Origin of the sequence: Picosynechococcus sp. PCC 7003, from assembly GCF_001693255.1 — a bacterium.
Classification (GTDB): Bacteria; Cyanobacteriota; Cyanobacteriia; order Cyanobacteriales; family MRBY01; genus MRBY01.
The window spans coordinates 2,401,573-2,459,243 of sequence record NZ_CP016474.1 but is presented as its reverse complement, the minus strand read 5'-3'; the positions used below and the strand labels follow the sequence as shown (position 1 = coordinate 2,459,243).

The window sequence follows — 57,671 nt, the reverse complement described above, 5'->3', positions numbered from 1 at the left end:
GTTTCCTCCGCTTTATTGACGGGCCGTTCAACCCCGGTTGGCAAACCCAAGCCTACAATCTGCTTGTCACTCGCCGTTGGATGTTGCTGGTGCAACGGGCCCAGGATCAGTATGAAAAAATTCCGGTGAATTCCTTGGGTTTTGCAGGAGCTTTATTGGTGCGCAATCAGATGCAGTTGAGCTTGCTGAAAAAATTAACCCCCCTGCAATTGTTAGCCTCAGTGGCGGCACGGGGGGATTTATCACAAAGGGCGATCACCCCATTTGAATAAGCAAAAAACTAACTACGTGGGCTGTACCAAATCATCCAGGGAAGCCGTGGGCTGGTTGTACATGGCCTGGAGCACAAGGGCTGGATCGATATACTTGCCTGCATGTTTTAAACCCCAATGGAGATGGGGGCCAGTGGTGCGTCCAGTCATGCCAACACGACCAATGCGAGTGCCAGCGCTCACTTCCTGACCAAGCCAAAGCTGAATGCCACCGTTGCGATCCATGAGGAAAGTCCCTTGACCAGAGGAAGAAACATAGCCACTGAGGTGACAGTAGATATGTTCCCAATCACCGGATTTAATTTGGATCATTGTGCCGCAGGCGGTGTTATCCGAGAGGCCCACAACTTTACCACTCCACCAGTTACGGATGTAACTTCCGAGGGGGGCGGCAATGTCTAAGCCTTGGTGAAATTGGCGTTGGCCACTGGTGGGAGAAGTGCGGTAGCCAAACCCAGATGTGTAGCTTTGGAAATTTTCGACGGGAAAGGAAGCCTGACGCCAACTGTTGTTGATACTAATGCGGGTTTGGGCCTGGGCGATCGCCAGGGGCGTTGATTGGGGCTGAGGCAGGAGATTAAACCCCAACACAAGGGCCAAAGTCACAACTCCCAGCAGGATTGGTTTAATCCAGCGGCGAGCGCGACGAAGATAAAACTGTAGGTTAAGCATTTACATCAAAGCCTAAAATCCATGGTAAGGGGATGTCCCAGACAAAAAAGATCATGTTGACAAACCATTGTAAGTCTAGTCTTTAGTCTGCGCACTTTTGTTTCACAGATTTTTGACCCGCACCACTGCTGGCACGACATTTTTTAAGATTGTTTTTCTGGCTGGGAACTCACCAAATTTGGTTCTACCGTCGGGAAAAGGGCCGATTCTGTTCCCGAAATCGCCGCATGATGTTCATAAAGCTCCACAGGGGGCGTCGTGTGTTCTTCAAGATCAGCCTGGGGATCGCCTGCCGGGAGCCATTTTAAGAAGACCAGGGGTAGTAGGGTCGTCAGATTTGTGATGGTGACTAAAAGCCAAAGCCGGTCAAAATTGGTTTCTGTCACCCCGAGCCATTGGGTGAGGAGGGCACCCAACTCATGGGAGAGCAAACCCGCCAGGTTCCAACTCGACATCAACAGGGCAAACATAGTCGCCTCGACACCGGGCGGACAAAGACGCGCCGATAGCACCAGAATGGGCATCAGGGCAATTTCGCCAGTCACGGTCAAAATCAAGTTGTCCCCCAAGCTAAACCAGCGATCGTCAATGCCCAGGGCACGGTTGGCATGGGTTACGAGAATGAGGGTAGTAAAACCAAGCACAGCGGAAATGACAGTACTCCAACCCAACATTTTTCGGAACGAAACTTGCTTGAGATATTTTTGGTAGATGGCGATGCCTGCCAGGGCCGCAAAGCTAGTGACTAAGCGCACCCGCCCTAAAAATTCGGGGTTAAAGTCCAGCTCGTTGGTGACAAAAAAGAAAAAGGCAGAGTCTGCGCTGGGGGTTGCTTGCCAGAGGAAAACAAAGGCCGTGGGCAACAGAATTTTTTTCTGCCGTACTGCTCCCCAGAGGGTTTTCATCTGGTTGCCAATATTATCTGTGGTGGCTTTGATGGATATGGCTTCACGGGGTTGCTCAATAATTAACAAGGCGATCGCCGATACCAACAACGGAAAAATGGCCGTAATCCCAAACACAACCCGGGTACTAAACTGCTCTAGTAACCAGCCGCTCAGATAGGCCGTTGTCAAACTCCCTACCGCCGCCACAGCCCAGGTTAAGGATTGGAGCGAGCCCACCTTATCTAAAGATTCAGCCCGGGCGCGTTCGACCACCACCGAATCAACAATCACATCACTAATCGCCACAGAGATGGAACTCAAGACAATCATCGTCGCGGCCAACCAAGGCGCTTGGACAATGGTTGCCATTGCCGCCCAAGCACCACAACCGAGCAAGCCCGCCAAAATGAGGTAGGAGCGGCGTCGATACCCAAAGATCGGAAAGCCATCCGACAAAAAGCCGAAGAGGGGCTTCACGACCCAGGGAAATGCCGCCAGGCCTGTGAGGGCCGCCACTTCTGCCGGGGTCAGGCCGAGGTCATCTTTGAGGAAAAAGCTCACCGCAAGCCGCGAGAGATTGAGAATCCCCTGGACGAAATAGACCGTCAGCAGGGCAAACAACTCTGGGGTGACAGCATGGCCGAAGAGGGTTGGTTTTTTGAGATTGTCGAGAAAGGTCATCAAGGGAACGCTTATGATGAAGTTTTGTAAAGTCTTTTCTCAGTATAGACAACCTTTTCTGAAATCTGTTTAGCGTAAACCGCACCCTAAGCGATTAAATTCGGCTTTGGTTTCTTCTGATAGAGGGTGTGTGGTCAAGGTTTTCAGCAGGGCAAAGGGGACGGTAATGTGGTCTGCCCCGGAGACCATCGCGTAGGTAATTTCAGCGGCGGATTTGAGGCTTGCGGCCAGGATCGTGGTTTCACTCCCTTGTAACAGAGCTTTCATGGAGCGGAGGAGGGCACCACCATCACCCTGGAGGTTCGTGGCACGGTTCACATAGGCGATCGCATATTTGGCGCCACCTTCTGCCGCAATTAACGCCTGGGTCGGTTGATAGATGGCGGTGACAGAGCAGCTAATTTCTGGGGCGAGCCTGGGCAAAGCTTGAAAGCCGTTGAAGGTAGCGGGAATTTTGAGCACAAGTTTATCGCCAATGATTTCCCGCGCCCGGTGGGCCTCGCGGATCATACCCTCATAGTCTTCACTGACTAACTGGTAATACAGTTCTCCGGGAGTGATGGCTGCCAGGGTTTTTAGGGTCACTTCCGGGGGCGCGTCACTTTTGGCCAGGAGGGTGGGATTGGTCGTAATGCCTTTGACCCAACCCCAGGCCATGGCCTCGGTGGCTTCGGTGGCGATCGCCGAATCTAAATAAATCATGGGCGCTGTTGTAACTTCCCCTTGAGCCTAGCCAATACTGGCGAGGGTATCAATATTCTCTGTGGCCATGTCCTTGCAGGTGCGTTTAATCAGGCCCGTCAACACTTTGCCGGGGCCAATTTCTACTGCCTCTGCGACTTCTAGGGCGCTCAACTGCTGCATAATTTCGAGCCAGCGCACAGAACCCGTCATTTGCTTTTGGAGTCGAGCTTTGAGGGTGGCTGCCTGGGTTTCTGGTTGGGGATCGACATTAGACAGTACGGGGATTCTAGCATCAGAAAATTCAACGGCAGCCAGGACTGCTTCAAATTGGGCAGCGGCTTCGGCCATAAACGGAGAATGGAACGCCCCGGAAACATTTAGGGCGATCGCCCGTTTGGTTTTGACGCCATTCATAATCGCATCAACGGCTTCTGGGGTACCAGAGATGACCACCTGCTGTTCGCTGTTGTCGTTGGCGAGGGTGACGCCTTCGGTCGCCGCAATTTTTTCTAGCAATTCGGTGCGGTCAAACTTCATTAGGGCCGCCATTTTTCCCCCAGAAGCTTGATCCATCAGTTGGGCGCGCTTTTGGACTAATTGCAAACCAGCGGCGAAATCATAGACCCCAGCCGCATAGAGGGCGGAATATTCACCGAGGCTATGGCCCGCCACAAAGTCCACTTGAGAGGCTTTTTCCCGGTAAAGATCACAGAGAATTGCCTCCAGTACATAGAGACAGGGTTGGGTGTAAAGGGTGCGGGAGAGGATTGTTTCGTCTCCCTGGCATTTTTCCAAAATCGACCAGCCGAGGATCGCCTCTGCCTCGGCAAATCTTGCTTTGGCGACGGGATGTTCGGCGAGATCAACGCCCATGCCCACCGTTTGAGATCCTTGGCCCGGAAAGACCCACGCAATTTTACCCATTACACACGCTCGTTATTGTTGCTACAAAAATTTTCCAGACTTGATTATAGGGGATGGCGATCGCCCCTCATTTTTTCTGAGACTTACAAGGCCCCGGCTGCCGTTTGATCAATCACCCCAAAGCCGAGGTGCGACGTAATATTTAACGCCTGGAGCACAGGTTCACTGTCTGCCCCCTGGAGGTAGTCGATCACTGTCACTGCACAGTTACCCTGTTTTACCGCCCAAATATCCTTGGGTTCTAACCCCATCAAGCGGCAAAGAATCACCTTGTTGATGGCATCATGGGCGACGACTAAACCCACTTGGTTCGGGGTTTGGCTATACTGCGCCACAATCTCATCCCAGGCTTCGTTGGCCCGGTCCCACACCTGTTGGAGATTTTCTCCCTCTGGCATCTGGACGGTTTCTGGCTTCGTTTTCCACTGGGCCAGCATTCCGGGGAAACCAGCTTCAATGTCAGCTTCTAGTTTGCCTTCCCAGAGACCATGGCCAATTTCCTCTAATTTGGGATGGGTGCCCAACACTACCCCAGGATGGGCTTGCAGAATAATTTCAGCGGTTTCCTTGGGCCGACTCATGGGGCTAGTCATGGCAAAATGCAGGGTCACATCCTTGAGAAACTCTTGGGCTTTCATCGCCTGGGCTTGGCCATTCTCGTTTAAAGGAATATCCATCGTGCCTTGGAAACGCCCTTCTTTATTCCAGTTGGTTTCCCCGTGGCGCACCAGTAGTAAACGGAGGCCTTTGTGGCCAGGACGATAGGTGGGGAGGGGGAGGCCGAGGTGGGCCGTTTGGTTAATTGATTCGAATTGAACAATGTCTCCTAATTGGCCGACAAAGTTCAGCACATTGATGCAGCAGTTGGATTGCTGAATGCTCTGGTATTTACTGGGGGGGATACCCGCCGCACTCATCAATAAACAGCGGTTGATGCCATTGTGGGCGACGATTAAGATAGTCTCCCCTTGGTGTTTTGCGAGGATTTCTTGCCAAAATTGCCGGGCTTGGTCGTAGAGATCTTTGACGGGGGAATGCTCGCTCCCATCGGCGTGGGTCATCACAAACTCAGCAGGATTTTCGTGCCAGAGGCGATAGGCTTCTGGATATTGTTCTTTGACGTCACTTTTGAGGAGTTTTTCCCACTGGGGTAAATTGATCTCTAAAAGGCCCTCACTGGTGATAGGGGCGGGGGCGTTGTCGAGGTGCTGGTGAATGATTTCGGCGGTTTGCTTGGCCCGTTGGAGAGGGCTGCAGTAGATCGCAGCAAAGTTGATGCCCTGGAGAGTTTGGCCTACGGTGGCGGCGTCGGCACAACCTTTATCGGTGAGCACTGATTCATCACAACGGCCCTGGATCATTTTGAGGGCGTTATAGCTACTTTGTCCGTGACGCACGATTATGACGCGGGTTGCCACCTTGGTTTCCTCCATTATTTGGGTGTGGTGTTGCGGGGGGGATTTTTGCCTACACCATAGTATCTGGTTCGGGGTCAAGGGAAAAGGTAAAGTTCAGGCTATGATTTTGGGGCATTAATATAGGAAAATTTTTGGTAATGGGACGGGTAGTGGATGTGGCGATCGCCCTTGGGAGTAACCTGGGCAACTCCTTGGAAATCTTAGAAAATGCCATTAAACACTTAAGCGAACATCCGGCGATCGCCCTAACGGCTCGGTCAGCTTGGTATCGTACTGCCCCGGTCGGCCCCCCCCAACCGGACTATATCAATGGCTGTGTGACGGTTCAGGTTGAAAATCTTAGTCCTGAAGCCCTCCTCGAAATCTTGTTGAAAGTAGAGCAACTGTTTGGGCGGGAGCGGCGGGAACGTTGGGGAGCGCGCACGTTGGATTTGGATTTGCTTTTGTATGGCCAAGAAATTATTCATTTGCCCTATTTGCAGGTGCCCCACCCCCGGATGCAGGAACGGGCCTTTGTATTGGTGCCCCTAGCAGAAATTGCGCCCCATTGGCGTGATCCCCGCACCCAACAGACCATTCAAACCCTTAAGAAACAGCTTCTCCTCACTGGCATTCAAAAAATTTAGTCAGGCTAACCTCCCTGGGACGATTGTTGATTGTAAACATCTCTCCCCAGAAAAAGCAGCGGTAATAGTAATTCTGACTATCATGGAAAATATCAAGTGAACGGCAATATTTGGTGGAGTTTTCCCATGGTGCGTATTTTCTCTGGGCTGTTGGGTGGTGTGGGTCTAGCCTTGGCTTTGGGAGGAACGCTAACGCCGGCGATCGCCCAAGCTCGCCCCTGTGGTGCCACTCCCTGTCTTTTATTAGCCCAAAGCGCTGGTATCACAGCCGATTCAGTGGATGAACTGGTATTTCAAGGCAATGAATATTATGACCAAGGGCAATACGAACTGGCCCTCGCCGCCTACGATGCTGCTTTAATTTTGAATGCGAACGATGCAGAACTTTGGATCTGGCGGGGCATTGCCCTAGGGGCTTTAGAGCGTTATGAAGAAGAATTAGCTAGCTATGATCAGGCGATCGCCCTTGATACAGATCAAAACAACCACATAGTTTGGTACAACCGGGGAGTTGCTTTCGGTAAACTAGGTCGTTATGAAGAAGAAATTGCTAGCTATGACCAAGCCCTTGCCCGTGATCCAAGGTATGTCAATGCCTGGTATAACCGAGGCATCGCTTTAGGAGAATTAGGTCATTATGAAGAAGAAATTGCTAGCTATGACCAGGCCCTTGCCCTTGATCCTGAAGATGTTGGTGCTTGGTACAACCGAGGTATTGCTCTAGGGAAACTGGGTCGCTATGAGGAAGAAATCGCCAGCTATGACCAGGCCCTCGCCCTGAATCCGGAAGATGCTGATATTTGGTATAACCGAGGCATTGCTCTAGGGGAACTGAATCGTTATGAGGAAGAAATCGCCAGCTATGACCAGGCCCTTGCTCTGAATCCAGAAGATGCCGATGCCTGGTTTAACCAAAGTCTTGCTTTTGAAGAGTTAGAGCGCTACGAAGAGGCCCTCGTTGGTTATGAGCAAGTTTTGGTTTTGGATCCAGAAGATGCGGATGCTTGGTATAACCAGGGAGTTATCTTCGGTAAACTGGATCGCCATGAAGCAGCTATTGGCAGCTACGATCAGGCGATCGCCCTCAATCCAGGAGATATTGATGCGTGGAATAACCGTGGTGTCTCTCTTGAAGGGTTGGGTCGTTACGAAGAAGCTATTGCTAGCTATGAGCAAGCACTAACCATTGACCCCAACTATGCCTACATCTGGAATAATCATGGCGTCGCGTTAGGTGAAATCGAACAATACGAAGAAGAACTCAATAGTTATAATCAGGCTCTCACTATTGACCCTAGCCATGAAGATGCTTTATTCAATAAGGGACTTGCTCTTGCTGATTTGGATCGTCATGAAGAAGCCATTCTCAGCTATGATGCTCTGCTAGCCTTAAATCCTAACGACGCCGAAGCTTGGAATAATCACGGTATTTCCCTAGAAGCACTGGGGCGCTATGCTGAGGCGATCGCCAGCTATGACCAAGCCCTCGCCATTGATCCAGACTACGAAGACGCTTTGATCAACCGAGAAAGCGCCCAAACTGCCCTAGAGTAACTTTAAGAGAAGTCAGCCTTTTACAAAAAATCCCCATCTTGCGCGACAGGTATTTCTTTAGACTATGGGTTTGATCAAGTTTCCTACTGGTGACAAGTACAGCCCTCGTGGCCACAGCCCTCACTCCCTGCCGGATGACCGTCGGCGCAGGCTTGGCTGCAATAGCTCTTGCCTGCTTTTTGGATAGCGTTATTGAGATCCACAATGCAAAGGCAAGATTCACAGGCACACTTCATTTGGGTCACAGTTACCATAGTTTAAACCTCCAAGGTATTTTCTTAAATAGCTGAACAATTGTTCACACTTTTAGATTAACACATGAACAACTACTCAGGTATTTTTTAAATTAACGAACTATGACAGACCACAGTGGCAAGATTTTGAACCAAGCCAAGGCCCAACGGATGGCTGAATTTTTTGGTGTCTTAGGAGATGCCAACCGCTGGCGTATTCTTTCGGCCCTGGCCACCGGAGAGATGCGAGTGGGGGAACTTGCCGCCGCCGTAGAGATGAGTGAATCTGCCGTCTCTCACCAACTAAGAACCCTGCGCACAGCGCGTTTAGTAAGCTATCGCAAGGAAGGACGAAATGTGATTTATCGCCTCAAGGATCACCACATTCTCAATCTCTATCGTGATGCCTCAGAGCATTTAGATGAACCAGAGGACGGGCACACCCACTAATCAACGCGACTTCCGGTTGCTTGGCGGATATAGGCTTGATCTGCTTCATAAAGTTTGCCCATCGCTGGATTTTGGGGGGGTAAACCCAGAATGGCAAGATCTGCTTCGACCATGATCCCGACAAGGGTCGGAAAATCAATGCTCGGCTCCCAGTTCAGTTGTTTTTTAGCCTTCGTGGGATCGCCAATGAGCAAGTCCACCTCAGCAGGGCGGAGATAGCGGCGGTCAAAGGCCACATAATCTGCCCAGTTTAAATTAACGTAAGCGAAGGCCGTTTCTAAAAATTGGCGGACGGAATAGGTTTCCCCTGTGGCAATGACATAATCGTCGGGTTTGTCCTGCTGCAACATTAACCACATTGCCCGGACATAGTCTTTGGCATAACCCCAGTCCCGTTTGGAGTCGAGGTTGCCGAGGTAAAGTTTGTCCTGCTGTCCGGCGATAATTCTGGCGATCGCCCTGGTGATTTTCCGAGTCACGAAGGTTTCCCCCCGGCGCGGCCCTTCATGGTTAAACAAAATGCCATTGCAAGCGAATAGATCATAGGATTCGCGGTAGTTTACCGTTTGCCAGTAGCCATAGACTTTGGCACAGGCATAGGGACTGCGGGGATAAAAGGGAGTTGTTTCCTTCTGGGGCACCTCTTGCACGAGGCCAAACATTTCCGAGGAGCCCGCCTGGTAGAAACGCACCTCATTGCCCGTCCGCTCCTGGTAGTCCCGAATGGCTTCTAGGATGCGCAGCGTGCCCATCGCCACGGTGTCTACGGTATATTCCGGTGAATCAAAGCTCACCCGCACATGGGATTGGGCGCCCAGATTGTAAACTTCATGGGGTTGAATTTTTTCGATTAATTTGCCCAGGGATGTGCCATCGGTGAGATCCCCATAATGGAGAAAAAACCGAGCATCGGGGGTATGGGGATCGACATAGAGATGATCAATGCGGTCGGTATTAAAGGTAGAAGCACGGCGAATGATGCCATGGACTTCATAACCCTTGTCGAGGAGTAGTTCCGCTAAATAGGAACCATCTTGTCCAGTGATCCCCGTTACCAATGCCTTTCGATTACCCATGGAGCTCGTGTTTTCTCAACATATCAGTTAACAAGAGCAATTTTAGAACAGGATTCATCGGTATGAACCTTGAAATGCTTTTACATGGTGCCCTTAAAGAGACCCTGGGGCCGCACCAACAATAAGACCACCATAATGAACAGCGCGACCCCCAGCTTGTAGTCTGGGCCAAGCCAAGAGACACTGAGTTCCTGGGCGATGCCAATCACAAAAGCACCGGCGATCGCCCCGTAGGGATTACCAATGCCCCCCAGGATCACCGAGGCAAACATCGGCAAAATCAAAAACCAGCCCATATTCGGTCGCACCGTGGTGATCAGCCCATACATACTGCCGGCGATCGCCGTTAAAGTCCCTGTAATAATCCAAGTCCAGAGCACCACCCGTTCCACATCAATGCCAGACACCCGTGCCAGGTCAATATTGTCTGCCACCGCCCGCATGGCCTTGCCAATCTTGCTGTTTTGCAGGATGAAATGCAGCCCTAAAATTACCAAGACCGTCAGCACCATCACCACGACCCGATAGTAGGCAATGCGCAAATCTGGCACCGTTTCCGGGAGTCCCACAAGGTCGGTTAAGTTAATGGCCCGCACTACCGGGAGATCGTATTGTTGATTGCCACTCCCCCAAATAAACAGCACAGCACTACGGATAAATAGTGCCAAACCAATAGAGATAATGATCAAGGTTGTCGGTGTCGCCCGCTTATCCCGCATCGGCTGCCAGAGCAATTTTTCTGCCACGAGCATCCCGCCAATGGTGCCAAACGCCCCTACCACCATCGAGAGCCAAATATTTAACCCCAGGGAATTACTTAACCAGGTAATGTAGGCGCCTAATGTCATGTAATCCCCATGGGCAAAGTTGGATAAGCGCAGAATCCCGTAGGTCAGGGTCAGTCCCACGGCAGCAAGGGCCAGGATACTCCCGACCGACAAACCATTGAGAACGAGTTGAAGGGTGTCCATGGTGAGGGTGAAGCTAAGGGCTAAGGGAATAAAAAATGAATTAATCTTACCAAGCCTACCTTGGCAGGGGAAAACTGGGAACGCAGAGGGGAATGCTACAATTTGAAGCCATAAAATCTTCCCTGTTTAAACCGATAAAATTAAATCTATAATTCCCCCTCCGGTGCTATGCAAGAGTTTTTTGAGAATGTCCTCCGCTATCCCCGTTACATGATCAGTTTGATCCTAGGGATTTTCATCAGCGTGTTTGAATGGCTGAAGCCGTTATTTTTTAAAAATAAAGCGACTGCCACCGCAACGATTGGGCTTTTGGTGGGTCTCTTTGCGTTTCTCTACTTCACCCTGCGGGCAATGCTTGGTTTAAGTGTTGTTTAGCTTTTTTGTAAGCTGGACGGAAAAATTTAAGATCAGACGTAGGGTAGTCAAAAACGATCCTATGAGTTCGATCTGGGCAAAAAACGGTGAATAATCCTTCTTTCCAGACCTTTGCGGCATTACAACAGCAACTGCGCCAACGTTGGCAAGATTCTGCTGATTTTGAGGCGGACGATCAGGATATTTTAGTGGTGCCTTCTTTTAGTGTGGATCAGCGGGTCGGCCAAAAGGTGCCTGGATTTTTGCATTATGAGGAGCGGTTACTGTTCTCGCTGATTCGCCTACGCAATCCCCATACGCGCCTGATTTATGTCACCGCCCAACCCCTGGCTCCCTTAATTATTGATTATTATCTCCAGCTTCTATCGGGGATTCCGTTTTCCCACGCCCGCGATCGCCTGTTGTTGGTGACCACCTATGACAACTCCTACAAGCCTTTAACCCAAAAGATTTTGGAGCGGCCCCGCCTGGTGGAAAGAATTCGCCGCGCCCTGCGTCCGAACCAGTCTTACATGGTGTGTTATAACTCAACGCCCCTAGAACAGGAGCTATCGGAAAAACTACAAATTCCCCTCTTTGCCGCTAGCCCCAGCCTGAACTATTGGGGTTCAAAAAGTGGCAGTCGTGAGATCTTTCAAACGGCGGGCGTTCCGTTTCCCGATGGCAGTGCTTTAGTGAAAACGGTACCGGAATTGATCCAGGTCACGGCGCAACTGTGGGAGCGGCAACCCCACCTCAAACGGATCGTGATTAAGCTAAACGAGGGGTTTTCGGGGGAAGGGAATGCGGTGTTGAATTTGCCTGCTCAGTCTCCAGGTGCCAGTTTTACGGAACGTTGTGAGCAGATTGCCGCTGCTTTGCCCAAGCTCAGTTTCCAGGCCAGCGGCGAAACCTGGGATAATTTTGCCTCGCGCATTCCCGAATTAGGGGCGATCGCCGAAGCCTTTGTGGAAGGAGAAATAAAGCGATCGCCCAGTGTCCAGGGGTTAATCACACCCAGTGGCGAAGTACAAATTCTCTCGACCCACGACCAAATCCTAGGGGGAAAAGATGGCCAAATTTACTTGGGATGCCATTTCCCCGCCGCCAGCGAATATCGCCTACAGTTACAGGAATTGGGCCTAAAAGTCGGTAAAATCCTCGCCGAAAAAGGGGCAATGGAGCGCTATGGCGTCGATTTCATCGCCACCGAAAATCCTGATCACAGTTGGGATCTCCAGGCCATTGAAATCAACCTCCGCAAAGGGGGCACCACCCATCCGTTGATGACATTGCAACTGTTAACCAACGGCTTTTATGACTGCGCCACAGGGTCATTTTTCACGCCCCAACACCAGAAAAAATATTACATTGCCTCCGACAATCTCCAGAAACCCCAATACCAAGGCCTCCTGCCCAGTGATTTGATGGATATCATCGCCGCCCATGGTCTTCATTTCGACAGCAGCACCAAAACAGGGAGCGTGTTTCACCTGATGGGCACCCTTTCAGAATTTGGTAAATTAGGGCTGACTAGCATTGGCAACTCCCCCGAAGAAGCAGCCCAAATTTATCAGCAGGTCGAGCAAGCTTTGGATTTAGAGACGGCCAGCCAACGTCCCGCAACGGTGACGCTTCCCCTGACGTGGTAGGTTTCTTTTTAAGGAACCTCAATCTGTATCCTTTGGCAATTTTCACAGCACCATCCTTGAGAAAGGCTGAGGGCTTTAATACTTGCGCTCTTTAGGTTCAAAACGGTTGATGACGACAGGCATATACTCAATCGTCACACCTGCGTCGTTGCAAAAACTCAGGGTATGGGCTAAGTAGGTTTGATCATCTCTGGTGGGGAAATCTTCCCTGGAGTGCGCTCCCCGGCTTTCTTTGCGGTGGTAGGCAGAAGTGAGAATGGCTTCCCCAACTTTTAAAATGCTTTGCAACTCTAGGGCTTCAATGAGTTCCGTATTCCAATGGATATCTTTATCATCCAGAAAAAGATGGTTGTATTGGTCTTTCAGGTGTTGAATTTGTTCTAGTCCTGCCGCCATGGTTGCCTCAGTTCTAAAGACACCGCAATGGTCGCTCATGGTGTCTTGAAACTGCTGCCTGAGGTCATGGATGCGCAGATTTCCAGATTGATTTAAAAGTTGACCAATACGATTTTTGGCTTCGTCTAGATATTGTTGTTCGTTAATCTCGGGGAAAGGGCGATCGCCAAGATAATCAGCAATCTTGCCACCGACCCGCTGGCCATAGACCACACACTCTAAGAGGGAATTACTGCCCAGGCGATTCGCGCCATGAACTGAGACACAGGCACATTCCCCCGCCGCAAAAAAGCCTTCGGTGAGTTCCGTGCCATTGCGCCGCACCCGACCATCGGTATTAACGGGAATGCCGCCCATGGAATAGTGAGCCGTAGGCCGTACAGGCATCGGTTCACGAATCGCATCAACGCCGACAAGACGGTGGGCTTCTTCCCAACAAAAGGGCACCCGCTCCATAATTTTTTCTTTGCCCATGTGGGTCAGATCGAGATGGACAAAATTTCCCCCGGCACTGCCATCGGGATGAATACCCCGTCCAGCCCGAATTTCTAGGGTGATCGCCCGGGAGGTAATATCCCTAGGGGCCAATTCCATCTGCTTCGGTGCATACTTTTCCATAAAGCGATCGCCTTCACTATTTCTTAGGTAAGCTCCTTCTCCCCGCACCGCCTCAGAAATCAAAACACCGACGGGAAAAAGTCCGGTCGGATGAAACTGCACAAATTCCATATCTTCCAGGGGTAAACCCACCGCCGCCGTCATCGCCAGACCATCCCCCGTGGAGGCGAAATCATTAGAAGTGGTATTAAACACCCGGCCATAACCCCCCGTCGCAAACATCACCGCCTTTGCTTGAACAATTTCTAGGTGCCCTGTTTCGATGTGGTACATGACGATGCCCTTCGCCTGATTCTCCTCAAAAATCAGGTTCATCACGTACCATTCGTCGTAGATTGTGACCCCACTGCGCCGCAAATTATTCACCAGTTCGTGCAAAATGGCGTGGCCCGTTTTATCGGCGGCGTAGCAAGTCCGTTTATGGGAGTGGCCCCCAAAGGCGCGCTGGGCAATGCGACCATCCTCTAGGCGAGAAAACAAAACCCCTAAATGTTCCAACTCGATAATCACGTCCGGGGCTTCTTTCGCTAAGATTTCGACGGCATCTTGATCGGCGAGGTAATCGGAACCTTTGACCGTATCGAAGGCGTGGGCTTCCCAATTATCTTCTGGGTCAACATTTTTTAAGCTGGCGGCAATCCCCCCCTGAGCGGCAACGGAATGGGAGCGGATCGGATGGGTTTTTGCGACGAGTCCCACATCAAAGTTAGGATTCTTTTTTTTAATCTCAAGGGCAGCGCGGCAGCCGGCTAAACCACCACCAACAATAATGACGTCGTGTTGCAACATATCCACAAAGCTCAGGGGGTATTCTTTCTATTGTGGGTCAGCGGTCAGAAAGAAAGGCGATCGCCCTTACGGTTTTTTACATCTCTGCCGCTTGAGCAAGACTTTCCAAAGGGAAAATGAGAGCGTTACGATAAAGGGGTGAAGCACCATTCTTTTCCTGCCCAATCCCTCGCTGCTGGCCACTGGTTTAAACTCATCTGTGGTGCCAGTTTTCAGCATCTCCCCGCCATCCGTGATTTGACCCTTGTTTACAGCTTAGTGGGCGCCGATTGTATTGATGTGGCAGCGGATCCGGCGGTGGTGACCATGGCCCAAGAAGCCCTAGTCCAAGCCGAGGCGATCGCCTGTCAAAATTCAGCAAAATTTTCCCAATGGCAGGGGAAACCCTGGTTGATGATCAGCCTCAATGATGCCGAAGATCCCCATTTTCGTAAGGCTTTTTTTGATCCGAGCTGTTGTCCCGCCGATTGTCCACGCCCCTGCGAAACGGTTTGTCCGGCGTTAGCGATTGATCACAAGGGCGTAATTGGCGATCGCTGTTATGGCTGTGGTCGCTGTCTGCCCATTTGTCCCCTGGGTCTGATTGAAGCGAAAAATTATCTGTCTAGTCCTCAAAGTGCTGCCGAGATGATCACGACCATGGCGATCGATGCGGTGGAAATCCATACCCAAGTGGGCCATTTTGCCGATTTTCAACGGCTTTGGCAGACCCTCAAACCGGTTCATCATCATTTGAAGCTGTTGGCGATCAGTTGCCAGGATCATCCTGACGTTTTGCCCTATTTGCGGCGACTGCTCACCGAAATTCAACCCCTCGACTGCCTCCTCCTCTGGCAGACCGATGGACGTCCCATGAGTGGCGACATCGGCAAAGGAACGATCCATGCCAGCATTCAGTTTGCCCAAAAGGTTCTCCAGAGCGATTTACCGGGGTATGTGCAACTGGCGGGTGGCACGAATAATCACACCATTGAAAAGCTGCAACGGCTCGGCCTGCTGAATGACGGTCAAACGCCGTTTATTGCTGGAATTGCCTTTGGCGGTTATGCCCGAAAAATCCTCCAGCCAATTTTAGAAAATGGTGCTGAAATGAACCCGCAACCCCTCGAAAGCGATCCCGAACGGTTTTGGTCGGCGATCGCCCACGCCACCCAGTTGATAAATCCATTAAAATCTTCGTTAAACCCAAGCCTGAGTCTATGACCGCACCCCAATCCCCGACTTTTCCGGCCCACCGTCGCCTCGTAACGGACGATCTCGAAAAATTGCTGACGATTTTGCCCGATTCGATCCGCGATCGCCTCGCCGACCACCCCGATAAAAATGCCCTCATCGAAGTAGTGATGGATCTCGGTCGCATCCCCGAAGCTCGCTTTGAAAGCAGTACCGAAGACCTGGGCGATCGCCCCATTAGCCGCGAAGATTTGCAATATTCCGTAGAGCGGGTGGGGATGTTTAGTGGCGACAACCGGGCAGGCATTGAACGCACCCTGCACCGGATCAGTGCCATGCGCAACCGCCAGGGAGACATTGTCGGTTTAACCTGCCGCATCGGTCGTGCCGTTTTTGGCACGATTTTGATGATTCAGGAGCTAGTGGAAAGTGGAAAGTCTATTCTGCTCTTGGGACGGCCTGGGGTCGGTAAAACCACAGCCCTGCGGGAAATTGCGCGGGTCTTGGCCGATGATTTTGGCAAACGGGTCGTGATTATTGATACCTCCAACGAAATTGCCGGGGACGGTGATATTCCCCATTCCGCCATTGGTCGCGCCCGCCGGATGCAGGTGGCCACCCCGGAACTGCAACATAAGGTGATGATCGAGGCGGTGGAAAACCATATGCCCGAAGTGATTATCATCGATGAAATTGGCACCGAACTCGAAGCCCAGGCCGCCAGAACTATTGCGGAGCGGGGGGTACAACTCGTTGGGACGGCCCACGGCAATCGCATCGAAAACCTAATTAAAAACCCCACCCTCTCGGATCTCGTCGGGGGTATTCAAGCGGTAACCCTCGGAGATGAGGAAGCCCGTAAACGGCGATCGCAAAAAACTGTCCTTGAACGAAAAGCGCCCCCAACCTTTGATGTGGCCGTAGAAATGCTGGAACGGCAACGCTGGGTTGTTCATAGTGATGTGTCGATCACCATTGATACCCTCTTGCGGGGCCACCAACCGCTATTGGAAGTGCGCACCGTCGATGATCAGGGCAATGTGAAGATCTCCGAAGAAATGGAGCATCCCGTTGAAATTCCCAACTGGAACCCCCAAACACCCATGGCCCCGGAACCTAGTCGGCCGAGGGGATTACGGGCTTCTGGAAAAATGGCCCCTCTCCCCTTCGGTAGCCAGAAAAAAAAATTAGTTTCCCCTAGAAGCAACGCCCTTGAGCCCCTCATTGATCAGTCCTGGATTGCCCGCGATCCGCAACAGCAGGAAAAAGTTCGGGTGCCTGGCCCCAACGGCGAAGATTATCCGGTTTATGTCTATCCCTACGGCGTCGGGCGATCGCAGCTAGAGCAGGTGATCGAAATTTTGCGGCTGCCCATCGAACTCACTAAAGACCTCGAAGGGGCCGATGCGGTTTTAGCCCTGCGATCGCAGTTGAAAAATCATTCTAAATTGCGTCAAATCGCCCAAACTTGCCATGTGCCGATCCATGCGGTGAAGTCTAATACAATCCCCCAAATCACACGGGGTTTGCGGCGCATTTTGAATTTAGATGATCCCCAAAACCAAGAACCGACGGATTTACGGTTATTTGCCCAGAGCAACAGTGACGATGAAATCGATGCCCTCGAAGAAGCCCGTTTAGCGGTGGAGCAGATAGTCATTCCCCAGGGTCAACCGGTGGAACTGTTGCCCCGTTCGGCCAAAATTCGCAAAATGCAGCACGAACTAATCGAACATTACCGTTTACAATCTTCCAGCTTTGGGGAGGAACCCAACCGCCGCCTGCGGATTTTTCCAGCCTAATTCACCTGCAATATTGAAGAGGTGCTTCTGCCAAAGGTTTCGGGGTTGTATTGCAACGAAACCTCTGCCCCAGGGTAATCGAAACTGCCGGGGGTGATCGCACGCACCAAATAATGCAAATTGTAAACCCCCGCATTTAGGCGATCGCCATAGGCAACGACTTTATCTTTATAGATTTTTTGGTAGCTGAGTTGCCAGGCGTCCTGTTGGGGTTGGTAATAGGTAGTAGCGGTTTGAAAATCACTGTCAATTGCTTCAAAGCCGGCGGGCAGGGGATCACTAATCAACACATGATCTACGGGATGATCGGTAATCACTTCTAAACCAACGTCAAAGACCTGTCCGGCTTCGACGCTAAAGGGTTCTTTGAGGTCGTACAGTCCATATTGGCGGACGACTTCGGTTTGGTTGGCGGGACGAATGTAACGGGTGACCCGCAGTCCGTTTAGTTTGCCGGGTTGGCTGCCGGGGAGGCGATAGTGAAATTCGCTCAGGTAATGGAGTTTGCCGTCGCCATCTTTTTGAATGATCAGATCTCTATTGCCTTTGGGGAGATCCTGCATCGGCACATCAACGGTGGCACTGGGGTTTTCGTAGCCTTGGAAGTTAAATTCACCCAATTGTTGGCGATCGAGTTTGACGGTGGTGGTAAAACTGGGCGGCGTGGCTTCGGTTTCGCTATAAGCGGTTAGTGCGGTGAGGGCTTGGGCGTTGTCATAACTATTACGCCAGGTGCCATCGCGCCGTTGATCGAGCAACCCTTGTAAAACTTGGCTGAGGGTGGCGGGGGTTTGCTCAATGTCCACAAAAAGCCGGAGGGCTTGGGACTGGGCGGTGGTGTTGGAGTGATACCAGAACCAGCGTTGGGGCAAGTTAATCTGGGCGGTGCGTCCGGTTTCGTAGACTAGTTCTTTCACCTCTGCGGCGAGGTCTTGGGCTTGGATTTGCCAATCGAGCAGTTGGGACAGGTGGCGGGCTAATTTAATTTTGCCGACGGTATCAAAGTCTGCGCGGGCATCATACAGAGTCGCCGCAAAATCGCCGCGCACATCCCCAAATTGATCGAGGGCTAAGAGGGTTTCGAGGCGGACGGTATTTTTACAATCAGTGCTGCTGCATTCGCTAAATTGGGCGGGATTGGCAAGGGTTTGATCAAGATAGGTTTTCAGTTTATTCACCAAATTTTCATCAACGGATAATCCGGCTTGCTGGGCAAGGGCGATCGCCTCGGCGGCGTAGGGAGTGACGTAGGGATCGGGGGTGTCGTCTCCGGGGAAGGTCGCAAATCCGCCACTGGCAAGTTGCAATTGGGTGAGATGGGTGAGGGATTGGCTCGCTTCAGCTTGGCTGTCAAAATTCTCGAAAGCTTGACCATACCGCTGTTTGAGGATTTCTAAATTCGCGGCGATGAGCAACTGGCTGGCGGTGGGTTCGAGGAATGGGAAATCATCGTCGTTAAAGGTATCGTGGGCAGGAGCCGTTAACTCTGGGATCAGGGTACTGGCAACGGTGACCGTTAAGCCGCCTTGGTTGGGAACGACTTGCCGATCAATGTTCAGGGGAATCTTCACTTCAGCCTCGGTCAAAATCCCCGTGGCGATCGCCTGTTCTTGAACGCTTAACTGTTTGACTTCGAGGGGCATTTCAAAGGCATCGGCGACCCCATTTTTCTGGGTTGTAAATTTAAAGGTGGCAGTGCCAGCGGCGTTGGCGACCATCGGGAAACGGTACACCTCAGTATTATTGCCAATTTCGGCGGTTTGACTTTGCCGTTGTTTATTGCCTTGGGCAAATTCCATCACCCCTTGTACTTGAGCTTCGATGTTTAAACGACCTTTGGCACCCGTCGTATTCGTCACCATTATGCCCCCCTCAAGGCGATCGCCTACCCGCGCAAATTGAGGTAACACAGGATTGGTTAATAGGGGTTGGGTGGCGATAAAGGTTGCGTCGCCATTCCCAAAGCGCATTTGATCATCCGTCGCAACAACTAAGACGCGCCATGTGGTCAGGTCATCGGGCAGGGTAAAGGAGACTGCCGCTTGACCGTTGCTGTCCGTTAAAACGGAACCATCATAAAAGGCGATCGCCTTGAAATCAGTGCGAGTGCGGGTATTGGCTAACGCAGAGGAAGCCCCCCCGTCATAGCCCCAACCTTTTTGTTCCGTCGAACTGATGGGCGCAATGGTCACATCGGGGCGATTATCTGCCCAGCGGGTGGTGATCGGTTGGTCGCGATAAATTTCATCCAGCAGATCGGGGGGACGATAGCCCGTCAATTGCAAAATCGCTTCATTGACCACCATCACCGTCAATTGTCCGGCTACGGGTTGATCGGTTTGATCCTTGAGTTGCAGATTTAAGGTTTGTTTGTTACCGGGCATCACCTGATCCTGTTGCGGCTGAATTTCGACCGTTAATTTTTTTTCGGCGAGGCTGGTGCGGAAATCGTCAAAGCCAATTTTCATCAGCTTATCCACACCATTTTTGCGGGCGGCTTCGATGGATTCCCCTTTGTGAATTAAAACGGCTTCGATGGCAGCATTGGGCAACATCTCCGGTGTCACGGTAAATTGCACTTGGGGGGCGGCTCCAGTAACGGTTTGCTGGGTTTCATACAGCACGCCGTGGCGAATCACGGAAAAATACAGTTCTGCTTCGGGATAGGGGGATTGAATCAATGCGGTTGCGGTGTCGCCAATTTTGTATTCGTCTTTGTCGAGGGTCACTTCGACGCGGTTATTGTCAAAGCGATCGCCCCAATCGAACCAACCGGCACCACTGACCCAAATAAAACTATCGGTGGCAGCGGCAGCGGGTTGCCCGTTGATCGTGGCATGGAGGCGATAGGAACCGCTTTCGGGGGCAGTCAGTTCAACGGTTTGGGGTTTGGCGGCAGATTTAATGCTTTGGCTGGCGATCGCCTCGTATTCCACCTGCGGGCGTTTGACTTGAGATCCCTCAATAATTTGGGCCACTTCGCTGTAATTGACTTTTTGGAGTTCTAATTTGACCGTTTGCCCTTCCATCGCTTTGCCGTCGGGGCTGGTGACAATCACTTGGGTTTTAAAGGGTTTCTCAGCATCGGCAACAAAATCATGGTTAATCCCAATCAGGCGATCGCCGGGCAACGCGGTAAAGGTTTGGGTATTGGACACGGATAGATTTGCTGCATCGGTCACTTCCGTTTCCACGCGATAGGTCACCGGATAGGGCAGATCCCGCGCCACGTCAATAGTTTGGGAACTTTTCCCCGCATCGTTGAGGGTTTTTTCTGTTTGCAACACATCGCTACTGATGGACGGCTCCGTTTCCGACCAGTGCCACTGCCGCCCAAACTGGAATTCGTCCCACCCCTCTGGCTGGAAATAACCGCGACTGCGGGTGACGTAATAATTCACTTTGCTGTTGCTCACGGGCGCACCAAACAAATAATCGCTCTGGGTGGTGGCAGTGAGGCGATCGCCCAGCGTGGCAAATTTTTGATCCAGCTTGAGATCCACTTTGAAATTGGGCGGACGGAATTCAGCGACCCGAAAATCCCCGTAAATATTCACCCCATTCGACGCTTCGGCGCGGAGGTAGTAATTGCCTAAATCCTGCGTTTTGGGCACATCCCATTCTGCGGTAAATGTGCCATAACGATTCGTCTGAAACGTCCCTAACGTCGTCTCTTTCCCCTCAGGATTACTCAGGATTACCTTGTAATTTTGGTTGATATCCTGCCGCAATTTCCCATTTTTCAAATAATAGGCAACCCCCGTAAAATAGGCTTTCTCGCCCGGTTGATAGAGTTGGCGATCGCTAAAAATTGTGCCCCGCGCTTGGCTTTCCCCATTATCCCAATCGGCATAAATCCCGTAACCATAGGAACCGCTATATTCATCGGTGCGCGTAAATGCCCAATCTGAGTTTTCGCGGGCAATCACGAGTAATTTCGGCGCGTAATCCTGACCCCGCAAACAACTGCGCCAACCGCGCCCCGTCACCACCACATTGCCACCCCCATCGGTCTGTCCCGTAAAACAAGCGGTGGGATTGCCCTTTGTTTTCTTGTCTAACTGCGACTGATAAATTTCCACCCTGGCATTACGCACCGCTTCCCCCGTATCCAGATGATGTACCCGCACAATCCCCGACTCCGGAAACCACTGGGCAAACACCCCTAAATTCGTGAGCTGCACCAAGCCATAATATTGCGGCGATCGCCATTGGGTTTGATTATTCTGATCCTTGTAGGTGTTCGTTTTTGCCGTAATCCCGTAGGCGAGTAAACCCGTATTCCCTTTCAATTTTTCCTGAATCGGAATCGGCGTTTTCACCAACTGATTTTTCGGTTGTTTAACCGTAATGGTTTCCCAATTGCTTTCTGGCGGCACTAAATCAGTGCTGTTACTTTGCGGATAAGCAGTGTCCGCGTAAACCAAATCCGTCGGTTGGACGACCCGATAACCCGCCTGAAATTTTCCTTCTGGTAAATTAATTGTTTCAATATCAAGATTTAAATCCGTCCCCGCCGGAAAAATATTGAGATCCCGTTGCGCCCAAATATCCGCCGCCACATCACCGGGGTTATAGGTAAGGGTTTGATCCTTGCCGAGGGTTTGTCCGTATTGATCCTTAAGATTTTTGCTGATGGTAATGGTGTAATCGGTATTCGGTTTCAATACCCACGGATTCAGATCCACCGAACGGCTACCGGGATAGGTGCGAATGGCGAGATCATCCCCCTCCGGTTTCGGACTGAGGCTAATATTTTCCACGGCAGAATCGGCATCCAAACCATTATTAAAAACCAGTTGCGCACTCCCTTTTTCAAATCTGCCATAGGCTCCCCCCGCGTCGGGCTGTCCGTAGAAAGCGATTTTTTCATATTGCAGTGGTGCATAGGTTTTAAAGACAGAGCGAAAACTTTTTTCCGTGGGTAGATTACCTTGGTCAGGGGCGATGCCGGGTTGAAATTCTAGGGTGTATTGACTTGCTTTCTGTAAAGGTTGACGGGGTTTAACAATGTATTGCCAGGTTTTTTCGGGATCGAATTGACCGTCTGCAATGGGATCTTCTGGAGGCGTTTGAGGCGTCACAACCGCTTTCACTCTGCTTTGACCGCTCACAAAAACGGTGTGTTGCTTCAGGGAATCGAGATCGAGTTGGGTGTTGCTAGTGATCGTGCTTTCTTCTTCTAGGCCCAGGGGTTCTGCCTCTTCAGGTAAAGTGCCGACCACACCGGGTAAATTACTGAGGCGAATTTGGGTTGTCTGAAATGTCCAGGCCAGGTCTTGGGCAAGTTGGTGATTTTCTAAGTCTTGGAGGCCAGCCTTTAAGGTGACTTGGAAACGGGTGGCTTTGGGGAGGGGCTGATCTGCTTGAAAACCAATCATTTTCGGTGTTAAGAAGCGAAATTGCCCTGAAATCGGCGGAATAATTTGAATTTGCTTGAGAATATCTTCTTGTTTGGGGGTATCGATGCGTTCAACGGGGATCAGGGGATGTTTAAACAGAATCCGAATTTGAGCGAGGTCGGCGGCATCTCCGGTGGGGCTAATTTCTGTGATCCAGTCGGGTCGTTCCGGTAAGGGGAGGGCGGCAACGGTGGGAAAAGGGGTGACTTGGTTTGTGACCTGGCTGATCTGGAGGATTGGGTTGCAGCCGGATAGGCTTGTAATTGTCAAAAAACAAGTGAGGCAAGCTAATAAGAAAAATTTGAGAAAGCGGCGCTGAGATCCCATGGGATGACCTCGGATTCTATCTTCTGTGATAACGAATGACGCCGAAGATCAGGGTTTTTTTCTATATTTCTTAAAGACGACAAAGATATTAATTTCAGAAACTGGGTAGTGGCGATCGCCTAGGGGATCATGGGATAAAACGCCGCAGTCTTGATGAAAAAGTCGGCTACCCCGCAAATATCCCCTAGAATGGCGGACAAATTGTAAGCAAGTGGGCTTGATCACGATCCTTTCTCCGGGAAGTGGCAGGCGATCGCCCCGCAGCTTTTCCCCAACAATGCCATGGCGCCTCTTTTTGTTGATTCCCTTAAACAGCAGTTCCACACTTGGTTTGCCCAGCAGCAAGCGACCACGGAAGAAGCTGCCGACCGGGCTGATCGCAGGGAAAGATCTATTGCTCATTGCCACCACCTTAGCTGGAGTGCGTCGTTTGCGGCGCTTGGTGGAAAATGCCGAATTAGAACTCCCCCAATTGACGCGCCTAGTAGAACAGGTACGCACCTACCCAGAATTAGAACAAGACATTCACCATTGCATCGATGACCGGGGGGATGTTACAGACCGAGCTAGCCCGAAGCTCGAAGGAATTCGCGTCAAAATCAAAGGGGCCAGGGAGCAGATTTACCAAACCCTGCAGCGGATCATGCAGCGGCACAGTGGTTCGATCCAAGAAGCGGTGATTACCCAACGGGGCGATCGCTTTGTGTTGCCCGTTAAAGCAGGACAAAAAGAACAGATTCCTGGCATCGTCCACGACATTTCTAGCACTGGCTCGACCTTTTATATCGAACCTAAAGGAATTGTGGAGTTGGGCAATCGTCTCCGTCAGGCCGTCAAACAAGAGGAGCGAGAAATTGAAATTGTGCTGCGGCAACTCACTGAAAAAGTAGCTGAGGTGGTCGAGGATCTCGAAAAACTCTTGGCGATCGCCACCACCCTCGATCTAGCCATGACCCGCGCCCGCTATAGCCTTTGGCTCGATGGACACCCGCCCAAATTCATTGCCCCAGATCAACCGACGGTACTGCGCCAGTTGCGCCATCCTCTGCTGGTGTGGCAAGAGAAACAAGAAGCAAGCCTGGAAGTGATACCGATTAATGTGCAAATCCGCCCAGAAATCCGCGTTGTGGCAATCACAGGCCCCAATACCGGCGGTAAAACCGTCACCCTGAAGACCATGGGAATGGCTGCGCTCATGGCGAAAGTGGGTTTGTTTATCCCGGCGATCGCCCCGGTAGAAATTCCTTGGTTTGACCAGGTCTTAGCCGATATTGGCGATGAACAATCTCTCCAGCAGAGTTTATCAACCTTTTCCGGACATATCCGCCGTGTGGGTCGGATTATCGAAGCTTTAGACCAGGATAATCAAAATAATCTTGTGCTCCTCGATGAAGTGGGGGCCGGCACCGATCCCACCGAAGGCAGCGCCCTGGCGATCGCCCTGTTGAAATATTTAGCAGACCAGACCCAGCTCACGGTGGCCACCACCCATTACGGAGAACTAAAGGCCCTGAAGTACGAGGATGAGCGCTTTGAAAATGCCTCGGTCGAATTTGATGAATATTCCCTGCGGCCCACCTACAAGTTGCTCTGGGGGATTCCAGGGCGTTCCAATGCCCTGGCGATCGCCCAGCGTTTAGGTTTAGATGCAGAGATTGTCGAAACAGCCCAGGATTTGTTGGGAAATACCAATACCAACGTGAACGAAGTGATTGCCGCCCTCGAAGCCCAGCGGCGGGAACAGGAACAAAAAGCAAAGGAAGCCGAAGCCCTCCTGAAACAGACCGAACGTTTTTATACGGAAGTCTCCAGTAAGGCCGCCGATCTCCAACGCCGGGAAGCAGAACTCAAACTGGCCCAAGACCAACAGGTGCAAGCGGCGATCGCCGAAGCCAAATCCGAAATCGCCCAGGTGATCCGTACCCTGCAAAAGGGTCAGCCCACCGCCCAAAAAGCCCAGGCCGCCACCGAAGCCCTGGGAGGCATTGCCGCCAGCAAAATGAGTCAACCCAAACGAAAAAAACCGGGTTACCAACCGCAACTGGGGGAAAAAATCCGCATTTCTAAACTGGGACAAACTGCCGAGGTCATTGAACTGGATCCTGAAAATAAAACCCTCGTTGCCCGGTTTGGGGTGATGAAAATGTCCCTCGATTGGACGGAAATTGAATCACTCCAGGGCCAAAAAGTCGAAGCAGAACCCAAGCAAAAACCTCCGAAAAAACAAGCGCCCCCCAAAGCCAAAACCCCCGAAACCGTGACGGTGCGCACCACACGCAATACCATCGATATCCGGGGGCAACGGATGCACCAAGCAGAAAGTAGTCTCGAACAGGCGATCGCCACTGCCACCGCTGCGGGATCCCAGGTCATTTGGATCATCCACGGTAAAGGTACCGGCAAGCTCCGGGAAGGCGTCCATGAGTTTTTGAAATACCATCCCCAAATTCAGCGATACGAACTCGCCGAGCAAAAGGAAGGAGGGGCTGGCGTCACCCTGGCTTATTTTTCCTAGGAAGGCCGCATACTACAATATTTCCCTGGGAACCATTCTGTACCAGAACACCACTCTAGCCCTAGGGACTCAATGCTCAAGCTTTTTAAACGCTACGAAAAATTAATGATTCAAGTTCTGCTGGCGATGATGGCGATCGCCATTGGCTTAGCAACCCTGGATTTTGGCTGGTTCCTGTTCCAAAGTATCGCCGCTCCCCCGATACTGCTGTTAAACGCGGACCAATTGCTAGAGGTCTTTAGTCTCTTTATGCTGATCATCATCGGCATCGAACTCCTAGAGAGCATTATCAACACCTACTTGTCGAAAGGACGTCCCCATTTTGAGGTGGTTTTATCCGTCGCTATTATTGCGATTGCCCGGAAGGTGATCATCCTAGACATCAAAACTACCGATAGCGTGAGTTTATTTGGCATCGCCGCGATTATTCTCTCCCTCACGGTGGGCTATTACTTTATGAAACAAAGCCACCCCGATGATGCCTTACCTGCCGACCCAGACCCAAGCAAAGATCAAAAACCGCCCCATTAGCGTCCCAAAAAGTTGAACATGGAGCGGTTTTAGCGTTAGTTGAGATTGAATATTAGCCCGATAAACTATAGACCGTTGGCCTGGAGGGGCGCTGCCTCAACCTTGACCCGGTGGGTGGTGAGCACCATGCCATCACTGCGAACCACCAGGGCTGAGTACCACATGTCACCCGTTTCGGTGGGGGCTTCTACCCGTTTAAAAATACCGCCAGCAGGGAGAATATCTAAGTCAAAAGCCTCAGGATTGGTATAGGTGCTGCTGGTGATCGGCTCTTCGAGGGCACCACCCAATAAAATTTCTTCCCCTAAGGGATCCTGCACAATCACATCAAAGCCAAAATCAGCGGCTGGGGCGACGGTTTCTGGGATCAGGACTTTCAGAGCCGGGGGGTTATCGCCACTGGTGAGGGTTGAAGCTTCAGACAGAATATCTTGGCTAATCAGTTTGTCCCCTTGGAATGTCTGTTGGGAACGAATTGTACTTTCGTAATGAACCCAGCGGCCTGCTTGTTTCTTGAGGCCCCGCACTTGGGTTTCGGTTTCGGCCACGAGGCGATCGCCTGTTTGTTCCCAATTAAGGAGCTTGGTGTTGTAGCTCAGGCGGGGATATTCTTCCCACAGTTGCGTTAACAGATCCTGAAGGTCAGTTTTAGTGAGTCCATCGCTATGGGTGAAATTGTCACCGTAGAAATTCAAGAGTTGCTCTAGTTGTTGATCATTGGCGGTTTGGTCAATGTCTACCAAAAGATCCGTGAGGGAGGCTGGGGCGGTGGCCGGAGTGCGAGCCTCGCTGCGTAGACCAAATCCCAGGGTTAAAACTCCCGTGGCGATCGCCACGCCAAAAAACCGTTGCCAAGATTGCCAGTAGCCCATAAATTTTTTATCACTCCTTCAAGCGGACAAGTTCCCATCAGTTGATCAGAACGTGTAATCTATTCTAGAACCTGAGACGAAAAACGACTGAAATTGTGGCAAAGGCAGTGACCCGAATCTTGATGGCGGCCAGCGGCACCGGGGGACATCTCTTTCCGGCCCTGGCGGTGGCAGAAAAATTAACGGACTGTGAGATTGAGTGGTTGGGAGTCCGCGATCGCCTCGAAACGGACTTGGTGCCGGATCAATATCGCCGCCATGCGGTCACGGCAAAAGGACTCCAGGGCAACCCCCTCCAAAAGCTCCTAAATGGATTGCAGTTGCTGGCATCTATCTTTCAAACCTACAAAATTTTGGGCGATCGCCACATTGATCTGGTGTTTACCACCGGGGGATACATTGCGGCCCCGGCAATCCTGGCGGCGCGACTGCGGCGCATCCCGGTGGTTCTCCATGAGTCGAATGTCCTCCCCGGTAAAGTGACCCGCCTGTTGGGGCAATATGCCACTGCTGTCATTGTGGGCTTTCAGGAGTCGGCCCAATATTTACCCAAGGCGAAAACCATTCATCTCGGTACCCCCGTCCGCTCAGAGTTTCTCACGCCCCAACCCCTAGATCTGGATATTCCGGGCGATCGCCCTTTGATTTTGGCGATGGGAGGCTCCCAGGGGGCCGTGGGGATTAATCAATTGGTGCGTCAATGTGCAAGCCGCTGGCTCGAAGCCGGGGCCTTTATCGTCCACATCACCGGGAAAAATGACCCTGACGTGGGGCAGTTCCAAGCCGAGAACTATCTCACCTTGCCCTTTGTTGAAGATATTGCTCCCCTCCTGCAACGGGCCGATGTGGTGATTAGTCGCTCTGGTGCCAGCGCCCTGACGGAGTTAACTATTACCAAAACGCCCGCTATTCTTATTCCCTATCCCTATGCCGCCGAGGACCACCAAACCCTCAATGCCCAGGTTTTTGCGAAACATGAAGCCGCACTGTTAGCGCCCCAAGCTGAATTAACTCCCGAATCCCTCACAGCGATGGTCTTGGGTCTATTGGAAGCACCAGGGAAACGGGAGGCGATCGCCGCCAATGTCGCCGCTTTAGGGATGCCAGAAAGTGCCGAAAAAATTGCTTATTTCCTGCGTACTACTCTCCGCTTGTAGGGGTTTCAAAATTCGGATCACCCGGTTGCGTCGGCCCAGGTTCACGGTTTAACAGCCAGTTCAAGCCGAAGGCCGCCAAAACTAACATCACAAGAATTGCCACTAAGCTCACCAGAATCAGGGTGAATTGGGACAGACTATTTTCCGCTTCTGGTTCCGACTCTAATTCTGCTTCAAGGGTCGTGTCTAGGGCCAGATCCGGGGGGACAAATTCTGGCTCAAAGTCTTCAGGGGAGGGAGCCATTTCAACTTCTGGGGCCTGGGTGAAGGTATCCGTTGTGAAACGGTAGAAAGCGATCGCCGCCGTAATATTATCCCCAGGATTTTTGGCGATCGCCTGGTCGATCAAGCTCTGGAGCATCGCCCCTGGAGGCAAATGACCTTGGATAATCACCGGGGCAAAGGTCTGCCACTGGGATTCTAAAAATTCATGGTCACTCAGGCCATCGGAACACACCACCAAAACCCCATCTTCAGCGAACACAAAACGACGAATCGCAGGATGGAGGCGATCGCCTGCTTTGATCCCAAGGGCTTGGGTGAGGGCCATGTGATCAGGACGCTGTAACCCTTGACGATAAATAGCCCGGCCCGCCTGGACTTCTCGACTGACCACATCATCATCTACGGTTAGACAAACGCATTGATCTTTTGTGAGCCAATAGGCCCGGCTGTCTCCTACCTGGGCAATGTAAAGTTCATGGCTGTGGCGATCCTGGAGTTCGTCGGCTTGAGGTCTTTGGGGTACCTGGAGGGCGAGGGTCAAGGTGGTGGCCATGCGATCGCCCCCCGTGCGTCCTTCTTGATCGTTACGTTCGGCGATCAGATTATTCGTAATGCGAATGTAGGCCGCCAATTGTTGTTCAATGACTTCCGGGGAAACCACTTCATTGGTATCAAATAGCCCTTGGAAAAAACCCGTCAGTTGCAACTTGAGGGATTGAATCGCCAATTGACTCGCCACTTCCCCCTGGCCATGGCCTTCCACCCCGTCGCACACCATTAATAAATGATCGCTCAACGCCAGGGTCGCTGTAGGGGGAGCCGCTAAATCCTGGGTCGTGGGGTAGTGGGCATCTTGGTTGCTCGTGGGAAGTTCTCCCTGGGCGGTGGCACTGGCGATCGCCATTTGCAGATGTTGCTGGCTAGACTGCTCTAAAAGGAGCTGATTTAACCGGGGCAAAATAATCTCTAGATCAGCATCCGGTTCGCTGAAACTTTCAATTAGTTCCGTCAGAATTGCTTGGGCTGGCGGCGTGCTTTCGGCCAGGAGCGATCGCCAGGGGGTTGCCAGGGCCGCCAAAGTGACGGGTTCACCAGGGGGATCTGCTAACAATTCCATCAGTCGGAGCCGCCAACCATCGACCCGGATATTTTCTAACGGTAAAAGACTGGTGCCCATGGTAACGGCCGCGAGATCTTCCCAGAGATCGAGCATTTGCCACAGCCAATTTAACTGTTGCAGGGGAGAAGCTTTTCCCCATAACGATCCGAGGGCGGGCAGCAGTTCCCCTTGGCCATTGATCGGGATATTGTCGAGGAGTAAAATTTCCCCCTCCGGTAGGGACAGGATGTCGTAAATTCGGGGTAGGTGTAGTTGACGGAGGTATAGCTTGCCATAGCGTTGGGCTAGGTCATTGGGGTCTGCACAGTCCGGGGGGGCTTCGGGCTTGGTGTCTTGCCAAATTTGCGGCGCTACCACCCAGTAGCGATCGCCGACGAGATCCGCTGCCTGAAAGGTTAACGCCAAGGAACCCGATGCTCGGAGATAAGGAAGAGTAATAGACATAAACTTTATAAAACAGTACAGCGCACAAACAGCCCAGGCCCAGTAGTCAAGCTATGATGAAGTCAGCGGTCGATGGTGCTGACCAACGGAGGCCATCCCTGATCGAAATTATATGGCGAAAAATCCCAGTATTAGGGTCTCGGTGAATGCTCAATCCTTTAATGATCTGGCTAATTATTGGCGCGGTGCTTTGCTCCCTAGAGTTTATTTTTCCCACCGCCTTCATGGAATTTATGTTGGGGCTTGGGGCCGTGGCGGTGGCCATCGTTGTGTATCTCATTCCGAGCCTAAATCCAAATATACAAATTTTTCTGTGGCTGCTGTTTTCCACCATCGCCATTGTGAGTTCCCGTCGTTTTTTTACACCAAAAACTTCTATTCGTACCCTCAGTGATGCCGCCGATGCAGAAACCCTAACGGCGATCGCCCCCGGTGAAGCTGGCCGCGTTTTGTACGAAGGTAACTCCTGGCGAGCCCGCTGCGCCGACGAAACCGTCACCATTGAGCCCCACCAGACCGTTTATGTTCTACGTCGAGAGGGCACAACTTTGATTGTTATGCCTCGGCACCTGCTTGAACCCTAGGAAAATGGCCCAAAATTCAGAAATAGGTTCAGTGAAATTCCGTTAACCTGTAAAGGATTATTTCTATCATCTGGGGAGTTTGTCACCGATAAAATATATGTAGATTGCAACTTTTTTCTGCACACCATTTCTTACATCTCTAGCCATATCTATGTACCAGTCCTTTGCTGCCCTATGTGCCGCTTTGATGTTAACGGGCATTGTCTATGTCCTAGTCAAACATGATCAGAAAATCGCGATTCGGCAACGGGACTATCGCTACATTATCGTTGGTTGCATCCTGTTAGCTTTAGGACGTTGGTTATCTTTTTTTCAGGTCTCCCAATACCTCGGCGCCCAGTGGCAATCCTTAGCAATGGTATGGCAGTTTGGTGAGCGATTCATTGGTGACGGTTTTGGGTTGATCTTTGTGAGCGTTGGACTGGTGCGGTGGTTACCAACTTTAAGCGCATTCCAGCGGCGGGCCTCTGCCTACAGACAGACCAGTGAAGCCTTAGAATCTGAACGCAATATTCTGCAAGGATTATTTAATAGCCTCCAAGGAGCCTTATTTGTCTGTGATGGTGCGGGAAATTTTATCCGTTGGAACCGTTTCTATCAAGAAGTGCTTGGGTTTAGTGATACAGATATGTCCTGTCTGAAGGCGATCGATACAGTTGTGCCCGAAGATCAAGATTTTGTGCAGCAACAGTTACTGCAAGTGTTTAGTCAAGGCTATGCGGAAGGGGAATTTCGTGTCCGGACAAAACAGGGCAACACCTTGAGGCTATATGGCTTTGCGTCTCGGGTCGAGCTTGATCTCGATCAAAATGCTTCGGGGTTTACGGGCATTGCAGTTGATATTTCTGCCCTTAAGCAGGTTGAAGCGGAACTGCGGCGCTCCCAGCGGTCTTTGCAGATGCACAATTGCTTCTTGACCTTGGCCCATGCCCTCACCCAGCGTTTACATGGCTCCTTAGAAATTGAAGATATCGCCCGGGAAACCACTGCAACCCTACATCAACATTATGCGGAAACCTGTATCGGTTTTTATTTGTTAGAAGGCACAACCTTTGAAGATGGCTTACTTAAGTTGCAGAGCCATGCGGGTTTTTCGTCGGAAAGGCGCGTTGCTCTCAATCAACTGACAACAACCCATCGTCTCTTTCGCCATGCTTTGCAGGACAAAACGTTACAAATTTTAGACGCTGCGGAGTTGGCTTGTTTTTGTGATGATCTCAGTCCCCAAAGTATTGCCCTGGGTAATGCAGCGAAGGTGTTGACGATTCCGCTGGTTTTCCATGAACAACAGTTTGGCTTGCTATTGATGCTATTCGAGGAGGATAAAACCCTAGCTTCCTATGAAGTTGATACCCTCCGCGCCCTGGGTCAATCGATTTCTTTGGCGATCGCCAATGCGCACCATTTCAAAGAACTGCGCTACCAAGCCCGCTACGATAGTTTGACCACCATCGGCAATCGCAATTTATTCCATGACACGATTCAGGAATGGTTAAATGCGCCGTCCTTGGGGTACGAATTAATCATTGTGATGCTCATTGACCTAGACCGCTTCAAGGATCTCAATGACACCCTAGGCCATAAGCTCGGTAATACCTTCTTACAACAAATTGCCCTGCGCTTGCTCTCGGCCCTCAGTCCCTACCAGGGGATCGTCTGTCGTTTGGGGGGAGACGAATTCGCGGTTGCCTGTCCGATGATGCACAGTGAATGGGAAGAAGCTTGTCAGCATGCGGTGGAACTAGCGGATATTTTACAAGCGGCGATCCAACAACCCTTTGTCACGGCGGGCAATGTGATTCATATTACGGCGAGCCTGGGGATTGCGATGTTCCCCAACCACGGTACAGACAGCCATGCCGCCCTCCGCAGTGCCGAAGTCGCGATGTATGCGGCGAAACAAAAACGCACGACCTATGAGATTTATCACGAAGATATTGACCACTACACCCCGCGTCGCCTCGCCATTTTGTCTAGCCTGGGGAAACCGAGTGCCCGCCAACAATTCTTTTTGTGCTATCAACCGAAGTTTGATCTCCGGCAAAAAAAGCTCATCGGCGTAGAGGCTTTGGCCCGTTGGCATCACCCGACGTTTGGGCTGATTCCCCCCGCTGAATTTGTCCCCCTCGCCGAACAAAGCGATGCGATCCACGCGCTGACCTACTGGATTTGGGAAGAAGCCTTTCAGCAAAAAAAAATCTGGCAGAACCAAGGTCTGGATTTGGCGATCGCCCTTAATCTATCGGCCCGTAGCCTGTTAGACCCAAACTGTCTCACCACCTTTGAATCCCTACTCCAGCAATATGACATCATCCCTGGGCAAGTTGAACTCGAAATTACCGAAACCACCCTCATGAGCGATCCACGCTATGCCCTAGAGCTATTGCAATGCTTCGCTAATCTAGGGGTGCATTTATCCATTGATGACTTTGGTACCGGGTATTCTTCCCTGAGTTATCTCCAGCGGTTTCCGGTACATGCCCTAAAAATTGACCAATCCTTTGTGGTGGATATGCTCACTAATGAACAAAGCCTGGTGATTGTCCGCTCGACGATTAATTTAGCCCATAGCCTCGGCCTAGAAGTCGTGGCAGAAGGGGTGGAAAATCAGGCAATCCTGGATTTACTCAAAGAAATGGGCTGCGACATTGCCCAAGGATATTTTTTGGGACGTCCCCAAAGGGCCGAACAGGTACATCGATTCTCCGCCGAAGGCCTCAAGCGAGTCGTTTGAAAAGACACTCCCTGGGCTGCCCAAAAACCTGAAAAACAAAGTGGTGAAATGTAAACTTTTTCGACTTTCTGGTAGCCACCACGACAGGCAAGCCGTCCCAAAGAGATATATTGTTACAATAACTTAAAGAAAATACCAGTAAATTTAATTTGTATCAGCTATGGGTCGTGTTGGGGTCTTATTACTTAACTTAGGTGGGCCAGACAAATTAGAGGATGTTCGTCCTTTTTTGTTTAATTTGTTTGCTGACCCCGAAATTATTCGTTTACCCGCGCCATGGATGCAAAAGCCGCTTGCTTGGCTCATTTCCACGCTCCGGGCCGGCAAATCCCAAGAAAACTATAAAGAAATTGGCGGCGGTTCGCCCCTCCGACAGATCACCGAAGCCCAAGGGGCAGCCCTCGCCCAAAAGTTGGCGGACTGGGGTCAAGAGGTCAAAGTTTATGTGGGGATGCGCTACTGGCACCCTTTTACCGAAGAGGCGATCGCCGAAATCAAACAAGATGACCTTGATCAGCTTGTGGTATTGCCCCTTTATCCCCAGTTTTCCATTAGTACCAGTGGGTCTAGCTTCCGGGTGCTCGAAGAAATGTGGCGCACCGACAAAGACCTCAGTCAGCTCGATTACACTCTGATCCCCTCCTGGTATGACCATCCCCAGTACGTTGCGGCGATGGTGGATCTGATTCGCCAGGAACTCGACCAATTTGAAAATCCCGACCAGGCCCACATTTTCTTTAGTGCCCATGGGGTACCCCAAAGCTATGTGGACGAAGCGGGGGATCCCTACCAACGGGAAATCGAGGAATGCACCAAGTTAATTATGGAATCTCTTGGTCGTCCCAATGACTACACCTTGGCCTATCAAAGTCGTGTTGGCCCCGTGGAATGGCTCCAACCCTATACCGAAGATTCCCTCATTGCCCTAGGGGAAAAAGGCATCAAAGATCTGGTGGTGATTCCCATTAGTTTTGTGTCTGAGCACATCGAAACCCTCCAGGAAATCGACATTGAATACCGTGAGGTGGCCGAGGAAGCTGGCATCGAAAATTTCCGCCGTGTCCCGGCCCTGAATACCCATCCTCTGTTTATTGAGTCCCTTGCTAATTTGGTGACTGAGTCCCTTGAGCAATGTCCGCGCACCTTCGCCCAAGTGACCCACCCCAAAGAAAATATGAAAATGTACCCCCAAGAATTGTCCTGGGGGATGAATACCAGCGCCGAGGTCTTAAATGGTCGCCTCGCGATGATCGGCTTTTTGGCGTTGTTATTAGAGCTTATTAGCGGCCAAGGTCCCCTCCATTTTGTGGGCATTATGTAATTGACATCCCCCTAAATCCCCCTTCGGAAGTGACATCCCCCAAAATCCCCCTTCGGAAGGGGGACTTTGTTTGTAGTTAGATGACTCGCTCGTTGCCGCCATCGAGGGGAATTTGGGCGGCTGTTGTTTTGGCGAACAAATCACTACAAAGGGCTGCGGCACATTCGGCGACATCCTGGCTGGTAATTTCCACTTGGAGGAGATTATTTTTCTTGTATTCTTCAATGGTCAGGCCATAGGCTTGCGCGCGTTTTTTGAGCACTTCAGTTGTCCAAATCCCAGTATCAAAAACGGCATTGGGATGGACGGTATTGATCCGAATTCCATCTGAACCCCATTCGAGGGCGGCCACCCGTGCCAGTTGGTTGAGGGCCGCTTTTGAGACGGAATAGGCAGCGACCCCTTGGCCTGGAGCAGCAACATTTTTTGAGCCGATGATCGCCACTCGACCCCCATTGGGAGCAAGTTTCAAGAAAGGATGGCATTCCCGCAACAGGATTAAATTACTGTCGAGGTTAATGCCGAGTACCTGTCGCCAATGGTCGGTGGCGAGATTGGCGATCGCCTCGCTGGGGGGGAAAATGCCAGCGTTGAGGATCACCATGTCCAGGCCGCCAAAATATTGCACAGCTTGCTCTAGGGCGTTTTTGATTTGGGTTTCGTCTGTGAGATCGCAAGTCAGACCCAAAAAATCGGGGCGATCGCAGAGGGTTTCAATGGTTGGGTTGATATCTAGGGCGACCACCGCTGCCCCCCGTTTCAGGAGGGATTCGACGCAGGCTTGCCCAATACCAGAGGCCGCTCCTGTGACCAGGGCAATCTCCCCAGTAAATTCTGGCGGATTGCCACCTTTTTTCAGTTTGGCTTGTTCTAAATCCCAATATTCCATGTCAAAAATGTCCTTTTGGGAAAGGGCTTGGTAACGACTGAGCAATTCGGCGCGGGAAATAATCTCGATGGTGTGGCGATAAATATCCGCGACAATGTTGGCGGCTTTGGCGGTTTGGCCGACGGTGAGCAAGCCTAATTCTGGATCGAGGATTACCCGTGGCGCTGGATCGAGCATGGTTTTCGGTTCCTTGGCCTGGGGTACTTGGTTGGCGAAATAGTCTTTGTAAGCGGCGGCAAACCCTTGCACATCGCGGCCAATCAGAGGCACAGGTTTGGTGCGAATCACATGGTCAGGGGTGGCTGGATTTTGTTGGGAGATGCGGTCTAAATCTTCCCGTTGGGTAAAGTTCAAAATTTCCGGGCGGCGATCGCCTTTGAGAATCACCGGGAAACCCGCCACCTGGGAAACGTCGTAACGGAGCTGCGCTAGGGTTTTCGCGATGGGAGCATCACTAGTTTTTACAGAACGTTGGGGAATTTCCCAAGCCTCTTGATTCTGAAGATAAGTTTCTGCTTCCTGGACGAGGGCGATCATCCGTTCGTAGGATTCTTTGGCCGTCGCCCCAAAGGAGAAAATGCCGTGGTTTAGCAAAATCATCCCCTCGGTTTGGGCATTGGCTTCGGCGGCAAACCTTTCGGCACAGAGACGGGCCAGATCAAACCCCGGCATGATGTAGGGAATAATCACCAGGCGATCGCCATAAATTTCCTTGATTCGATCCAGTCCTTCTGGTGTGTTGGTAATCGTCACAATCGCATCGGCGTGGGTGTGATCGACATATTTATAGGGCAGGATCGCGTGTAAAATCGTTTCCACCGAGGGGGTCGGGGCCGTGGCGACGGTCATTTGGGTCTTCAGTTCGTTGACCATCTGGGGGTCACTCAGGCTGGGAAGTTGGGCCAATTTCAACAAATGATTCATCCGCACAGGGGCAAAACCTGCCGCCTCGATAGTCGCTAAATCCCAACCACTACCTTTCACATAGAGAATTTCTTCTGCTTCGCCGACGAGGTTGGTTTCCGTGACCTTGACCGAGGTATTACCGCCGCCGTGAAGCACCAAAGAGGGATCCCGCCCCAACAGACGAGAAGTATAAACCCGCAGGGCTAAATCCCCCTGGTAGGTGGCTGCTTCTTGATCATTCCAAAGGCTTTTCATGTACTGGGTTCCGCTAAATCACTCAGTACAAATCTTAAGTCGCTTCGGGGGGAAGATCGAAATTTAAGGCGCTAACCGTTGCCGTTGCCAACTCCCATCATCTTGCAGCGTAAAGACTAGGCGATCATGGAGTCGACTGGGACGCCCTTGCCAAAACTCAATTTTTTCGGGCTTCACCAAAAAACCGCCCCAATGGTCTGGCCGGGGAATATCTTTGTCGGCATATTCAGCTTCGAGGTCTTTGAAACGTTGTTCGAGTACTTCACGGTTGGTGATCGCCTCACTCTGGGGAGAAGCCCAGGCCCCAATTTGGGATTTGCGGGGGCGACTGGCGAAATATTCATCGGAGCGCTCTGGGGGTAGTTTTTCGACGGTGCCTTCGATGCGCACTTGCCGTTCTAGGGGTTCCCACCAAAAGACTAAGGCTGTGTGACCGGAAGCGACTAATTCTGTGGCCTTTTGGCTGGTGTAGTTGGTAAAAAAAGTAAATCCAGCTTCACTAAAATCTTTTAGAAGCACGACCCGTGAACTGGGTCTGCCGTCAGAGCCAACTGAACTGAGGACCATTGCATTGGGTTCGCGAATTTCATCAATTTCCGTTGCCTGTTGAAACCAGGTGGCGAATTGCGCCATTGGGTCATCGCTCACATCATCTTCATGGAGACCCGCTTTGGTGTAATTTTGGCGGAGATTGGCAACGTGCATAATCATCGGCGGCACCAACGAAATAACGGTAATAGGCTTAAAAAAAGCAGAACAAAAGTCGTTTTGTATTGTAGTGGAATTTTTTCAAGTGGGGTGGTGTACTCAACGACTAACCACCACTGACGGGGGGAATCAAAACCACTTCATCGCCTTCTTGGAGTACTGTTTCTGGGGAGACAAATTCTAAATTGACCCCAAACCGGGTGACAGACTGCCATTCTGCCAAATTGGGATGTTCATCTAAAATGCGCTGGAAAACATCTGCGACAGTGCTACCAGGAGCAACTTGCCAATGTAAAACTTCGGTGCCGTAGGTTTCTTGGTAGATCGCGAAGAGCTTGATGGTGATTTGGAACGCAGACATCTAATTTTTTCGGACTAAGGAGAGTGGTTGGGATAGTTTCAGAGGATCATAGCGGTGTTGCTGGGGTTTCGCCAAAGGAATCACGCTGACAGGATTTTTTTGGGGTATCCTTGGGTTAAATTTCGCCTCCTTCCAGATAACAACCATCGATGAATCTCCTTGAGTGCTACAAAATTTTAGGGTTACGGGTTGATGCAGAGCTGGGGGCAGTGAAGGCGGCCTATCGTCGTTTGGCGCGGCAATGTCACCCGGATGTTAATCGCGGCGATCGCCAAGCAGAATATAAATTTATCCAAATTACCCAAGCCTATAAAGTCCTAGCCGAAATCCACCGTTCCCCGGACAAACAAACCTGGCTCCCTTCCCCAGAACCGAGTCAACCCAAGGGGAATGCGATCCTTTCTCCTTTGGATCAGCGGCTGAAGTGGGAAAGTTACCAGCGGCTCCAGGACTGTCTACAACAACAACGCTATGCCAGGGCGATCACCTTAATGGAAGGGTTGGCCCAGCGTCTTCCCCAGGATCTAGAGGTGCGCCAATGGCAAGGGATTACTTACCTCAGTTGGGGCCGCCATTTACTCCAACAGAAGCAGCACCACAAAGCCCGCACCTATCTCCACAAAGCACTCCTGGCTGATCCCCACAACCGCAAGCTCCGGCAACGGGTAGAGGAGCTATTGCAAACCATTTTGATTCCCGCCATCTGAGAAAGTCTGGTCTGGTTGGTTAAGCTTCAACATATTTGGCGATCGCCTGGAGGAAGCGCACCGGGTGAAATGGTTTTGTGAAATAGTCATTGGCGCCGAGATCCTGCGCTTTCTGACGGTGAAGATCATTGTCGCGGGAGGTAAGCATCACGAAGGGTAGCTGATCCCATTGCCTTTGGCCCCGCACCATTTGCAATAGAGTAAAGCCATCATAGCCAGGCATTTCCAGGTCACAAATGGCGAGTTCAAAGGTTTGCTTCGAGCGGTTGAGGAGGTTCCAGGCTTCCTTCCCATCACGGCATTGTTGCACCTGGTATCCTACTTGACTCAACAGTTTATTGAGGGTACGGCGAACGGCGACCGAATCATCAATGACCAGAATCGTTGGTTGACGCTTCGGCTGTTCAGAGGTGGAACTGGGAGTTTGGGGCTGGTCTGGGCTAGCCAAGAGTTGATCAAAGGCATCGGGTAAAAGCACCGGAATTACCTCTCCAGAACCCAAGACGGTACACCCCGCAACGTAGGGGGGATAAGCCACGGCGTTATCCAGGGATTTCAGCACCAGTTCCCGTTCCCCAAGGATTTCATCTACGGCGATCGCCAAGGATTTTTTCCCCTGGCGCACGATCAGACCAATGGTAGGGGCGGGCCGCTGTTCCGGAGGCAAGAGGAGATTGCTTTGGGGATAGGGCAGCAGTTGATCGAGGGCATGGAGTTTGAGGGGGGTGCCCTGCCAATCGAGAAATTCTGGATACTCTAAATTGTCTTTATTAACAAGTGAGAGTACCGCCTGGACAGTGACCGAAGGAAAGGCGATCGCCTGTTGCTGGCAGCGGCAGAGGAGCAAGGGCAAAATATTGAAGCTCAGGGGAATGCGGATCGTGAAATTTGTCCCCTGGTGCCGCTGACTACTGGCGGTAATGGTGCCCTTGAGTTGGGCCAGTTCTAGCCGGACAATATCCAGGCCCAGCCCCCGACCCGAAAGATCGCTGACGGTATCCCGGGTCGAAAAGCCTGGAGAAAACAAATATTCAAGGATTTCTGCCTCGGTTGGTTGATGCTCTGGCGCACAGAGTCCCTTGGCGATCGCCTTTTGTTGAACCCGCTTTAGATCGATGCCCCGGCCATCATCCTGCACTAAAATTTCCACCATATTGCCGCGCAGTTGGGCACTGAGGCGAATTGTGCCTACCTCGATTTTTTGGGCTTGGCGGCGTTCCTGGGGCGGCTCAATACCATGGTCAAAGGCATTCCGGATTAAGTGGGTCAGGGGCGTACGCAATTGTTCAAGGATCGCTTGATCCACCAAGACTTGTTCGCCCTCAATAACGAGCTGAGCTCTCTGGGGATAGCGTTTACTTAGGGTCTCAAGGGACCGGCGGAAGCGGCGGGCCAAGTTCCCAAAGGGCATCAGGCGCGATTGGGTCAGATCCTGGTTGAGATACTCTAACTGTTGCCGCACCCCTTCTAAAGATTCTTGGAATTCCCAGCGCATGAGTTCTAGATCTTCCTGGATCTCCTGCACCTGTACCATTAGTTCCTGGAACTGCTGGAGTTGGGAATGGGCCTGGGTGTATTGGTCAAAGTGGAGGGTGTCAAATTCCGTGTGGGTCGTGGTGGCCAATTCTAGGGAGGGTTTCTGACTGCCACCATTTTGCCCGGAACCAGCGGTGGCCACAGCCAATTTGTCATAGAGGGCCGTCACTTCATCGCGAATCGGGTTGAGTTGCTGGGTTCTTTTTTTGAGATTGCGGCTGGCCCGGAGGAGTTGCTCTTGGTGCCGGGTGAGCTTTTCGTAGCCGATAAAGAGTTCCCCAACGGCATTGCCCATGCGGTTGAGTTGTTGGATCGGCATCCGGATTTGCAGGCTAGAGGTTTGTTTAGGAACGGGTTGTGGCGTGGCCCTTACTGGCGTGGGGGGAACCGGATCAGGATCAGGACTGAGGTTAGCCTCAGGGGGCGTATCAAGTTTTGGTGGTTCTGGAGCCGCCAGGAGAGCTTGGAATGATTCGCTAATGTTTGCCTCGTCAGGGTTGGCTAGGTATGCCTGGATCAGACGACGGATCTCGGCGATCGCCCCTTGGCTGAGGGTAACAGGATCCACTTTGCTGTCTGCGAGGGCTGTTTGGAGGAGACTCGCCAGGGTCTTAAGCCAGGGCACCCCAAGGGCATCCCCCAGGAGGCGGCATTCTTCTTCGAGGGTTTTGAGTTGGCGGGCGGCACTGCGGGGGGTGGGATCGTGGGTGAGTAGTTTTTCGAGGCGTTGGACACAGGCTTCGAGGTCCACCTTGAGGGCCGTGGCGACAAATTTACTGGGAGCATTGCCAGCGGGGGCCATGGCTTGGGGGTCAGCAGACTGGGCTTGGCCGAGAAATTCCTGGAGAGTGGTGGCCATTTTGGCGGCTTCTGGACTATCCCCTGGGTGGTCATCATCCCGGGCGGCTAGGTCGAGGCAATGTTGCACCTCCTCCATGGCGAGACTGATCAAATCTAGGCCAACTTGTTCTTGTTCAATGCGGCCAGCGGCGATCGCCTCAAGGAGATCCTCCATCTGGTGGGCCAGATTGTGCAACGTTGTCAGTTCTGCGATGCCAGCCCCCCCTTTGATCGAATGGGCCGCACGCACCAAATCTTGATATAGCTTTGCCTTATCCTGACCTCCGGGTTGTTGGAATTCTGCCTGCAACAGCCCCATACTTTGGTGGAACAACTCAACAAAATCCGGGGCATCTTCCAGCAAAAAACAGTGGCGGGCTTCGAGGGCGATCGCCTTTAAACTAGCGGCATCCAACATGGCAAAGATAATAAAAGAACATTAAAGATCCAAAAAATACAAGCGTTACTCAATCTCAAAGCGGGACGAAGAATCCTTCAGGGCGATCGCCACCTGGGTCAGCGATTCTAATTGGCCAGACATCGTTTGGGATTCCGCCGCCGTTTTTTGGGCCACCTCCGCCGCCGATTGCATAATTTTAGTGACCTTCCCAGACACATCCCGCTGGGAGACCATCGCCTTCGAGATCCGCGCCAGCACCTTATCAATTTCCTCACTAATGCGGGACACACTCTGGAGCGTTGTTTTCGTCTTTTTCACCAATTCCGTCCCCGTGACTACCTGGGAAGTACTTTCCTCCATCATCTGCATCATCTGGGCCGTTTCTTCCTGGATCCCGCCGATCAACTGTTCCACTTCCTGGGCCGCTGTGGTAACCTGTTCTGCCAAGCGTCGTACCTCATCGGCAACCACCCGGAAACCCTGGCCATTTTCCCCGGCTCGCGTTGCCTCAATGGAGGCATTAAACGCCAGGAGGTTCGTCTTTTCCGAAATGTCAGAAATAATGTTGACGATCTTTGAAATTTCCTGGGAAGATTCCGCCAGACGTTTCGCTTTCTTCGAGGTATCTGCCACAGACCCCCGAATCAGATCAATGCTCGTCACCGTTTCGTCCATCGTCGCCTGACCTTCCTGGGCCGCTAAACGGGATTTCCGCGCAATTTGGGCCGCCCCCTGGGCCGATTTCGCCACCGCTTGAATGGATTGAGCAATACCTTGCACCGACCGTTCTGCCGATTGAATCGCCCGTTCCTGGACTGTAGCTTCCGTGGAGAGGCGCGTGATCAGGTCATTGTTCACGATCGCCAAATCATAGACCTCATCCGCCGAGGATTTTACCTGGGAGACCAAGGCCCGCAGACTCCGGAGGGTGGCATTAAACGCATCGGCAATGGAGCCGACTTCCCCTTCGTCTACCATCGCCTGTACCGTGAGGTTCCCCTGGCGCACTTCCTCAATTTGGAGCAGCAACCGAATTACCCCTTCCTGGAGACGTTCCCGTTCCTGGCGTTGGAAGGCCGCCTCTTGATCTTTTGCCTGGGCTTGGGCTTCGACGGCGTCGGTAATGGAACGAATTTGGGCCGCCATATTATTAAATGTGGTGGCGAGTTGACCCACTTCATCTTCCGCAAAGATTTCGGCCCGCGCATCAAGGTTCCCGGCCCCAAACTCGGTGGTTACTTTTTGCAGACGCTTGATCGGTCTTGTGATTGTTCGTCCCAGGAGCCACGCTAGACCCGCCGCCACAAAGACCCCAATCAAACCCACCGTTGTCTGGAGCAGTAAGCTGTCCTGGATTAGGGCATTGAGGGTATTTTCATCGGTGCCCCGGACAATGATCGCCACGGGTTCCCCGGCGCTATTGAGAATGGATTCAGCCGCGAGGGTGTAGGGGATGCCATCGATCACCTGGGTATCAACGACGGTTTCGCCCTTGGCATTAACGGCGGCTGTCAGGAAGGAGAAATCCGGTAGGGTGAGCAGATCAGGGGCATTGAGGGAGGTCTGGATCACCTTACGGTCACTGTCTTCCCCTTCTGCCTGGGCATCCTGTTGGTAGAGAGCACTGGCGAGCTGGAAACCGCCGTCGGGGTTGACTTGATAAATCGCACTATAACCACCATTGAAGGCGCTGACGGTATTCGCAGCAATATCCAGTTTGGCATTGAAAATTACATCCCCTGAAACTAAGGCTCCAAGGAGGTTATCGTTGCTGCCGATGACGGGGGTGACGGTATAACGAACAAGGGCAAATCCACCTTTTTTGGTGCCAATGGGGAATTTTGTGACTTCTCGATTGAGATCATCCCAAGAGAGTAATTCGCTGGTTTTGAGTTGTTGTCTGGTCTGGAGGGCTTGGGTCACGAGGCCATTGGGGTCAAACACTTCCCCTTGGCGATCGCCATTGCCATTGGTAATAATCCGGAGATTTGTACTGACCAGGGTGGCATATTCAATGTTGCGGGCTTGGATTTCGTTTTGGAGAATGGCTTGCACTTGGGCGAGCTGTTCAGGGGGGACGGTGCCTGTGCTTTGGTAGGCCGCCGCCGCTGCAATGATCGCGGCGTTATCGGATTGGCCCCGGAACCCGAAACCCATCTGGTCAATTTTGACGTTGTAGTTAATGTCGTTGACCGCTAGCTCTGAGGTGGCCTGTTCCCGGAGCTGCGATCGCCCGGAAGTGACGATAATCACCGCCCCTGCGGCCACAACCCCAGCGATGGCAACGGCACTGGAGACAAAAATACCGATGAATTGTTTCTGGGCAATGGAGAGGTTTTGTAGCCGCTTGAGGGGAGGGGAAGTGACATCAACATTGGTGTAGTCAACATCGTCGTAAACCAGGGAGACGGGCTTGGGCGTCTGGTCTGGGAGGGCGATCGCGGCGGTCTCATTGCCATCTGTATCTAGTTCATCTGCATCTAGATCTGCCTGGGAGGCAACCTGATCCTGGAGATCCGCAAGGGCCTTGGTGGCACTGGCTGCAAAAATGCCTTCGGAATCTTGATCAATAATTTGCTGGTAAGTGGCGATCGCCTCTGCAAAAAAGCCTTCACTTTCGAGGGCACTGGCAAGGCTAATTTGGGCAACCATGTCCGTGGGGTCAGCGGCGATCGCCCCTTGCAATGCCAAAATCTCTGGGCTGTATTCCCTGATCTCTGAGACTTCTGCAATTGCGGGTTCCGGCGGGCTTGCTGTCGCCGCTGTCCCGTTCCCGTTGGTTGCTTCTGCTGGGCGATCGCCATTGTTCCCGTTGCCATTAGTCGGTAACTCAATTGTTTCCCCTAGGGCAAGGAGCGCTTGGTGGGCACTGGCCGCAAAGACACCGTCTTGATCCGAGGCCATAATGTCGCGGTAAACTTCCGCCGCCTCCGGCAAAAAGCCTTCCGTTTCCAGTTGACTCGCCAGACTGATTTTCATCACGATGTCCGTGGGGTCAAGGGCGATCGCCGCCTGGAGTTCTTTAATTTCCTCAGAAAAAGCCGGAGAAGTTGCCGTGTTCATGGTCTGTTCTGTTGTGCCCATAGGTAGTGATTCGGTGAAATTGACGTTGAAAAACTCAAAGCTTATTGATTGACCAGGGTGCCCTGGAGGTATTGGGATAAATGGGCCATGGCCAACGTAAATCCCTTCTCTGGCCCCCTGACCAGTTGGCGATCGCAATGGGGATAAAATCCCTGCCAAGCCGTCGCCACCGGAGCCGCCACCCCCAAGTCAAACGGAGCAATGCCCTCAAGCTGGCTTACCACAAAGCCCACTTGCCCTCCATCCCCTTGGCTTAATAGCACCACCGTTAACTTTTCCTGGGGATTGGGCCGCGCTGCCGATGTCCCTAATCCCTTTGGCGATCGCCGATCCACCACCCAAATCAACTGCCCCCGTTGGTTCGTGACCCCCAGCACCCCTGGAGCGACCCCCGGTACCGGACAAATAGCTTGGCGAGGCAGCGTCATCACTTCCAACATATTGTCTAGGGGAATCAACAGTCGCGTTTGGGCAAGGGAGTTAGCCCCAGCAGGATACAGTTGAACCCGGAAGAAATCAGCTTGAGTAGAGGAAGTGACCATGGCTAAATCAGACCTTTATCGAAGAAAAAACAGCACTATCTAAGCCAAATACTCTTTGACCGTTTTCATGAATTCCATTGGACTGTAGGGTTTGGTTAAATAAGCATTACCCCCCTGGCGTAACGCCCAAAACCGGTCGAAGTCCTGGCTTTTGTTTGAGCAAAAAATAATCGGCACTTCTTCATAACCCAGACTTTCACGAATTTCTCGGCATAAATCGAGGCCATTGAGCCCAGGCATCACAATATCGAGGAAAATCAGATCCGGTTGATCATGGTTGCGCAGCCAAGTTAAGGCCTCATCACCATTGTCCGCGAGGCTCACCTCCAGGCTCATTTTTTCCAGGAGTGCCCGGACAAGGGTTTGTTCTGATTTAGAATCATCAACAACTAAAACTTTTTTCATCTTATTTTCCTTGATTCAGTACGAGAACTTAGCGCAATTTCTTTTGAAAATTTAGTTTAGAGATTATGAAATGCAATCTCTAGGGCGTAGATTGCGCTGATGTTTGCTCCACATAGGACTGCACCATCCGAATCAAATCTTGGGGATTGAACGGTTTAGCGATGTAGTCAGAAGCACCCACCATCTTGGCACGGAGGCGATCAATAATTCCATCGCGCCCCGTGAGCATGACCACGGGGATATCCCTAAGCATTTCGGATTGGTTAAACAGGCGACAAAGCTCGTAACCGTCGATTTCGGGCATGTTGATATCCATCAAAATTAATTCTGGTCTTTGGCGGGCGAAGGTACTGAGGGACAAAGCAGGTTCGGTGACGCCAATGACCTCAAACCCACTGGCTTCTAGGGTCATCTTGACAACCCGTTGAATTGATTTACTGTCATCAATACAGGCGATGCGGGGCTTGGGTTTTTGCGGAACAGCGGCATAGGGAATAACTTCAATTAAGCCCGTTTTGACGAGGGGATGGAAAAGCTGGCTAAGTTCGAGGGTGGAGCGGCGGGTGTGGTGACTCAGCTCATAGAGGGTGACTTTTTGGTCGAGGAGCTCCCGGAGGCTTTCCATCAGTTGGTAGTCCTGGAGGTTAAGCCAGGAGCGGCTCCGGATTTCACGGAAATCTTTGATTTGGAGGCGCTGGAAGGGGGAAGCGATCTCCGGTCGGAGCTGTACCCATTGGCGAACGGTAGGCTGGATGGGACGCACCATTTCTTTGAGGGACAGGGACAATAGCAGGGGATCAAGGTTCAGGGAGCGTTCAAATTTAACGGCGGCCCGGGGCAGGGATAAAAATTGAGCGATCGCCTCTTGGGTGGTAAAAAACAAAACCTGGCGGACCTGCTGGAGGGATAATTTTCCGGCTTTCCAAATTTGACAAATGTAATCGTAATCTTGGGAGAAGGTATCCCCCATGGGAAATTTCGCTTTTGGAAACAACTGCCCCAAGAGATACGTTAAGCGCTCCCGTTTGCCCATGCCGCTGGTGGCAAAATGCAATTTCCCGCCCCCAAAATAAAGCTGCCAAAATATCGATTCATCTAAGGGATCGTAAATGGTCATTGTCCCCGACATTTGACGGTGAATCAGGGATTGGAGAACTTGGCCCGGAATAACAACGTTTTTGGTGATTGCATCTTGCACTTTCATATGAAACACACTAGCGGGAATTGATTTGGACAGGCGTTAGCGCTGTTGGTCTCTACCCACGGCTGGGAAAAATCATTAGGGAGGGTAGTGGATAAACACAGCGGCGAAATATGTCAGGGACAATTTATTCTAGATCGACTTTATCGCCTGAAAAATATAAGTTTCATCAGTTTTATCGGGCTGCCTGATAGTCGCGTCAAATATGACGATTAGGCTCGAACCGCAGGACAAAGAGCTTGAATAAATGGGGCTAGGGCAAGATTGAAAATTCATGGTGCTTGGGGGCAACTCTATTAGTTAATCTGAGCAATACTAATGCCACAGAAAGAGATTATTTTCTTACCATAAAGAATTGGTTAAAAGTAGTATGTTTAGCTACGAAAAAACTTTGATTACACCTCTCTTGACCGCCAACTGATACGGTTCAAATCTATACGTAGCAAGGCATTCGTTTTTTAACCTAGTGATCTTGCAAGGGAAGTCTAAATTAGGCCAGGGAGGCTCGTTAACGACGGATTAAGTGATCGAGGCGCTCTTGAATGATGAGTTGTAGGAGGGCGCGGAGGGTTTGGAGGCCAAAGAAAAATATTGTGAGGGCGATCGCCCCAATGAGAAATAGAGAGGCTGCTTGGCTCCAGACTAAAATCCCCACTACACTGCTGAAACCCCAGAGGATGCCGTACATCATAGTTTTGATCGCGAGGTAGATGCGGCGCAATTGGCGATCGCCTTCGACGGATTTAACGCGAAATTGCAGTTCCCCTAACTCGATGCGTGATTCGAGGCGCTTAATGGCCATTTCAGTGCGGCTGGGTTTCTGAAATTGGTACAGGACGAATTCTTTGGTTTGTTGGGCCAGGCTCCCCAGGCGATTTTCCCCAGGTTTAGCGCTCACGGCTAAACTGCGAATAAATGGTTGGGCCGCCGCCATGAGATTGTATTGGGGGTCGAGGGCGCGGGCAATGCCATCGAGGGTGGTGAGAGCCTTGATAATGAAAGTCATTTGGGGCGGCAGACGAAAGGGTTGCTGCTCAAACATCAGGTAGATCTCATTACTAATCTGCTCAAATTCCTGGAGATCAATGGGGCGATCGCGGAAGCGGTCTAAAAGAAACGCAATCATCCGCTTTACTGGGGTCATATCTGCCATCGGCTCGATGAGACCCATATAAACCAAAGTTTCGACTACCTCGTCTGTATCCTTGCGCAGCACCGCGAAAAAGGTGCGCATCATCTGGGTTTTCTCCATGGATTTGACTTCGGTCATCGTGCCGAAATCATAGAAAATCAGCCTCCCTGTGGCATCGACGGCCATATTGCCGGGGTGGGGATCGGACTGAAAAAAGCCATCCTGGAGCAGTTGTTTAAGATAAGAAGAAATGCCGAGGCTGATGACGTGGTCTGGGTCAATATTGCTCGCTTCGAGGGCGGCTCGGTCATCAATTTTAATGCCCGGTAGATATTCAAGGGTTAAGACCTTGCGGGTGGTGTATTGCCAATAAACCTTGGGCACGAGAATTTGCTGATCGTCGGCGAAATTTTGCCGGAAATGATCGCCATTTTTGCCTTCGTGGATGTAGTCAATTTCTTGGTGGAGAAGATCGAAAAATTCCCGGTAAATTTGCTTGAGATTATATTTCTTGAGGTCTTTAAAAAAATAACTGGCCCAATGCAAGAGCTTTTCGAGGACTTGCATATCCACTTGGAACAGGCGACTCAGGCCGGGACGCTGAACCTTTACGGCCACTTCTTCGCCACTGTAGAGGGTGGCCCGGTGGACTTGGCCCAGGCTGGCGGAGGCAAGGGGTTCTGATTCAAAATCCTTGAAGAGGGCGTAAATGGATTTGTTAAATTCTTGTTCGATGACGGCGATCGCCGCTTGACCCCGAAAGGGCGGCACCCGGTCTTGGAGTTGGCTCAGTTCCTCGATGTATTCGATGGGAAATAGATCCGGGCGGGTGGACATGGCCTGGCCAATTTTGATGAAAGTTGGCCCCAAATCCAAAAGGTGATTCACGAGCCAGCGGGCTTGGCGATGGCGTTTGCGGGCGGGGTTGCCACCGGGGAGTCGGTCTTTGCCGAGCCGGAAGATAAACTGGGCGGCCACGGTAAAGATTTCCAGTTGCCGTTGCCTGAGACTCAGTTTGCGCCGTTGCCAGCGGGGAGTTTTCACGATTGATTTTGCCCTAGATTTCGACCATCCCTCATCATACAGAAAAGCTTCAACCCAAAAACGCGTTTCGGTAGAGTTCGATCAGGCGATCGCCCCAAAACAGACTAATGATTGCCCCCAAGGCAAGAAACGGCCCAAAGGGTAAATGTTGCCCCCGCTGGTGTTTGCCGAGACCCATGGCACCACCAATAATCATCGTGCCCAGGGCGCAGGCCAAAATCACAGTTAAGAGGACATTTTGCCAGCCCAACCAAGCGCCAATCATCGCCAAAAGCTTCGGATCGCCGCCGCCCATGGCCTCTTGACCCAGCATCGCCGAACCAATGACACCAATGCCATCTAGTAGCCAAAGCCCCAATACTGCCGCCCCAATGCCACCCAGGAGGCTATAAATCGCCCCGGTGAAGCCGTTCGCCTGGAAGCCGAGCCCCATCTGGAAGAGTAAACCGAGCACGAGACCCGATTGGGTCAAGGGGTTGGGCAGGGTAAAGGTGTCGTAATCAATTAAAGCCAGGGCCACCAACCAAAACAGCAGGGTAAAGGCGGCGATCGCCTCTATGGTCAACCCGAATTGAACCACTGTGGCAACACAAAGCAAGCCCATCAGCGCTTCGACGAGGGGATACCGGGGTGAAATAGGCGTTTTGCACCAGCGGCATTTACCCCCCAACAGGAGCCAACCCAACACCGGAATATTTTCCCGTGCCCCTAGTTGGTGGCCGCACTGGGGACAGCGGGAGGGGGGATGTGCCAGGGATAAACCCGCCGGCAGCCGATAAACCACCACGTTGAGGAAACTGCCGAAACAGGCTCCCCAGATGAATAGAAAAATAAAGGCGATCGCCAGCAAACCGGACTGTTGTAAAAGTGCGAGCATGGTGATGTTTCTCAAACCCTAGCCAACCAGCCCCATTATCTCCCCTGGCGATCGCCAAATTTTCAAAAACCCTAAAACAATCTTTTTCCTAGGGATTGACTTGCAGAATCAGGTCATTATTCAGGGTGAGATCAAGATCTGTATTGGTTTCTACGACCAACAGATCTACCCGATCAAGGCCCAAAAATTGGGGAATCAAGGTGGCGAGGATGCCGGCCCCAGCGCCAATTAACAGTTCCTCTGTGGCGATCGCCCGGTCTCCGGTAATGGCGGCGATCGCCGCGGCTGCCCCTGTCCCTAAAGCAGCATTTCTCAACAGATTACCCACATCCGTACCCCGGCGCACACTCTCTGTATCCGTAATCACCTGGGAGGTAGCGTTGATATTGTACATTTGGCCGTTGGGTAACACTAACTGCTGGGCAACAAAGCGGGTCCCATTCCCTGACGGTTGGAATTCCCCTTGAATTTCACTGCCCTGGGGGATCAGTACCAAGCCTTGGGTATTGACGATATTGGCATCCACCGTGAGAGTCACCGGTAAAATTTCATCCTGGGTTAAGAGGATTTTGTCGGCGGTGTAGCTGATCGGAATAATCGTGCCGGCTGTGATGCGATAGTCCACAGACACCACATCCTGGGTGACGATATAAGGAGAATTCATCGCCTGTACCTGACCCTGGGAAAAGAGGGCCTGATAAATAAACGCTGCCACCTCGGCCCGGGTTGCATTACGCTTTGGATTTAGTTGTTGCAAATTGGCATAGTTCACCACCATCTTTTGCTCCGTCGCAGCAGCAATGGGACTGCGGGCAAAGTCAGCAATATTCGCCGCGTCCTGGTAGTAGCCGAGGGTAGTATTGATATTGTTACGGGCTGAATAATTTAAACCATTGGCCAAGGCCACTAAAACCTGTTCCCGGGGAATATTTTGTTCGGGTCGAAAAACCTGGCCTGGATATCCCGAAAGAAAGCCCATCTCGTAGGCATTATTAATCGCATTAAAGGCCCAGTAGCTGCTGGGGACATCCACAAAAGCAATGGCATTGCGGTCTTGACTCTTGGGGAGAGCTTTCTGCACCATGGCCGCAAATTGGGCGCGGGTCACTGGGGCGTCAGGCCGAAAAGAACCGTCAGGAAAACCGGCAATAATTCCCCGGTTGACCAATTCATTAATAAATCCTGTGGCCCAATAGTTACTCGGCACATCGGGAAATTGGCTTGTTTGGGCGACTACTGCTGCGGGTTGCAACAATGATCCTTGGAAGGGTAATGTACTCCCCAGTCCGAGGGATAAGGCTAAAAGAAGAGCGGTGGATTGCTGGGCTCGCTTCATAGAAGGCATATTATTTTTCCTTGCGTTTCAGATTAGGATGACTGCTTAACTTCAGGTTAGCGTTGTTACCGTCACTTCTCACTTAAAAAATGCTTAAATTAAAGCATTTAAGCTAAATTTACTAGAGTTTAAGACGACTTGTTCCCGCAAATGTTCCGCTGATTTTTCCGTTTTCAACTGCTTGGAAATGTTCTGAACAATAATGGGGATTACTAAATTTATGCAGGGATTATTGAAGACTAGCCCTACTTAAAAAATGTTTCCAGGTAGTAAAACGCAAAAAAAGGCGATCGCCTCTGGATCGCCCGATGATAATCTTGCGGCAAGTTTGATTGGGTTAGGGAACTATTTCGGCATATCGTGGAGATCAAAGATAAAGGGGACACTTGAGCGTTGATCGCCCATAACGAGAACTTTGGGCATTTGTGATCCCCCTTCTTTCCAAGCTTCGATGGCTTCTTTTTGGAGCACCAGTTCACCCCCCTGGGCCTTGAGGGTTTCGGCGAGTAAGCGTTGGGCCTCGGCTTTCCCTTTGGCTCGGTTGATATCTGCTTGGGCCTGTTGTTCTGCTTCTTGGGCGACATAGATGGCCCGCTGTGCACGCTGTTCGGCGATTTGTTTTTCTTCGACGGCGCGGGAAAATTCTGCGGAGAAGTTTAAATCAACGACGCTGGTATCGAGGACAAGAATGCCATATTTTTCGAGGCGGGTTTCGAGGGCGTTATCAAAGTCATCCTTAAGCTCGGTACGTTTGGTGATTGCTTCTTCGACGGTGCGCTTGGCGGCAGCAATTTTAAAGGATTCTTGGGTTTGGGGGGCAATAATTTTCGAGACGATATTTTGCAATGTGCCCTGGGTGCGACGAATTTCGACGACTTTCACGGGATCGAGGCGAAAGTTAATGGCGAAACGGGCCGTCAAATCTTGTAAATCCTTGGTGGAGCTTTGGGCCGGGACTTCAAATTTTTGGACGGTCACATCATAAACATCCACGCTGGCAATCAGGGGCGGTTTAAAGTGGATCCCTTCGAGGAGAGCACCGTCCTGGGCTTTCCCAAGGACGCTCAACACGCCGGCTTGGCCGGGGTTGATGATGATAAATGCATTGAGCACGATGAAAAATAACAGGGCGATCGCCACCCCAATCAGTGAGAGGGAAAAATTTTGGTTGGGTGTAATGTTACGCACGCGGTCTTGGTCTCCAAATTCAGTTCAAGCGACTCAGTTACCCATCCCATTGTAGTGAAGCCAACCAGGAGGCAAAGGGTTAAGCTCAAGGCGATCGCCCCAAGGAAATGTAACAATTCGTTAAGCTAAAGATACTGACCCCAATCATTTCGTCTGAAGTTTTCTTTTCTATCTATGGTTGCAACGCCCCTCCCTGAGCCAACTGCCGATACGACCCCTGCCTTTGATTGGCATGAGGCTTGGTATCCGATTCACTTTGTACAGGATCTCGACAAAACCAAACCCACTCGCTTTGTGCTGCTGGGGGAACCCCTCGTCATTTGGTGGCAGCCTAAAACCCAACAATGGCAAGTCTTTAGTGATATCTGTCCCCACCGCCTCGCTCCTTTATCCGAAGGTCGCATTGTCGATGGCTGTTTAGAGTGTCCTTACCATGGCTGGCAATTTGCCGACACCGGGGCCTGTAGCAAAATTCCCTTCCAAGCCCCAGACGGTGAAGCCCACCACAGCCCCAGAGCCCAGGTAAAAACCTATGCCAGTTGCGTTAAACAAGGGCTGTTATTTGTCTACGGTGGCGATCGCCATCAGGCAGCCCAAACTCCTGTTCCGACGGTGCCCCAGTTAGACCAACATCCGGGCGAATGGGTGATGGCCGATGTGTTTCGCGATATTCCCTATGATGCGACAACCCTATTAGAAAATGTCCTGGATACTAGCCATGTGGCCTTTACCCACCATCCCCGGGTCGGCAACCGTAAAAATGCTAAAGAATTTATCCTGGATGTTTCTGACATTGAGAAAACCGGCTTCACGGGCAATTGGGAGGAAGGCCCCCGACGCGGCACCCTCGGCTCCCAGAAAACAACCTTTTTTGCGCCGGCTGCCATGTGGCACGACATCCCCGAAAGTCCCTTTGGTCAGGTGATGACCGTTGTCTACGCGACCCCCACCGAAAAAGGTCGCTGCCGGGCGATTGTGCGCTTACCCTTCCGCTTTAAAGCCGCCATACCGCGCTTGGCATTTAAATTTACCCCCCGCTGGTTTTCCCATCTCAATCAAATGGGCATCCTCGAAGATGATCAAATCTTTTTGCACCTCCAGGAACGGGAACTGGCAAAATCAACCCAAAACTACGCCAAAACCTGTTATCTGCCGACTAGTTCAGATTTGTTTGTGTTGGCCTATCGCCAGTGGGTAGAGCGGTACGGGGAACCTTTCCCGGACAAAGATTTTTCACCCGCAGAACCACAACAAAGTCAGTTACTAGAGCGCTACCATTCCCACACCAAAAATTGTGCCAGTTGCACCCAAGCTCTCAATCGAATTCAACAGGGTCAAAAGATTGTAATTGGCCTCGGATTTCTCCTGTGGTTGGGTTTGCCCTTCGCAATTTTTTATGGTTTGCCAACTTGGAGCCTTGGGGCGATCGCCACGGTGATCATCCTCTTAGCGGGACTTTGGTGGCAGCTCCATCGCCTAGAACGCCGGTTTTTTGATGGGGAATATCCCCCAACCCGGAATTACCGAGATTGATCAATACTTTTTTGGGGGAAAAATTTCTTGTAATCAGCCAGAAAACCTAGGTCACCTCCCCAAGAGCTGCCTATAATTCAGCTAGAGTCGGCTATTCCGAGAAAATCTGCATCAGTTCTTGGCCTCAGCAACTATCTCTATTTAACGGACTTGTTTGCCCAAGACCCAACTGAACATACTTCGCACACTGCTTTTTCCCTAATTTTTCCCTCTAAAAACTCCCATGAAATCCACATTACGGCCCCTGCTCTCTTGTTTGCCTGTCCTCCTCGGCTTTTGGGTTGAGGGGGCGATCGCCAATCCCAGTCCCACTATCCCTGGCACAACCCCTAGCGCTTACCCTGTGCTAGTGAGTCAAGTTCCAGTGGGACGACAGGTTGCCACCCAAAAAACAACCTACGCCCCCAGCGAGCCAATTATGGTGAACTACGCCAATCTACCGGGCAACTCTGGCGATTGGATTACCATCGTTCCGGCCAATGCCCCAGACAATAGCTACGAAGAATGGTTTTATACCGATGGTCAGCGCTCTGGCTCCCGTCAATTCAAAGGTCTCGCTGCTGGCAGCTACGAAGTGCGGGTTTACCACAACTGGCCCAATGGTGGTTATGTCGTCCAGGATCGGTATCGCTTCACTGTCGGAGCGCAAACGGTAACACCAATTAACAACCGTCATATCTCGACAAATAAGACTGTCTACCAAGCCAATGAACCAATTATGGTGAACTATGCTAATCTCCCTGGTAATCGCCAGGATTGGATCACCATTGTTGCGGCCAATGCCCCTGACGATAGCTACGGTGAATGGTTTTATACCCAAGGACAACGCTCTGGTTCCCGCCAATTCAGAGGTCTCGCCCCCGGCAACTATGAAGTACGGGTCTATTACAACTGGTCTGCGGGTGGTTATGTCGTCCAAGATCGTTATGCCTTTACGGTGCGCTAACCAGCAACAAATCTAGGACAATCATGAATTTCTGCCTCCCTCATGTTTAAGCTTTCTAACGAGAAAACACCACAAAGTTTAAGCATCGGGAGGCTTTTTTTACCCCTGGCTAAAGATAGTTAAAGACGACATCAAACAAACAAAATCTACTTGAGTCTAAACTCAGGCTAAATTTACTTGTTCATGATTGGCCAATGATTTTTTTTCAAGACTCAAGTCCGGCATGTCAAGGTGGGATCGTCTTCTAAAATGGCACCGTAGACCTGCTGGATTAAACTGCGGGCATGGTTATTTTGAGCGTCCACAGCGCTATTAAATAAAGCAGAAATAATTACTTGATTACAAGGGAAGTAAACATAAAATGAGCGATAGCCCAGGGTTTCTCCCTGATAAAACCAATAATTCCCCCAGGTCTCATCGTAACCTTGAATAATCCCCAAACCAAAACCATAGGGATCCGCCGCTGTAGTTTTGGCAATCGGTTCACCTGTTTTTAAAGAAACAACTTGCTGCATTTTCTCTTTTTCTACAGCAGACAATAGCTGATCTTCAATAAATAATGTTTGTACCCAGTGGATAATATCTTCTGTATTGGAAATTAAGGCTCCTGCAGCCCCGGCCCAAGACAAATTGTTACGGCTAACATCTTGTCCTGCAAGTTCCGGGTTGGTATATGGATTGAAATTGTAGCCCCTGACGAGACGTTGCTGAACAGCGGCACTGGGGTTAGGCACAGGATAAAATGTGTTTTCCAATTGGTAGGGTTGCAAAAGCTGGTTTGTGATCAGATCGGCAAAAGATTCTCCGGTAACTGTTTCCAAAAGCAGAGCACTTAATAGATAGCCTGTATTGTTGTAGTCGTACCCGCTTCTCAGGGGTGGTTTAGCGGCAGAATTTTGTGGATAAACGAGATCAATTAAACTGCGTTCTTCCCAAAATTGTTCTAGGTCTTGGGAAAATAAATAATTAACCGTAGGACTATCTGAATAATTGGGTAAACCGGATGTCATATTCAGAAGCTGTGTGGTCGTAATTCCAGACCAGTGAGAATATTCGGGTAGATATTGGGTGAAATCAGTATCTAGATCAAGGATTTGATTGTTTTCGTTTTGGAGAAGTAACGTCGCTGTGAAAGATTTCGTGATGCTACCGATGTGAAATAGGCTTTCGGCTGTAATGGGTGAACTATTGGGGTCATGACTTTCTTGGCCGATGACATAAGTTTGGGTTTGGCGATCGCTGACTTTAACGGATAATTGAATCCCAGAGAAATATTCTAATGCTTGATATTGGGTATGGTGTTCTTCTAAATATTGATTGATTTTTTGATGGGGAAGCGCCTTAGCAATGGTTGGGAAGGTCATGGAACTGGTAATTCCCAAGAAGGCTAAAGCTAGCATTTTAAGCATGATGATGTTTATTTTTGTTTGGCATCTCATTCATTATGGGATGAATATTTAGATGCAAGTCCAGTGGTTTAAAAATATTGATGTGAGGCTTTATTGGACATTCTGATTTGGTTTTTGGAACGACTTTTTCAAGGTGAGAGAATTGGTGACAACTAGCACAGAACTCATGGCCATTAAGCCTGCGGCCACGGCGGGACTGAGGGTAAAGTTAAATGCTGGTAAGAGAATCCCTGCTGCCAAGGGAATTGCAATGAGATTGTAGCCAAAGGCCCAGATCAAATTTTGACGAATCACTTTAACGGTGGTTTGGCTGAGATGGAGAGTCTGGGCAAAATCCATCAGGCGATCACCCATGAGAATAATGTCGGCGGTGGCGAGGGCAACGTCGGTACTCCCCTGGAGGGAAATGCCAATATCGGCGGTGGCGAGGGCCGGGGCATCATTAATGCCATCGCCAATCATCGCGACTACTTTTTGCTGGGCCTGGAGGGTACGGAGCTCTGCGGCTTTTTCGATGGGGGAAAGGCTGCCTTTGTAGTGATCAAGCTGGAGAGTCTGGGCGAGATGTTTCACGACGGGCGTTTGATCACCGCTGAGAAGGATTACTTCTAGATTTCTCGCACGCAGATTTTCGATTAGGGCAGCGGCATCGGGACGAGTCGGATCGGCGATCGCCACTAAACCCGCCACCTGGTGATCGACTGCAATGAAAATGGTGGTTTTACCCGCGGCTGACCAGGTTTCGAGATGGTGATGGCAGGCTTCAGGGATCGTAATTTGGGCCGCTGTGAGCCAGGCTTGGTTGCCAATGTGTACCTGTTGGCCGTTCACCTGACCGACAATGCCTTTACCCAAGGCAGTTTCAACTTGATCGGGGGCAAAGAGTTCTAGGTTTTGCTGCTGGGCGATCGCCACAAACGCTTGGCCATAGGGATGGGTGCTGCGCTGTTCAAGGCTCGCGGCCCATTGCAACAGGGCAGGTTCCGACCAAGGTTCAAAGCTCACCCACTCGACAATCTGCGGTTTGCCCTGGGTGAGAGTGCCCGTTTTATCGAAAACAACGGTGGTCAGTTGATTGAGGCGTTCGAGAATATCCCCCCCTTTGATCAAGATGCCTTGTTCAGCGCCAAGGCTTGTGCCCACCAGGAGGGCTGTCGGCGTCGCCAACCCCAAGGCACAGGGACAGGCCACCACCAAAACGGCGATCGCCAATTTGAGGCTTAATATTTCTGAGTTCATCGTCCCTGGGTCTAACCAGAGTTGGGTGCCGATCAGATCCCAAAACAAAAAGACCAAGACTGCCAAGGCCATTACCCCATAGGCAAAATATCCTGCAATGGTATCCGCCATTTTTTGCACGGGAGCCTTGCGGGTCTGGGCCGCCTCTACGGTGCGGATAATCTGGGCGAGAATGGTGTTTTGGGCTGTTTGCGTCGCTTGCACAATGATCACCCCCAGTTGGTTGAGGGTGCCGGCCTTCACGGCTGCGCCGACCGTTTTTTCCTGGGGCATCGCTTCCCCTGTCAACATCGATTCATCCACAGTGGTTTCACCCCGAATAATCGCTCCATCCACGGGAATTTTTTCGCCGGGTAAAATGCGCACCCATTCACCAATCTGTACCTGGGCCACGGGAATTGTAATTTCTTCAGTTTCGCCCTTTTGTTCTCGACCCATCAGGCGCGCCCCCTGGGGTTGCAGAGCGAGGAGAGATTCGAGGGCGGCGATCGCCTTAAGTCTGGCATTACCTTCGAGGGTGCGGCCAAGGAAGATAAAACCCAGTAACATCACGGGTTCATCAAAGAAACATTCCCAACCCAACTGGGGCATCAGCCAAGCCACACAGCTTGTCAGGTAGGCGCTCAATGTTCCGAGACCCACCAGAGTATTCATATTGGCATGGCCTTT

The 57,671-nt window shown here is 51.3% G+C and carries 44 protein-coding genes (2 of these 44 only partly in view); 17 read left to right on the top strand and 27 right to left on the bottom strand.

Translation table 11 applies throughout. The features are described from left to right. Nucleotides 1-272, top strand: the 3' portion of a protein-coding gene (locus AWQ21_RS11700) for a DUF4922 domain-containing protein (protein WP_065714683.1). 616 nt of this gene lie to the left of the window's left edge; only the last 272 of its 888 coding nucleotides appear in the window; the start codon falls outside the window, past its left edge; the stop codon is at nt 270-272. Nucleotides 273-284: 12 nt separating this feature from the next. Here AWQ21_RS11700 and AWQ21_RS11695 read toward each other — a convergent pair whose 3' ends face one another. From AWQ21_RS11695 to AWQ21_RS11675, 5 genes are all read right to left on the bottom strand, one after another. Beyond that, a complete protein-coding gene (locus AWQ21_RS11695; RefSeq protein ID WP_065714682.1) occupies nt 285-944 on the bottom strand; it encodes a M23 family metallopeptidase in 660 nt (219 codons plus the stop codon). 143 nt (nt 945-1,087) lie between these two features. Further along, the gene (locus tag AWQ21_RS11690) at nt 1,088-2,512 is read right to left on the bottom strand and encodes a folate/biopterin family MFS transporter (RefSeq protein WP_065714681.1); all 1,425 of its coding nucleotides are present in this window, start codon (nt 2,510-2,512) and stop codon (nt 1,088-1,090) included. A gap of 69 nt (nt 2,513-2,581) precedes the next feature. After that, nucleotides 2,582-3,214: a transaldolase family protein gene (locus AWQ21_RS11685; protein ID WP_065714680.1), complete on the bottom strand. Its 633-nt coding sequence runs from the start codon at nt 3,212-3,214 to the stop codon at nt 2,582-2,584. A 27-nt stretch (nt 3,215-3,241) separates the two neighbouring features. Continuing rightward, nucleotides 3,242-4,120: an ACP S-malonyltransferase gene (gene fabD / locus AWQ21_RS11680; RefSeq protein ID WP_065714679.1), complete on the bottom strand. Its 879-nt coding sequence runs from the start codon at nt 4,118-4,120 to the stop codon at nt 3,242-3,244. A gap of 83 nt (nt 4,121-4,203) precedes the next feature. After that, entirely contained in the window at nt 4,204-5,538 is a 1,335-nt protein-coding gene (locus tag AWQ21_RS11675) for a histidine phosphatase family protein (RefSeq protein WP_065715331.1), read from the bottom strand. A gap of 137 nt (nt 5,539-5,675) precedes the next feature. Here AWQ21_RS11675 and folK point away from each other — a divergent pair, with 137 nt between their 5' ends. Together folK and AWQ21_RS11665 are read left to right on the top strand one after the other, a co-directional pair. Next, a complete protein-coding gene (folK, locus tag AWQ21_RS11670) occupies nt 5,676-6,164 on the top strand; it encodes a 2-amino-4-hydroxy-6-hydroxymethyldihydropteridine diphosphokinase (protein WP_065714678.1) in 489 nt (162 codons plus the stop codon). 126 nt (nt 6,165-6,290) lie between these two features. Next, nucleotides 6,291-7,718 carry a tetratricopeptide repeat protein gene (locus AWQ21_RS11665; protein WP_157094754.1) on the top strand — a complete coding sequence of 476 codons (1,428 nt, stop codon included), beginning with the start codon at nt 6,291-6,293 and terminating at the stop codon, nt 7,716-7,718. Between the two features lie 83 nt (nt 7,719-7,801). Here the strand turns inward: AWQ21_RS11665 and AWQ21_RS15925 are convergent, their stop codons facing one another. Beyond that, the gene (locus AWQ21_RS15925) at nt 7,802-7,972 is read right to left on the bottom strand and encodes a metallothionein (RefSeq protein WP_071932287.1); all 171 of its coding nucleotides are present in this window, start codon (nt 7,970-7,972) and stop codon (nt 7,802-7,804) included. 102 nt (nt 7,973-8,074) lie between these two features. On the opposite strand from AWQ21_RS15925, the gene AWQ21_RS11660 reads away from it, so the two are divergent. Then, complete coding sequence (locus tag AWQ21_RS11660; protein ID WP_012308159.1) at nt 8,075-8,401, top strand: helix-turn-helix transcriptional regulator; 327 nt, start codon at nt 8,075-8,077, stop codon at nt 8,399-8,401. Here AWQ21_RS11660 and gmd read toward each other — a convergent pair. After that, entirely contained in the window at nt 8,398-9,477 is a 1,080-nt protein-coding gene (gene gmd, locus AWQ21_RS11655; RefSeq protein ID WP_065714676.1) for a GDP-mannose 4,6-dehydratase, read from the bottom strand. The two genes, AWQ21_RS11660 and gmd, sit on opposite strands and share 4 nt — an antisense overlap. Before the next feature lie 80 nt (nt 9,478-9,557). Further along, nucleotides 9,558-10,448: a branched-chain amino acid ABC transporter permease gene (locus tag AWQ21_RS11650; protein WP_065714675.1), complete on the bottom strand. Its 891-nt coding sequence runs from the start codon at nt 10,446-10,448 to the stop codon at nt 9,558-9,560. 168 nt (nt 10,449-10,616) lie between these two features. On the opposite strand from AWQ21_RS11650, the gene AWQ21_RS11645 reads away from it, so the two are divergent. Both AWQ21_RS11645 and AWQ21_RS11640 read left to right on the top strand, forming a co-directional pair. Then, complete coding sequence (locus tag AWQ21_RS11645; RefSeq protein ID WP_012308162.1) at nt 10,617-10,823, top strand: DUF751 family protein; 207 nt, start codon at nt 10,617-10,619, stop codon at nt 10,821-10,823. Nucleotides 10,824-10,909: 86 nt separating this feature from the next. Next, complete coding sequence (locus AWQ21_RS11640) at nt 10,910-12,454, top strand: peptide ligase PGM1-related protein (RefSeq protein ID WP_065714674.1); 1,545 nt, start codon at nt 10,910-10,912, stop codon at nt 12,452-12,454. A 75-nt stretch (nt 12,455-12,529) separates the two neighbouring features. On the opposite strand, the gene AWQ21_RS11635 is transcribed toward AWQ21_RS11640, so the two are convergent. Then, a complete protein-coding gene (locus tag AWQ21_RS11635; protein ID WP_065714673.1) occupies nt 12,530-14,257 on the bottom strand; it encodes a succinate dehydrogenase/fumarate reductase flavoprotein subunit in 1,728 nt (575 codons plus the stop codon). A gap of 138 nt (nt 14,258-14,395) precedes the next feature. On the opposite strand from AWQ21_RS11635, the gene ldpA reads away from it, so the two are divergent. Together ldpA and AWQ21_RS11625 are read left to right on the top strand one after the other, a co-directional pair. Next, complete coding sequence (gene ldpA / locus AWQ21_RS11630) at nt 14,396-15,460, top strand: circadian clock protein LdpA (protein WP_065714672.1); 1,065 nt, start codon at nt 14,396-14,398, stop codon at nt 15,458-15,460. Beyond that, on the top strand, nt 15,457-17,232 hold the full coding sequence (locus AWQ21_RS11625) for a R3H domain-containing nucleic acid-binding protein (protein ID WP_065714671.1): 1,776 nt from the start codon (nt 15,457-15,459) through the stop codon (nt 17,230-17,232). Before ldpA ends, AWQ21_RS11625 begins: the two co-directional genes overlap by 4 nt. Here AWQ21_RS11625 and AWQ21_RS11620 read toward each other — a convergent pair. Together AWQ21_RS11620 and AWQ21_RS16260 are read right to left on the bottom strand one after the other, a co-directional pair. Continuing rightward, on the bottom strand, nt 17,229-22,961 hold the full coding sequence (locus AWQ21_RS11620; protein WP_065714670.1) for an Ig-like domain-containing alpha-2-macroglobulin family protein: 5,733 nt from the start codon (nt 22,959-22,961) through the stop codon (nt 17,229-17,231). The genes AWQ21_RS11625 and AWQ21_RS11620 overlap by 4 nt on opposite strands. Nucleotides 22,962-23,009: 48 nt before the next feature. Continuing rightward, nucleotides 23,010-23,363 carry a hypothetical protein gene (locus AWQ21_RS16260; protein WP_198159736.1) on the bottom strand — a complete coding sequence of 118 codons (354 nt, stop codon included), beginning with the start codon at nt 23,361-23,363 and terminating at the stop codon, nt 23,010-23,012. On the opposite strand from AWQ21_RS16260, the gene AWQ21_RS11615 reads away from it, so the two are divergent. Further along, nucleotides 23,293-25,476: an endonuclease MutS2 gene (locus AWQ21_RS11615; RefSeq protein ID WP_315862188.1), complete on the top strand. Its 2,184-nt coding sequence runs from the start codon at nt 23,293-23,295 to the stop codon at nt 25,474-25,476. The two genes, AWQ21_RS16260 and AWQ21_RS11615, sit on opposite strands and share 71 nt — an antisense overlap. 72 nt (nt 25,477-25,548) lie before the next feature. Continuing rightward, nucleotides 25,549-26,007: a phosphate-starvation-inducible PsiE family protein gene (locus AWQ21_RS11610; RefSeq protein WP_065714669.1), complete on the top strand. Its 459-nt coding sequence runs from the start codon at nt 25,549-25,551 to the stop codon at nt 26,005-26,007. Between the two features lie 65 nt (nt 26,008-26,072). On the opposite strand, the gene AWQ21_RS11605 is transcribed toward AWQ21_RS11610, so the two are convergent. After that, nucleotides 26,073-26,879, bottom strand: a complete 807-nt coding sequence (locus AWQ21_RS11605) for a hypothetical protein (RefSeq protein ID WP_065714668.1) — start codon at nt 26,877-26,879, stop codon at nt 26,073-26,075. Nucleotides 26,880-26,986: 107 nt separating this feature from the next. Here AWQ21_RS11605 and murG point away from each other — a divergent pair, with 107 nt between their 5' ends. Continuing rightward, a complete protein-coding gene (murG, locus tag AWQ21_RS11600; RefSeq protein WP_065714667.1) occupies nt 26,987-28,036 on the top strand; it encodes an undecaprenyldiphospho-muramoylpentapeptide beta-N-acetylglucosaminyltransferase in 1,050 nt (349 codons plus the stop codon). On the opposite strand, the gene AWQ21_RS11595 is transcribed toward murG, so the two are convergent. Beyond that, a complete protein-coding gene (locus AWQ21_RS11595) occupies nt 28,020-29,825 on the bottom strand; it encodes a protein phosphatase 2C domain-containing protein (protein ID WP_065714666.1) in 1,806 nt (601 codons plus the stop codon). The genes murG and AWQ21_RS11595 overlap by 17 nt on opposite strands. 146 nt (nt 29,826-29,971) lie before the next feature. Here AWQ21_RS11595 and AWQ21_RS11590 point away from each other — a divergent pair, with 146 nt between their 5' ends. The 3 genes from AWQ21_RS11590 to hemH all read left to right on the top strand — a co-directional run bounded on the left by AWQ21_RS11590 (nt 29,972) and on the right by hemH (nt 34,464). After that, nucleotides 29,972-30,409 (top strand): NfeD family protein, encoded by a 438-nt coding sequence (locus tag AWQ21_RS11590; protein ID WP_065714665.1) that lies wholly within the window; start codon nt 29,972-29,974, stop codon nt 30,407-30,409. Nucleotides 30,410-30,560: 151 nt separating this feature from the next. Next, the gene (locus tag AWQ21_RS11585; RefSeq protein ID WP_065714664.1) at nt 30,561-33,143 is read left to right on the top strand and encodes an EAL domain-containing protein; all 2,583 of its coding nucleotides are present in this window, start codon (nt 30,561-30,563) and stop codon (nt 33,141-33,143) included. Nucleotides 33,144-33,303: 160 nt separating this feature from the next. Then, a complete protein-coding gene (hemH, locus tag AWQ21_RS11580; RefSeq protein WP_065714663.1) occupies nt 33,304-34,464 on the top strand; it encodes a ferrochelatase in 1,161 nt (386 codons plus the stop codon). Between the two features lie 76 nt (nt 34,465-34,540). Here hemH and AWQ21_RS11575 read toward each other — a convergent pair whose 3' ends face one another. The 3 genes from AWQ21_RS11575 to AWQ21_RS11565 form a co-directional block, all read right to left on the bottom strand. Then, nucleotides 34,541-36,514, bottom strand: a complete 1,974-nt coding sequence (locus AWQ21_RS11575) for a bifunctional aldolase/short-chain dehydrogenase (protein WP_065714662.1) — start codon at nt 36,512-36,514, stop codon at nt 34,541-34,543. A 63-nt stretch (nt 36,515-36,577) separates the two neighbouring features. Further along, nucleotides 36,578-37,225: a pyridoxamine 5'-phosphate oxidase gene (gene pdxH / locus AWQ21_RS11570; RefSeq protein WP_065714661.1), complete on the bottom strand. Its 648-nt coding sequence runs from the start codon at nt 37,223-37,225 to the stop codon at nt 36,578-36,580. Between the two features lie 103 nt (nt 37,226-37,328). Continuing rightward, entirely contained in the window at nt 37,329-37,583 is a 255-nt protein-coding gene (locus AWQ21_RS11565) for a MoaD/ThiS family protein (RefSeq protein ID WP_065714660.1), read from the bottom strand. Between the two features lie 149 nt (nt 37,584-37,732). On the opposite strand from AWQ21_RS11565, the gene AWQ21_RS11560 reads away from it, so the two are divergent. Further along, complete coding sequence (locus AWQ21_RS11560) at nt 37,733-38,290, top strand: J domain-containing protein (protein WP_065714659.1); 558 nt, start codon at nt 37,733-37,735, stop codon at nt 38,288-38,290. 19 nt (nt 38,291-38,309) lie between these two features. Here the strand turns inward: AWQ21_RS11560 and AWQ21_RS11555 are convergent, their stop codons facing one another. From AWQ21_RS11555 to AWQ21_RS11515, 9 genes are all read right to left on the bottom strand, one after another. Then, a complete protein-coding gene (locus AWQ21_RS11555) occupies nt 38,310-41,084 on the bottom strand; it encodes a response regulator (RefSeq protein WP_065714658.1) in 2,775 nt (924 codons plus the stop codon). Between the two features lie 45 nt (nt 41,085-41,129). Further along, nucleotides 41,130-44,150 carry a HAMP domain-containing methyl-accepting chemotaxis protein gene (locus tag AWQ21_RS11550; RefSeq protein ID WP_083998015.1) on the bottom strand — a complete coding sequence of 1,007 codons (3,021 nt, stop codon included), beginning with the start codon at nt 44,148-44,150 and terminating at the stop codon, nt 41,130-41,132. Nucleotides 44,151-44,191: 41 nt separating this feature from the next. Then, nucleotides 44,192-44,692 carry a chemotaxis protein CheW gene (locus AWQ21_RS11545; protein WP_065714657.1) on the bottom strand — a complete coding sequence of 167 codons (501 nt, stop codon included), beginning with the start codon at nt 44,690-44,692 and terminating at the stop codon, nt 44,192-44,194. Between the two features lie 39 nt (nt 44,693-44,731). Continuing rightward, on the bottom strand, nt 44,732-45,097 hold the full coding sequence (locus tag AWQ21_RS11540; protein ID WP_012308196.1) for a response regulator: 366 nt from the start codon (nt 45,095-45,097) through the stop codon (nt 44,732-44,734). Nucleotides 45,098-45,176: 79 nt separating this feature from the next. Next, nucleotides 45,177-46,301, bottom strand: coding sequence for a response regulator (locus AWQ21_RS11535; protein WP_065714656.1), 1,125 nt, complete (start codon nt 46,299-46,301; stop codon nt 45,177-45,179). A gap of 505 nt (nt 46,302-46,806) precedes the next feature. Beyond that, the gene (locus tag AWQ21_RS11530; RefSeq protein WP_083998014.1) at nt 46,807-48,474 is read right to left on the bottom strand and encodes an AarF/ABC1/UbiB kinase family protein; all 1,668 of its coding nucleotides are present in this window, start codon (nt 48,472-48,474) and stop codon (nt 46,807-46,809) included. 49 nt (nt 48,475-48,523) lie between these two features. Next, entirely contained in the window at nt 48,524-49,351 is an 828-nt protein-coding gene (locus AWQ21_RS11525) for an A24 family peptidase (protein ID WP_065714654.1), read from the bottom strand. 88 nt (nt 49,352-49,439) lie between these two features. Beyond that, nucleotides 49,440-50,687, bottom strand: a complete 1,248-nt coding sequence (locus tag AWQ21_RS11520; RefSeq protein WP_232314967.1) for an S-layer homology domain-containing protein — start codon at nt 50,685-50,687, stop codon at nt 49,440-49,442. A 345-nt stretch (nt 50,688-51,032) separates the two neighbouring features. Next, entirely contained in the window at nt 51,033-51,875 is an 843-nt protein-coding gene (locus AWQ21_RS11515) for a prohibitin family protein (protein WP_157094752.1), read from the bottom strand. A gap of 174 nt (nt 51,876-52,049) precedes the next feature. Between AWQ21_RS11515 and AWQ21_RS11510 the strand changes: the two genes are divergently transcribed. Beyond that, nucleotides 52,050-53,408, top strand: a complete 1,359-nt coding sequence (locus tag AWQ21_RS11510; RefSeq protein ID WP_065714652.1) for a Rieske 2Fe-2S domain-containing protein — start codon at nt 52,050-52,052, stop codon at nt 53,406-53,408. Between the two features lie 223 nt (nt 53,409-53,631). Beyond that, nucleotides 53,632-54,354: a hypothetical protein gene (locus tag AWQ21_RS11505; protein ID WP_065714651.1), complete on the top strand. Its 723-nt coding sequence runs from the start codon at nt 53,632-53,634 to the stop codon at nt 54,352-54,354. Between the two features lie 212 nt (nt 54,355-54,566). On the opposite strand, the gene AWQ21_RS11500 is transcribed toward AWQ21_RS11505, so the two are convergent. Next, on the bottom strand, nt 54,567-55,763 hold the full coding sequence (locus tag AWQ21_RS11500; protein WP_232314966.1) for a serine hydrolase: 1,197 nt from the start codon (nt 55,761-55,763) through the stop codon (nt 54,567-54,569). 90 nt (nt 55,764-55,853) lie between these two features. Beyond that, nucleotides 55,854-57,671 carry the 3' portion of a cation-translocating P-type ATPase gene (locus AWQ21_RS11495; RefSeq protein ID WP_065714649.1) on the bottom strand. It continues 495 nt past the right edge of the window, so 1,818 of the gene's 2,313 nt are visible here — the last part of the coding sequence; its start codon lies off the right edge, out of view; the stop codon is at nt 55,854-55,856.

Coding starts and splice junctions, on each gene's coding strand:
- gmd (WP_065714676.1), bottom strand. CDS start 9,477: ATGGGTAATCGAAAGGCATTGGTAACGGGGATCACTGGACAAGATGGT.
- AWQ21_RS11645 (WP_012308162.1), top strand. CDS start 10,617: ATGCAAGAGTTTTTTGAGAATGTCCTCCGCTATCCCCGTTACATGATC.
- AWQ21_RS11560 (WP_065714659.1), top strand. CDS start 37,733: ATGAATCTCCTTGAGTGCTACAAAATTTTAGGGTTACGGGTTGATGCA.
- AWQ21_RS11510 (WP_065714652.1), top strand. CDS start 52,050: ATGGTTGCAACGCCCCTCCCTGAGCCAACTGCCGATACGACCCCTGCC.
- AWQ21_RS16260 (WP_198159736.1), bottom strand. CDS start 23,363: ATGAGCAATAGATCTTTCCCTGCGATCAGCCCGGTCGGCAGCTTCTTC.
- hemH (WP_065714663.1), top strand. CDS start 33,304: ATGGGTCGTGTTGGGGTCTTATTACTTAACTTAGGTGGGCCAGACAAA.
- AWQ21_RS11595 (WP_065714666.1), bottom strand. CDS start 29,825: ATGTCTATTACTCTTCCTTATCTCCGAGCATCGGGTTCCTTGGCGTTA.
- AWQ21_RS11605 (WP_065714668.1), bottom strand. CDS start 26,879: ATGGGCTACTGGCAATCTTGGCAACGGTTTTTTGGCGTGGCGATCGCC.
- AWQ21_RS15925 (WP_071932287.1), bottom strand. CDS start 7,972: ATGGTAACTGTGACCCAAATGAAGTGTGCCTGTGAATCTTGCCTTTGC.
- AWQ21_RS11545 (WP_065714657.1), bottom strand. CDS start 44,692: ATGGTCACTTCCTCTACTCAAGCTGATTTCTTCCGGGTTCAACTGTAT.
- AWQ21_RS11520 (WP_232314967.1), bottom strand. CDS start 50,687: ATGAAGCGAGCCCAGCAATCCACCGCTCTTCTTTTAGCCTTATCCCTC.
- pdxH (WP_065714661.1), bottom strand. CDS start 37,225: ATGATTATGCACGTTGCCAATCTCCGCCAAAATTACACCAAAGCGGGT.
- AWQ21_RS11695 (WP_065714682.1), bottom strand. CDS start 944: ATGCTTAACCTACAGTTTTATCTTCGTCGCGCTCGCCGCTGGATTAAA.
- AWQ21_RS11660 (WP_012308159.1), top strand. CDS start 8,075: ATGACAGACCACAGTGGCAAGATTTTGAACCAAGCCAAGGCCCAACGG.
- fabD (WP_065714679.1), bottom strand. CDS start 4,120: ATGGGTAAAATTGCGTGGGTCTTTCCGGGCCAAGGATCTCAAACGGTG.
- AWQ21_RS11685 (WP_065714680.1), bottom strand. CDS start 3,214: ATGATTTATTTAGATTCGGCGATCGCCACCGAAGCCACCGAGGCCATG.
- AWQ21_RS11575 (WP_065714662.1), bottom strand. CDS start 36,514: ATGAAAAGCCTTTGGAATGATCAAGAAGCAGCCACCTACCAGGGGGAT.
- folK (WP_065714678.1), top strand. CDS start 5,676: ATGGGACGGGTAGTGGATGTGGCGATCGCCCTTGGGAGTAACCTGGGC.
- AWQ21_RS11625 (WP_065714671.1), top strand. CDS start 15,457: ATGACCGCACCCCAATCCCCGACTTTTCCGGCCCACCGTCGCCTCGTA.
- AWQ21_RS11620 (WP_065714670.1), bottom strand. CDS start 22,961: ATGGGATCTCAGCGCCGCTTTCTCAAATTTTTCTTATTAGCTTGCCTC.
- AWQ21_RS11590 (WP_065714665.1), top strand. CDS start 29,972: ATGCTCAATCCTTTAATGATCTGGCTAATTATTGGCGCGGTGCTTTGC.
- AWQ21_RS11650 (WP_065714675.1), bottom strand. CDS start 10,448: ATGGACACCCTTCAACTCGTTCTCAATGGTTTGTCGGTCGGGAGTATC.
- AWQ21_RS11535 (WP_065714656.1), bottom strand. CDS start 46,301: ATGAAAGTGCAAGATGCAATCACCAAAAACGTTGTTATTCCGGGCCAA.
- AWQ21_RS11565 (WP_065714660.1), bottom strand. CDS start 37,583: ATGTCTGCGTTCCAAATCACCATCAAGCTCTTCGCGATCTACCAAGAA.
- AWQ21_RS11550 (WP_083998015.1), bottom strand. CDS start 44,150: ATGGGCACAACAGAACAGACCATGAACACGGCAACTTCTCCGGCTTTT.
- AWQ21_RS11525 (WP_065714654.1), bottom strand. CDS start 49,351: ATGCTCGCACTTTTACAACAGTCCGGTTTGCTGGCGATCGCCTTTATT.
- AWQ21_RS11505 (WP_065714651.1), top strand. CDS start 53,632: ATGAAATCCACATTACGGCCCCTGCTCTCTTGTTTGCCTGTCCTCCTC.
- AWQ21_RS11540 (WP_012308196.1), bottom strand. CDS start 45,097: ATGAAAAAAGTTTTAGTTGTTGATGATTCTAAATCAGAACAAACCCTT.
- AWQ21_RS11500 (WP_232314966.1), bottom strand. CDS start 55,763: ATGCTTAAAATGCTAGCTTTAGCCTTCTTGGGAATTACCAGTTCCATG.
- AWQ21_RS11635 (WP_065714673.1), bottom strand. CDS start 14,257: ATGTTGCAACACGACGTCATTATTGTTGGTGGTGGTTTAGCCGGCTGC.
- AWQ21_RS11690 (WP_065714681.1), bottom strand. CDS start 2,512: ATGACCTTTCTCGACAATCTCAAAAAACCAACCCTCTTCGGCCATGCT.
- AWQ21_RS11585 (WP_065714664.1), top strand. CDS start 30,561: ATGTACCAGTCCTTTGCTGCCCTATGTGCCGCTTTGATGTTAACGGGC.
- AWQ21_RS11610 (WP_065714669.1), top strand. CDS start 25,549: ATGCTCAAGCTTTTTAAACGCTACGAAAAATTAATGATTCAAGTTCTG.
- AWQ21_RS11665 (WP_157094754.1), top strand. CDS start 6,291: ATGGTGCGTATTTTCTCTGGGCTGTTGGGTGGTGTGGGTCTAGCCTTG.
- AWQ21_RS11555 (WP_065714658.1), bottom strand. CDS start 41,084: ATGTTGGATGCCGCTAGTTTAAAGGCGATCGCCCTCGAAGCCCGCCAC.